Origin of the sequence: Brucella sp. NBRC 12950 (assembly GCF_030268145.1) — a bacterium.
Taxonomy (GTDB): Bacteria; Pseudomonadota; Alphaproteobacteria; order Rhizobiales; family Rhizobiaceae; genus Brucella.
This window is the reverse complement of record NZ_BSQC01000021.1, coordinates 1-57671: the sequence shown is the minus strand read 5'-3', so window position 1 is coordinate 57671 and position 57671 is coordinate 1. Positions and strand designations below refer to the sequence as shown.

Sequence of the window (57671 nt, the reverse complement as noted above, 5' to 3'; positions counted from 1 at the left end):
TGGGGGCCAGCGCTTTAATAATTAGAGGGATGACAATACGTGTTTTCAGCTCATCCAGCAGATCAGCCTGCACATCGAGCACATAGCCGCCACTCGGATTGGAGTAAACGTCATATCTCGCCATTAGAACTGACGATAACGTTCAAGAGGTAAGCCATTTGCTTCGACGTAAGCATTAGAACTTTGTATCGCTGGACGATTATCGTCTTTCCAGAGTGCTGACTTGGCAGCAGCTATCGCCTGCGCAATTCCACTCTCGGCTGCACGCGAAATATTTATTCTATGTTGGCGCGCTTCAGAAAGAAGCTCATTATCGATTGAAAGATTGGTCGCGCGCTTGAATGTCCGGGCAGACTCCAGTCGTGGCATAAGACAACTCCTTTGGTTGATTATTATATGCGCATATTTATGTGCATTCAACTGGAATCTGTATGTAACTCAGCGCTTCTTTATTGGAACGCGATCCGGTCGGGAGCGAGATACGCGAAACTCTGACTGGCAATCAGATGGTTTGTCTCACAGCCATTGAAGGCTGTTAAGCACGCGGTACCATTTGTCGGCGCTTACTCACGTTCCGTCAATGTCATGCGGCTCGATATAACGCCAAATACATTAACCTACGTTACTCAATCGAAGTTACGATACAGTTACGTGAAGAATCATGACTGATGCAGGAGGGTTATTTTGCCTGTCGCGGTGTGATCGAGATACCACCTGCTGTTCTTGCAAATAAGCTGTTACGGCGTGATAGGCCAGTCGCGCGGCGCAAGAAAATACCAGATTTTATTTGTGTCGAACATGACACGCCACATGCCGTGTCAAGGTTCGTGCCACCAAAGGTGGCCCTATTTGATGACATTCTGCGACAGCGAGAGGACATCTTGTCGAGAAGCCGCAACCCGTCGGAGGGTTGGCCGGGCTTGGCAGATCACCACGCAATACAATACGCTTACGTTGACGTTGCGCGATTGGGTCAGGTAGTGGAATGGCTGATATCAGAGCCTCCGTATAAGGATGCTCAGGACGGTTGAAGACTTCGGAGGTTTTGCCCGTTTCAACGATCCGCCCCAGATACATGACGGCTACGCGGTCAGCAAAATGCCTGACAACCGAGAGATCATGGCTGATGAATAGGTATGACAATCCGAACTCGCGTTGAAGGTCGAGAAGCAGGTTTAGTATCTGCGAGCGGATCGAAACATCGAGCGCTGAAACCGGCTCATCCAAAATCATCAGCTTGGGATTTAGTGCCATTGCTCTGGCAATCACGATGCGCTGCCTTTGTCCGCCTGAAAATGCACCTGGCTTTCTGCGCGCGTGTTCAGGATGCAAGCCTACGAGCCTGAGTAGTTCTTCAACGCGGGCAAGCCGTTCGGATGCTGTGCCTATATTGTGAATAGCCAGTGGCTCGGCAATGCTCTCGCCAATCGTCAGTTTCGGATTAAGTGCCGATGCTGGGTCCTGAAACACGATCTGAATATCACGCGAAAGCCCGCGTATTGTTTCAGACAAGCCATGCGTGACTGGTTTCCCATCAAAGTTGATATTGCCAGATGTCGCCCTGGTCATGCCAAGGATAGCTGTGCCGAGTGTGGATTTACCACAACCAGACTCACCGACCAGTGCTACGCTTTCTCCCCGGCCAATCTCAAGATCGACGCCATCAACGGCTTTCACGAAGTTAACGGCACGGCCCAGCAGACCGCCCCGAATGGGATAATGAACTTTAAGATTTTCAACAGACAACAACATGTCACTCATACCAGCGCCTCCACTCGTTGCGAGCGCCAGCAGGCCGCTGCTCCAACATCCATGCGCGCTGAAAGTGGTGGTACATTTGCTCGACATTGATCTTCCGAGATCGGGCAGCGTGGCGCGAAACGGCAACCGTCGGGCCATGAGCCGATATCAGGCACAATGCCTTCAATCGTCGGAAGTCGGGTTTTCGGTTCGCCTTCGAGACGTGGAATGGTTGAGAGCAGCAGCTTTGTGTAAGGGTGCTCCTGCCGTGAGAAAATCGCATCGACGGGCGCCTGTTCGATGACGCGGCCTGCATACATCACGGCCACACGATCGGCCATATCGGCGACAACTCCCATGTCGTGCGTGATGAGCAGGATTGCTGTTCCCGTCTCGTCGCGAAGCTTTTTCATGAGGTCAAGTATCTGCGCCTGAATGGTCACGTCGAGAGCTGTCGTGGGCTCATCCGCGATCAGAAGGCGAGGACGGCAGATCAGGGCCATGGCAATCATAGCGCGCTGGCACATGCCGCCTGACAGTTCGAAAGGATATTGTCCGAAGCGAATTTCAGGTTCTGGAATACCCACTTCTTCGAGCATAGCGATGGCCGCCTGGCGCGCTTTCTTGCCACTCAGATCGCGGTGTACGACAAGGCTTTCTTCGATCTGCCGGCCAATTTTCATCAGTGGATTGAGCGATGCGACCGGCTCCTGAAAGATCATTGCGAGGTCGTTGCCGCGCAAGTCACGTTTGGTCTTTTCAGGCGTACTGACAAGATCTTGCCCGCCGAATAGAATGCGTCCGGATGCTATGTTTGCTACCTTGGGCAATAGTCCCATGACGGAGAAGGCCGTCAGCGATTTTCCGCAACCCGACTCGCCCACAACAGACAGGATTTCGCTTTCATTGACTTGAAAGCTCACCCCATCCACCACCGGTTGTCCTGCAATATTAACGACAAGCTCATCGACTATAAGCACAGGTTTTGTCATTCTGCCTCCGTGCGTACCGCTGCCCATGGATGATAGGGATGAGCCATACCGATATTCTGGCCGTCTTCGCGCATCACGATGGAAGGAATGGAGAAGTTCACCGGATAGAGCGTGTCGGCGATTATTTCGACCGGAAATTCTTCACTTAAACGCGCTGCCACATCGGGTTGCGCGCGTTCACTAACGCGAAGCTTTACGCCGCTTGCATCGATACGCGGTACATGAAATGCCTCTTCTGGTGAAAGGCCGAACACCTCTATATAAGACAGTGTCTGTGCAACGGCTGGAACGATCTGACGCCCACCTGCAGCTCCCAGGGCGATATGGGGCTGACCATTTTTGCTTGCAATGATCGGGCACATGTTTGCAAGCGGCTTTACACCAGCCGCTATGGAGTTTGGTTGCCCGGGGCGCGGGTCGAACCACATCATGCCATTGTTCATGAGAAGATCGAGCGAGGGCGCAACAACTTTCGAACCGAAGCGCGACAACAGCGTGTTGGTGAGCGAGACCATGGTTCCATCACGATCAACAACGCTGATATGTGTTGTGCAGCTTTCGCCGCTGCTGCCATGTCCGAGTGTACGAAGCCGCTCTTCGGATGCCCGGCGAATGGCTCGCGCAAAGGCGAGCGCGGTTTTCCCCGAAAGGGCATCTTCCTGCGGCAATGTTCTGTCGAGTTCGTCAAGAACGCGTGCGAGTGTTGGACCACCGGAAAGCCCTGGCATAACGTGAATAGAGGTATCGCGATAATCAACAGTGAGCGGCTTTTTCCACTCTGGCTGGAAGTTGCGCAGGTCGTCCTTGTCGATGAGGCTGCCACCAGCGCGCAAATCGGCAATGAGCTCTTCGGCGATTTGCCCTTCGTAGAAGTCGCGCGCGCCTGCTTGTGCCAGCCGCTCCAGCATCGCGGCTTTTTTGGGCATTGGAATGCTACGCGGCGAACCGGTTTCAGGAACGCGCGGCGCACGGCCCTTGTCAAGAAACAGTGCGCTTGATGCGGGAAAGCGGTTCAGTCCTTCGGTGTCGATGGCAAGGCAAAGCGTGGTGAACCAGTCGATTTGCAATCCATGCCGGGCATGATCGATTGCAGGGCTTAGCGCATCGGCGAAGCTGATTGAGCCGAAGCGTTCCAGTGCAGATGACAACCCCGCAATTGCGCCCGGCACACATATGGAGCTGTAACCTATGAGATTTTTGTCATCGACAACTTTGGGCCAGTTGAACCAGTCACCATCGCTGCCCGGGGCAAGCGGATAGTCGTTTGGATCAATATTGCGTGGCGACGTGACGTTGAAATCAAGCGCATCGACGCTTCCACCTTTGCCATCAGCGTGCAAGAGAAAACCTCCACCGCCGATACCGGAAAGCCATGGCTCTACTACACTCAAGACAAGCGCGGTCGTGACCGCGGCATCCATGGCATTGCCACCCCGACGCAAGACCGCAGCTCCTGCCTCAGCTGCGAGCCAGTTCTGGCAGGCGATGATGCCGTGTTTGCTGAGGGTTTGCTTTTTCTGGATTGCCCAGCTCTCAGCCATTCGTGTGTCCAAATCTACGGTTTCCGATAGAGTCGGGTATTTTCGCTTCGACAGCAAAGCGCCCTACATTGGCGGATGATGCATGGTGGGCCGCAATTTCTGCCGCCGTTGTGACCCAGGCGTCTTTCTGGCTGGTGATGTTATCGAGCAGTTCCTCGAGAAGAGCGATGCGCTGTGCGCGACCTGAAATCCAGTCATGCACAGTCAGCGTAAACAACCCGCCAAAGCGATGAAGTGTGCGCCATTCAGAAATCCAGTCGCGCAATATTGCCTGCCCGGATTGAAACGGCCACTTGTCGCGTCCGCCACCTTCAAACTTGAAGAAAATGGCATCGTCGGTCGCCCACTGGACTGGAATTTCCGTGATGCCGTCGATCTCATAAGGGTGATCGAAGCCGGAGAGTGAGGAGTCATAATCCAATCCCACCCGCTTGATCTCGCGCAGCATATGCGGCGTGATTTCCCATGCAGGGGAACGAAAACCGACTGGTTTCTTGCCAGTCTGTTTGACGAACAATTCTATGCTTGCTTCCAGCGCGCCGGTGAATTCTGCATCCGTCACATCGGCGACAATCTCATGAAAATAGCCGTGAAGGCCAACTTCATGCCCCGCCTCGATGAGTGCGGGCAGGATTTCCGAATTGGTTTCTGCGGTTAATCCCGGGACATAAAAACTGGCTTTCACGTGGTAGCGTGCGAAAAGGTCAATCAGCCGATAAAGTCCGGTGCGCGGTCCAAAGTTGCGGATTTCGAGCGTAGCCAGTCGATCTGGAAGGCCATCGCGATGCGCCCACATGAACGGCACCTGCGCATCCACATCGACGGACAGGAGTGTCGCTGATTGCTTTCCAGACGGCCACTGATAGTTGGGCCAGGGCGATTTGACGTTTAGTCCTTCGGTCATAGCGCCTTCTTCTTCTGCTGAAATACAGCAAGCGAACCGATGGAGTTGCCGCCGTCCACAGTCAGGGTGGCGCCAGTGACATAAGCGGCGGCCGATGATGTCACATAGAGGACTGCAGATGCGACATCGGGTGCGGAAGAAGCACGCCCAAGCGGTATCGACGAAGTCACAGTCTTCACATGCTCATCGGACAAGGCGCTGACATCGCTTCCGGCGGCAAAACCCGGTTCGACCGCATTGACGCGAATGCCATATTCGGCAAGCTCAAGCGCAAAGCCTTTGGTCAGGCGATCAAGTGCTGTCTTGGAGGTGCAATAAGGGACGACCGTGGTACGCATCTTGCGTGCCGCACCTGACGATATATTGACGATGGAACCCGCAGTTTCGGTGTCGACCATCTGTTTTGCGAAAAGTTGAGACAGCAGGAATGGAGCGCGCAGGTTGACGCTCATGATGCGGTCCCAGTCTTCCAGCGAAATATCGAGCAGGAATCCTGAAGGATATATGCCCGCATTGTTGATGAGAATATCCGGCGCGCCCCAGCGTGTCGCAACCGCGTCCGCAAAGCTCGTGATAGAAGCTGCATCAGTAAGGTCTGAGACAATGCCGAAATGGCCCTCGCCGGGCAGTTCCACGATGCGGGCATCAAGCTTTGCCTGATCCTGATCGGTAAGGCAGAGGATTGCGCCTTCCTGCGCAAAAACCGCAGCGATCCATCCGCCAATAATGCCGCCAGCGCCTGTCACGATAACTTTTTTGCCTTTGAATTCATTCTCGAAATTCACGGATAAAACTCCTATCTGCCGCGCGGATCGAGCCGGTCGCGGATATGATCGCCGATAAGATTGATGGAGAGGACAAGCAGGAACAAAGCAAGGCCCGGAAAAGTCGCGATCCACCATGCTGAAGCGACGTAGTTGCGTCCGGTCGAAAGCATCGCTCCCCAGCTTGCGGTCGGCGGCTGCACGCCTAATCCAAGGAAAGACAATCCGGCCTCAAACAGGACCATCAACCCGAATTCAAGCGTGGCAACGACAACAAGCGCGCCAGCGATATTGGGCAGAATATGCCGCCGCAACAGGCGAAACCATCCAGCTCCCATGAAACGTGACAGGCGGACATAGGGCATATTGGCCACTGAAAGTGTCTGTCCATAGGCAACACGCGCATAGCGCGGCCAACGGGTGAGGGCGAGGACGATGACGACGTTGGCGAGACTTGGCCCGAGGATCGCAACCGTGATGATTGCCAGAAGAATGGCTGGGACCGACAAGACCATATCGACCAGCCGCATGATGATGGTTTCTGCCCAGCCGCGATAAAAGGCTGCAACCATACCAAGGATGCTTCCCAGGATTCCGGAAAGAACGACTGAGGAAATTGCCACCAGTAGCGAAATACGTGCACCGTAAATCATCCGGCTTAAAACATCGCGCCCCAGCTCATCGGAACCAAGATAATAGACGATGCCACGGCTCTCAAAGCCCGGCGCTTTGAGGCGCGCAAGCAGGTTCTGCTTGTTGGGGTCCATCGGTGCGAAGAAAGGTGCAAAAATCGCTATCAGGATCAGGAGGATCAATATCGCCAGAAAAGGTGAAACCGATAATGGCAGTTTCTTCGACCATTTGACGAATGTGCTGGTCGATGAAGTGAGGGACGTCATGAATGACCTCCCATGCGAATGCGTGGGTCGATAATACTATAGAGCACGTCGGCGATGAGATTGAGTGCAATTGCGGTGACCGCGCCGAGCAGAACAACCCCCTGCACCAGCATGAAATCGCGTGCAGCAATCGCCTGCACGGTCAACTGCCCCAGACCGGGCCATGCGAATACGGTTTCGACGATTACCGCACCTGCCAGAAGGTTGGCAATCTCAAGTGCTGCAACGGTTACAACCGGAATGGATGCGTTGCGCAGCAGATGGCGTATGACGATGCGCGTTATCGGTACGCCCTTGGCATGAGCGGTGCGCACATAATCTTTTTCAAGTTCATCGAGTACAGCTGTGCGTGCCACACGTGCAAATGTTGCCATGGAGAGAAGGCCGAGTGCCACGGACGGCATGATGAGGCTCGGCCAGTCACGCGCACCGGAAGGTGGCAGCCATCCGAGCCAGACCGCGAAGACCATGATCATCAGGATCGCGCTCCAGAATGTCGGCATGGATTGGCCCGCAAGTACAAAGCCCATAATGGCCTTTGATTCCGCTCTTCCACGCCGCACGGCCATGATGACACCAAGCGGAATGCCAAGCCCCACGGCAACCAGAAGCGCGCCTCCGGCGAGCATGAGCGTATAGGGCAGGCGGCTCGCAATGAGTGTCCAGACCGAAACATTCTGCACATAGGAACGACCGAGATCGAACGTCAGCAAGCCGCGCAGGTATTCGAGATACTGAACGGCAAGCGGCCGATCAAAGCCGAGCGCTGTGCGCATCGCTTCGATATCAGCCTGAGTTGCATTCTGCGGAACGAGCAACAGAACAGGGTCTCCCGCAAGACGTTGCAGAAAGAAAATAAGCGTCATGACGCCAAGAATGGCGATCAAAGCCTGCACAATGCGGGTCAGAAAAAAGGCTGGCACTGCGTGTATTGTTCCCTAGTTATTTTTATTGCAGGTCGGCGCAGTTATACGCTGACCTTTGGTGCTCTAGTCCTGCCAGCTCATCCGGTTCAGGAAGAGGCTTTCATTGGCGGTCGGTTTCCACTGAAGCTGTTTTGCTGCGCCATAGATGATCGCGGCCTGATAAAGCGGCACAAGCGGCACTTCCTGGGCAACGAAAGTGCTGACGGTCTTATAATTCTCAAGGCGGGTCTTTTCGTCCAGCGTGCCGCGTGCGGCTTCCAGTGCCTTGTTGATTTCTGGATTGTTCGTGGATGACCACGAGCTTGATGAATGAAGCAGCGGGAAGAGCACTCCGTCCGCATCCTGACAGGCGCAAGACCAGCGACCGAAAGCGATGGCAGGCTGGCTTTTCGGTTCACTCTGCGCGCTCTTCAGATAGGTCGCCATATCGGTCATCTCGATATTGACGGTAAGCCCCGTTTCGCCGACCATCTGCGCCACGGCCTGCACGATGCGCTGGTCGAATGTAGGGGCGGTAGCAAAATTCACTGCCTTACCGGTTGCGCCTGCATCCTTGATAAGCTGCTTGGCCTTTTCCAGATCGTAAGCATAGCCCTCAATGCCTTCGACATAGCCAAAATGTGCGGGCGTCGCCATTTGTGCGACTGGTTTATCAACGCCTCCAAGCAGCCCTTCGGTAATCGCTTCCTTATCGATTGCACGAGCAACGGCTTCGCGGACCCGCTTATCATCGAATGGAGGAAGGTTCGGGTTAAGCTTTACGTAGCCCACACGCTCTGTAAGCACTGCCAATGGCTTAGCATTGGCAGAACCTTCGATCTGGGCTGCGAGATCTGCATCAAGTCCAACCGCAAGATCGGTTGTGCCCGATTGCAGATTGGCGATGCGGGTGGCCGCATCGGGAACAGCACGGAATTCGGCAGTTTTGAACGCGCCCTTTTCGCCCCAATAGTCGTCATTGCGTTCCAGCGTAACCGCAACGCCGCGCTGCCAGTTCACGAACTTATAAGGGCCGGAGCCGACAGGAGCCGCATTGAAGGCGTCGTCGCCTTTTGCTTCAACAACCTTTTCCGGAACGATGGAGAGTTTGACGAGTTGTGCCAGAAGCGCTGGATAAGCACCGTCGGTCTTCACAGTGACTTCGTTATCGCCGGTGGCTTCTGCCGATACGATCTTATTAAACTGGCCAAGCTGTGGACTTGCGAAGGCCGGGTTGATGATGCGGTTGATGCTGAACGCAACATCCTTCGCCGTCAGTGGCGAGCCATCATGAAATTTCACATCATCGCGCAGCTTGAAGACGATTTCCGTGTCAGAATTATATTTCCATTCAGTGGCAATCTGCGGCGCGATTTCGCCGACATCGGTGCGCGTGACCAGATTGTCGAAAACATTGCGATAGACGTAGTAGCTGTCCGGGTTCCATTGCTTGTGCGGATCGAGCGATGACGGCTCGTTCACAAGATCAATGACGAGCTGATCCTTGGCAAAGGCTGCGGTCATTGTAAGCGGTGAGCAGGCCAGAACGAGGCCTGCAATGACGGAACGGATCGAACGGCTCACTACTTCCATATTTATAATGCCCCTGGTTTATCCAAATGTGATTCTGGACGAGGTTGTTTCCCGGTTTCGCTTTTGCCCGCGTTGCGGCGGGCGGGTTTTGCGCTGACCATTGCTTCCGATTCAAGGAAGCGGTCGAGCAGATAGGTTTCGAGCGCGGTGTTGGCCGCGCCAAACAGTTCCAGCGCTTCGCTCTTTCGCCCCTCGATAATCGCACGGATCAACAGCGAACGGTTGGCGGGGATCAGTCTGACGCGCCCGGTCCTCTCGAAGAAGTTAACCAAACGTACGGCGCGATCCCAAAGGTCGGTCAGCCAGCCTGCAACAATCGGCATATTGAGCCGGTTGGCGAGCAACTCCAAAATTTCGCGCTCATAGCGGCGAATGGTCGGAAGGATGTCGCCGCCAAGTTCATTGCGTTGTGTGAGTGCAAGATGCATTTCACCCAGCGCATTCAGCCGTTGAATAGACGCCTCATCCAGTACCGCTGCGAAAAGCAATGGCTCCAGATGTCGCCGCGCCGCACTCAATTCGCGGATTTCGCCCGCAGAAATTGGAGTGACAACCCAGCCGCTTCGCGCTGATGACGATACCAGCCCGCTCGCTTTAAGGCGCGCGAGTGCCGAACGCAGTGCACCGCGTCCCAGTGCAAATTCGGTCGCAAGTGCGGATTCCGACAGCCGTTCACCCGGCGCGAGTACGCAGTTTACAATCGCATTTCGCAGTGCCTTTTCCGCCAGATCTCCCTTGCCCTCGAGCGATACAGGCGACGTATAGGCATCGTTATCCAACATTTATAACTGACCTCTCAGTTTCATATTTTGAAATTTCTATATACTAAAGAAAAGAACAGATTTTCTTTTCCGGATCACCGGAGTGAAGAATTTATCTCCGTATCGCTCTCCAGAGGAAACAGGAGCATGTTGCCTCTACAATTCCCATAAATCAACTGTTTCTCCTCGATGCACAAAATTGAAATGACATTTTTCAATCGTATGCAGATTTAGAAAATGCGCTGGTTGCACGATTTCCCGTAAAGTGACAGTATTTGATATTAATATTGCAAAACAAAAAACTGAGATGTCAAATAGTATTTTTGAGTTGCAACCTGCTTATCGTTCAATCGGAAAAACCGGGGAACCCTACGGGAGAAAATTCGATGCGCTTTAAAAACGCACTCTTCGCCGCGCTGCTTGCCGCGACAGCACTCGCTGTTCAGCCACATAGTGCCAGCGCGAAGGACCTGCTGGCGGTGGATTTCATTGCTGAGCCGAGCTCTCTTGATCCGCATGTGCAGTGGAATACCGACAGCTTCAATGTCTATCGCAATATTTTCGACAATCTGCTGACGCGTGACGACAAAGGCGAGATCGCTCCGCAAATCGCCACTGAGTGGAAATATAATTCTGACACGGAAGTCGAATTCAAAATCCGCAACGATGTGAAGTTCCACGATGGCACACCACTGACCGCTGCGGACGTTGCCTTCAGCATCAAACGTATTATTGACCCGGCATTCGCCAGCCCACAGATTGGCCAGTTCAATCAAATCAGTGATGCGGTTGCCAAGGATGATACGACTGTCGTTGTTACCACCAAGGGCCCTTATCCTGTTCTGCTTGCACAATTGACGAAGCTTTCCATCGTACCAAAGCATGTGGTGGAGAAGGTCAGCAAGGATGAGTTCAACCTCAAGCCTGTGGGCTCTGGTCCTTACAAGCTTGAGAACTGGAACCGTGGCGTTGAAGTTCTGCTCGCGCGCAATGACGAGTATTGGGGCACGAAGGGTGAATTCCCGAAAGTGGCCTTCCGAGCCGTTCCAGATGGTTCAACCCGCATTGCTAACTTACAGGCCGGAACGGCTGATCTCGCAAGCAATCTCGATAATGATCTTGCCGCTCAACTGGAAGCATCGGGGCAGGGCAAGGTATTGCCGGTTCGCGGCGAACGCATTGCTTTCTTCTCGCTCAACATCAACAAAGCGCCGCTTGATGATCCTCGCATTCGTCTGGCAATTGCCCATGCCATTGATAAACAGGGCATCGTCGAGGGCATTCTGGGTGGTTATGATGCTCCGATTGACGAGCTCACGTCTCCGGTTTCCTTTGGGTTTGTTGAGGGTATAAAGGCTCCAGAATATAACCCTGATAAAGCCAGAGAACTGGTGGCGGAAGTCGGTGATACGGCAAAGACCGAAATCACTCTGCTCACCACGCCGACCTATGATCAGCGTGTCGTGCAGGCCATCCAACAGATGCTGAATGATGTCGGCCTCAACGTCAAAATTGCCACCACTGATATGGGCAACTGGATGCAGCAGATGCAATCTGGTGCCGATACGATCCCTTCGGCAGCCTTTGGCCGCTGGAGCTGTGGCTGTCAGGACGCCGATGGCACGCTCTATCCGCTTCTGCATTCTTCGAGCAGCTGGTCGACGATCAAGGATGAGCGTCTCGACAAAGCACTGGATGAGGCGCGAACAGTCATCAACCCGGAACGTCGTCTCGAACTCTACAAGTCCGTCCACGAGATCGTAGCCGCAGAGAACTATATCATTCCGCTTTATCAGGCATCAGTGCTTTACGGTGCGGCAAAGAATGTGGAATTCGCGCCCCTGCCAAATGAGAACCTTTTTCTTAACCGCGTCGGCTGGTCGGAAAAGTAAACGGATCGAAGAAGCCCTGAAGCCGGACTGTAGTGCAGTCCGGCTTTTGCAGTTTCCAGCTCTCATCACAGGAACAGATTGCAGTGATTACGATTATCGAAAATGCCAATGTCGTCGACGTTGAAAATGGCAACGTGCTCCCCGATCAGCGCCTTGTTCTGGAGAATGGTTTCATTCGCGAGGTGAGCGAAGAAAAATCGCCACACTCCGAGGCAAACCGGGTTAATCTTAAAGGTGCATTCGTTATTCCGGGGCTGATTGATGCCCATGTCCATGCAACAGCCTACACTGCGAATCTGGGCGAGCTGCCGCGTCAATCGCCGATGTATGTAGCAGCACGTGCGGCAAAGGTGCTGGACGGAATGCTCTCTCGTGGCTTCACGACTGTGCGTGATGTCGGTGGTGCTGATTTTGGTCTCGCACAATCGGTCGAGGAAGGGCTGATTTCGGGACCGCGACTTCTTTACGGGGGCAAGGCGCTCTCAGCCAGTGGTGGTCATGGCGATCATCGCGCCATGGGTGTGGATCGGACTGACGAAACCTATGCGCAGGTCAGCCTTGGTCGGCGCTGCGATGGTATTGATGAGGTTCGCCGAGCAGCGCGTGATGAGATTAGGCGCGGCGCACACCACATCAAGATTATGGCTAATGGTGGTATTTCTTCCCCAACCGACCGCATCACTTCGGATCAGTTTTCGGAAGAGGAAATTGCGGCAATCGTCGACGAAGCCAATATGGCTGATCTTTATGTCGTGTCACATACCTATACCGCCCGTTCGGTTGCACGCGCTGTGCGTAACGGTGTGCGCTCAATCGAACATGGTAATCTGCTTGATGAAGAGACTGTCGCGCTGATGAAGCAGGCTGGAAGTTTCCTGACGCCGACGCTCTCTTGCTTCCGGGCGCTGGCGGAAGTCGGCGCGGAAAGCGGTTTCCCAAAAGACCGAATGGACAAGATCAGGCTGGTGCTCGATTCTGGCCTTTATGCTGTCGAACTTGCCTATCGCGCGGGGGTGCCGATGGCATATGGCACCGATCTGATCGGCCCAATGCATTCGCGCCAGCTACATGAGTTTGCCTTGCGCGCCGACGTTGTACCACCGCTTGACCTGCTTCGTGCGGCAACGAGTACGGCGGCGGAATTGGTGCGGCTTGAGAATGAAATCGGCCACGTTAAGGAAAATTACCGCGCCGATCTCAATGTTCTCTCAGCCAATCCGCTGGATAAGGGTGTTCTGGAAAGCTTTGCCAAGCATCTCCAGTTCGTCATTAAAGGTGGTGAAATCGTTAAAAGCTATTCTTCATAAGATCTCGAATGCAATCTCGCATTCTTCCGCGACCTGACGGTCCCATTCGCTCTTGTCGAATGACGCAAGCGGAAGAATGCGGGTAGCACGTTTTGTGAAAGGGAACTTGGTCGCATCCGTCGAAGCATAACCGCCGCTGTCGACGACAAAAACACCTTGTTGTGCAAGCGGCGTAAATGACGTGCGGAAATGGTTGCTCGATTTGACGTGAATGATAGCCTTGCTTTCGAGATTGATACCCAGACTACGGAAAGCCTGCGTGTCATAGGCCTGAATGCGCTCGGTGACGAGAACGATATGACCGTGATCGCGGACACGAAGAACAGCGCCCAGACCGCCCTCCAGCAGTTCGCCATGCAGATTGGCGCCTTCATTGCGATAACGAACATCCGCGATGCGTTCCACGAGCGCATCGACAACGAACGGCTCCCCACTTTGCAAGCGCCCCATGGCGATTTTGCCGCGATTGCCCTCACCAATCGCCTGCGCGGCCATGGCCGCTTCGCCATCAACCATGAAACCAGCTGCGAATGGCAGGTCCTGCGCAGAAAGACTTGCAAAAATATCGGCGACGTTGGCAACTCCGCCTGAACCAGGATTGTCGCCGGCGTCACCAATGACCACACGCCCTTTGGTGGCACGCTCATAGATTTCCGGTGCAATGGCATTGAATGCGGGCGCTGGTCGGGTGATGGCCTCGCGCTTTTGCCAGATGACCTCTGCCATGTTGCGATAGGCCTGCTTCATGGCTTCTTCGTCGGTGCCTGTTACAAGAACAGAGCTTCCAACATCATCGGAATCCACATAGGGAAAGCCGCCCATTACAACGACATCGGCAAGCCCTTCGCCGTGCTCGACTTCGTTGGAAAGCGCGACCAGGCTTTTGAATGGCTCTGCATCGCTGGTCTGCGCGCTCATGGGCGCTGCTACTGGCAAGCGGAAACGTCGTGTTCGCCAGCTCACAGGATCGAGCGCCAGCTGCATCAATTTTTTGCCGCGCGCATGAGTGTCAGAATGTGGGTATAGTTTGCCACCTATCACCACATCGACAACATGCGGCAGCGTCGGTTCGACATTGGCATGAAAATCGAGCGGTACGGCTATGCGGACATTAGGGCCAACAATTGCACGTACCTTTTGGGCAAGATCTGTCTCAGGCGTGGAGACGCCCTCAACCACCAGAGCGCCGTGCAACAGAAGCGCTACGACGTCTACAGGGCCCGTTGCTGCAATTTCTTCTAGCGACTGAATTATTTCTGCCACGAGACGGTGATAACCTTCTGCCTCGAGCGTTCCACCCGGAAGGCATCCGGTACAGACGCCGTAAGCAATGTCATAGCCGGCTTCATCAAGCGCTTCCGTTACACCGCCCAGCCAGTTGCTGGTTGAGCCGAATTCTCGCCGCACATCTTCGCCACGAAAATGCTGTGCTGAGAGAAATCCATCGTAATTCGCCTTGACCGGCGTAAATGCGTTGGCTTCGTGAAAGAGCTGAATAACGGCGGCGCGGGGCATGGGGCTTCCTTGGAATTTTGGTCAGACTTCGCGGCCATCCTGCCATCGCATATAAGGCAGAATGAGGCGCGCCGTTCGGCTAACAATGGGGTGAAAAGCGACCTGTGGCACAGGTGTTGGACGCAATGCGAGTTGGTCATCCGCTACGCCGCAAACGGCATGGGCAACGACATCCGCCATAGCACATGAGAGAGCGAGGCCACGTCCATTGCAGCCAATCCAGCTGTAAATTCCGTCGTCGCGTTTATGCAGATGCGGCAGGCGATCCACTGTCATAGCGATGCGCCCGCCCCAGAACGTTTTCACTGTTCCGTTTGGCAGGTGAGGGAAGAGCTCGCGCAATCGACCCTCAACCATTGCAGGCAAACGATACGCCGCACCGGCCTGAATGGCGAGAGCGCCGCCAGAAACCAGTCGCCCCTCACGATCCTTGCGGAAATAACGAAGGTCAAATCGGGTGTCTGACAATGCTTCATTGCCGGGCAGGATTGTATCCGCCAAATCCCCCAGCGGCTCGGTTGCCGCTTGATAGGATGTCACCGGCACAATGGAGCGGCGAAGCTCCGGCCAGATATTGCCGGTGTGTGCGGCAGTTGCGAATACGACTTTTTCAGCGTGAAGTTTGCCGGATGGTGTCGCGATCAGCCAGCCTGTTGACGTTCGCGTGAGATTAATCGCGGGGCTTTGCTCAAAGATTGTGACGCCTTCTGATGCGGCACCACGTGCAAGACCAACTGTAAAAGCATAAGGGTTTATGTGCCCGCCGCCACGATGCTCCCATCCACCATGATAAACATTTGTACCTAGCCGGGTTGCCAGATCATCAGAAGAAACAACGGCAGTTGGCGCACCAGCCTCAGCCCATTGTGTAGCAAGAGCGGAAACGCGCTTGAAACGGCCGGGACTGTGTGCGGGTTGCAGCCATCCAGCACGGCTCAAATCGCAATCGATCCTGTAACTGTTGGCGAGTTCATAAAGCTTGTCGGCAGCGCCCCTCACAAGCTCGATAAAACGTTCCGCCTGTTCTCCCGGCCAAACATTCCTTAAAGCATTAGGCCCATGGCGTGTCAGCGCCGAAATGACTTGCCCATTGGCGCGCCCGGAAGCGCCATAGCCGACCTTGGTTGCTTCAAGTACGGTGACTTTGCGACCACGCCTCGCGAGCTCGATGGCTGCAGCAAGACCAGCAATGCCGCCGCCAATGATCGCGATCTCGGTTTTTACAATACCTTCAAGAGCATTACCTTCAAACTGTTCGCGTGAGAGCGACATCCACAAGGATGAAGGTTTATTCGATGGCCAGGATTTCATGCGCGAACCATCGCGATTTCCAATCCGCAACTTTCCCGTAAATCGAAAACAACATCACTGTTTCCGATGATCGTCAGGCGATCCCTTCCAGCCGATATCGGTATATCTGCGAAGCTGTCGCTGGATAGCACCTCAAGTTCCGAGACGTTCGTTGTGGCAACAGATATCAGACGCTGCGCGCCGTTGGGGTGTTCTATTACGCCAGGTGTCCAGAGAAGTTCCGGTGTGTGGTGCTGGCAGAGTAAACATTGATAGGCTGGGGTAACGCTATCTTCGAAACGGCTTATCGAAAACCGTAACTCGCCAGCGTCGGTTTGTCGTGAAAAGTGCCTTACCGCTTCAGTTTCGATGTTCTTATCTTTGAAGGCTTGAGCGTCCGCCTCTACATCTTTGCTGCGCAGCGCAATCCCATGCAATCCAGAACCATTTTCGAGAAGTTTGCGCCATTTGGCATTGGCTTCTGTGTTCTCAACGATTGCAAGGATTTCGATATAGGTGTCATTGAGCATGACACAGCGATTGGCCGTACCCATGGCAGCGCTGTGTTTTGCGATTGGTGTGACATGGAATCCGGCGTTTTCGAAGGCGGTTGCGGCCACATCCAGGTCGCCTGTGAGAACTACAACATGGTCGATGGGTAAGTGAAAAGTCATGCGGCCACCGTCATTTTTCTGATGCCATAGATGCGGTCGACAATGATGAGTGTCGCAACTGCCATGAGCAGTTGCAGCGTACTGAGAGCGGCGATTGTCGGGTCGAACTGATGTTCGAGATAGCTGAGCATCACAACTGGCAAGGTGTTTGTGCTTGCGCTGGCAAAGAAATAACTCACAGGCAAGTTGTCGAACGAGGTGAGAAATGAAAACAGCGATCCAGCCATGATGCCGGGGCGTATGAGCGGCAATGTTACATGCCAGAAGACCTGCAAGGGATTAGCACCCAGAATGGCGGCCGCTTCTTCATAGCTTTTGGGCAGACTGCCATAAACGCCTGCAACCGTGCGGACGACATAAGGAAGGCAGACGATAGTATGGGTAATCAGCAGTGCGCTGAATGAAATGCCCAACCCAAGCCTGCTCATGAAGAACAGCGATGCGAAGCCAATCACAATCATCGGCATCGACAAAGGGGACAGCAGAAATGCCATGACGGCGCTTGCCCAGCCTGTTCGTGAACGCGCCAGATAAAGGCACGCGGGGATGCCGATCAGACAGGAAAGAATGGTCGCACCGATTCCAATCTTAAAACTGACGGTAAGGGCATCCACGAAGGGCTGATAAGCGAAAATATTCGCAAACCATTTGAGCGACCATCCGGGAATTGGAAAGGCCACATAGCCCGCAGACGTGAAGGACACGAGTACCACAACAAGAATGGGTGCCAGCATGAAAATGAAGTACACGACCACGAAGGTGGTCAATGCAATGTCTGTCCAGTCTTTGCCAAAGAGTTTCATCGTTTAAGCTCCCCGACGGCGCACGAGACGCAATTGCAGGAAGAGACAGGCAACTGCGATCACCAGAAGGATCGAACTCATGGCACTCGCCATGCCAAAATCACGTGTGGTGTTGAATTGCTGGTAAATGAGCAATGGCAATGTCTGAAGACCGCCGCCGAGCATTACCAGCGTTACGAAGCTTCCATTGGCAATCATGAAGACAAGTATCGCGCCGGTTCCGATGCCGTCGAGTGAGAGGGGCAAAGTCACCTCCCAGAAGGTGCGCAGACGTCCGGCACCGAGAATTTTTGCAGATTCTTCCAATCTGCGATCGATACCTTGTAAAACCGTACTGATCGAAAGAACCATGAAAGGAACGAGCACATGCACGAGAGCGGCTATGGTGATTTCCGGCGAGTTGGTAAACCGTAAGGGCGCTGAGATGAGACCGAGCTGATCGACAAGCAGATTGTTGATGAGGCCACGGCGGGCAAACAGAACCTGCCAGCCGAAGGTGCGCATGATGATTGAAGTCAGGAGTGGAGCGATAAGCAGAAAGATAATCAAGCCAGCCCATCGGCCTGCTTTGCGCACCAGAAAATAGGCAACCGGATATCCGATGATTACGCAAATCAGTGTCACGCCACCTGAAAGCAATATCGTTTCGCCGATGACGCGCAGATAGAAGGGATCGGTCAGCAGCGTGGCGTAACGTACGAAAGTCAAACCGCCTTCAGTATCGACAAAGCTGCGGGCGCTGTTGTCAAACAGTGGCAGGACGAAAAAAGCCAGCAGGAACGCCAGAGCAGGCAAGACAAGTAGCCAGCCTGGTAAAGCCAGCCCCTTTCTTGCCGTAACCTTTGATGTTTCTGTCTGGCTCATATTCTTGCTCCGCGACCTTACTGACCGATTTCCCGGTTCCAGCGATCCACCCATTCATTGCGAACCCGAGCAATTTGCTCATATGGCGGGAAGGCGGTTTTCTGCCATGGCGTGATACGGGGCTTGAGCTTTTCGCTGTACACCACATCCACATTGGTGACGCCGTAATTCATGATGTCGGCAAATTGCGTCTGGTTGGCTGCGTCGAGAACTTCATTGATATAGTCCCAGGCGAGTGGGTTGGCGTTTTTCGCCTTCTGGACTGCCAGACCGTTGAGTGAACCGCCTTCTTCCGGATTGATGAAGTCGATCCAGGTTGCGCCTGCATCGTAATGGTTCCAGGTGCGGCCATCGAAATAAATGCCGATATCCGCTTCGCCGGAAGAAAGGTGATTGAAGAAATCGTTCGGTCCTGCCCAATAGACGAGGTTGTCCTTCATCCGCTCAACGGCCTTGAAGAACGGATCGACGTTGTCAGCTCCGCCACCAAATGCCTTGGCCATGGCCCAGATCAGCATGATCGGTGTGACGGCATAGCTGATGGACGGGATAGAGGCCACGAATTCACCAGCGGCAACCCTGTCGACAAATTCGGCAAAAGACTTTGGCGGATTTTTTACGCGGTCTTTATTGTAAGTGATGCCAGCTACACCATAGTCGAACAGTGTCCCTTTTCCCTCGACTGAGTCCGTCAGCTGCTGTGGAATTTTTGCAAGGTTCGGCAGCTTTTCGACCGTAAAGTCGTCAACAAGGCCTGATCTTGCTGCAGTCAACGCAAGGTCCGGCGTCATGATGAGCACATCGACCGGCGGTTTCGCTGGCGACGCTTCGACCTGAGCCAGCCATTGCGGTGGGCCACCGAGAGAGACATTGGCTTTTGCGCCGGTTTTGGCTTCAAATGGTGCAACAAAGCACTTTCGAACAGCTTCTTCCCATATGCCGCCAAAGGCAGTCACGGTGATTTCATTTGCGGCCTGCGCATTGGCGATGCGCGGGAATCCGCCTGCGGCAAGACCCAGACCAAGCATGGCGCCTGAGCCGAGGAAGTTTCGTCTGGTAATCAGTGTCATTGCGATACTCCTTAACTGGAACAATCAGGCGTTTGCGGAACTGGAAATTGCGATGAGCTTCTCAACTGCCGCCCGGAATGCGATAGCCGCTGTATGTGCGTTCGTGGCTTCTGCCTTTGTTCGTGGAAAGCCTTTGGGTAGAGCAGGCAAAACGGCGTCGAATGCAGCTTTACGCTGGCGCTGCCGCACGGATCCGGGAAGCTGCACAAGCGCTCGGTTCAGACTGTCCATCAAGGCGGGTTCGAATACTTCATCCCAGTGCTTTCGCTCAGGGCCAAAACCGTCGGTGGCGCCGTTGTCTGTCAGTGATTGACGTTTGGCCTCGGTGGCATCCTTATCGATCGCGCCATTGTGTATCACCACGCCATAATCGGTATGAGCGGCGTCGCGCGTGACAAAACCATCCAGAACGTCGCGCAAAACGGCGTTTGGATCTCGTTTATGCGGATTACCCCAACCACCCGCGCCGGGGGTCAGAAACGTTACCGTATCGCCTGCATTGACGTTGAGCACATCGATTTTACCAAGCCTGCGTTCATCAGGACGTCCGCGATTAACGATCAAGGCACCGGGCAGACCTGCCTGGCCACCATAGGAACCCCATGGACGGAACAGCAGGCGCTCCATGCCTCGACCGAGTACATTGGTATCATCGGTCAATGCGCGAAAGGTGAGTTCCATGCCGCATCCGCCGCGCCATTGGCCGGGGCCACCGGAATCCGGACGCAGACTGTAGTGCAGGATTTCGACGCCGAGCTCGGCTTCGACCGTTTCAACGGGATTGTTGGCGAGATTGGAGATGCCGCTGTCTCGACCGTCAACGCCATCGCGACCAAAACGTGCGCCGGTGCCGCCGATCATCGGTTCGATGACCTGTACGCGACGCCCGCCTTTGCCATCTGGTTCCGCCATTACAACGGGAATGACTGTGCCGGATGATGCGGCAGGCATGACATCAGGCAATGCTTTTCCGAAGGCACCGTTCAAAACGTCATTGACGCGAATGGCGGCGGCATGACGGACACCTGTTGCGGCGGGTTCCTGCGGGTTGACCAGACTTCCCTCAGGTGCAGTTATCCGAACCGTATCAAGCAGGCCGACATTTAACGGTGCTGTTGGATCAAGCGTGTTGACCAATGCGAGTACCCTGAGTGTCAGCCATGCATGGGGGCGTCCGCGCGAAGGAATGTTCATGGCGGTGGCCACTTGCGGATCAGTTCCTGTGAAATCCAGATGCACTTCTCCGTCTTCGAATGTTACGGTCAGTGCGATACGGACAGGCAAGTTACCGGCTGCGTCATCATCAAGATAATCCGAAAACGCATAGGAGCCAGCGGGAACCTTGCGCAGAACCGAACGTGCCTTTTCAGCTGCGTAGGTAACAAGATCGGTGCTGGCTGCCGAAACCTCATCTGCTCCGTGCTGGGCAATCGCCTGTTCGAAGCGACGACGACCGGCAGCAAGAGCTGCCAGCATGGCACGGATATCACCCATATTGGCTTCAGGCGTGCGGCTGTTTGCTTCCAGAAACAGGCGCACTTCAGGTGACATCTCTCCGCGCTTCAACAGCTTGACGGGCGGGATGCGCAAGCCTTCCTGAAAGATTTCAGTATTCATTGGGGAGATGCTAGATGGCACCCGTCCGCCGACATCCGAGCAGTGTACGAAACACCAGCCATAAGCAATCACGCGGCCCTCATGGAAGTAGGGCTCAATCATATGAAGGTCGGGCAGATGTGTGGCGAGACCTTCTGAACGATAGGGATCGTTGGTCAGGATGACGTCGCCGGGTTCGAGTGGTCCCACGGCTTCAATCGTCGGTCCGCATTCAAGGCCCACAAATCCTGAAACACCGATAGAACGCGGATAGGCGAAAAAGCGTCCGTCCAGCCCGGCAAGCGCACAGGCAAAATCCGCAGTTTCCTTGACATAAAGCGTGCGACCGGTGCGCTGAAGTGTCAGGCACATTTCTTCGCTGATAGCTGCAAGCTTGTTACCGAGAATGGCAAGCGTGACTGGGTTGAGTTTCATTGAGTCAGCCTTTCAAGGTGCAGATTTCCGGCTTTGTCGCAGTTGGCTATCCAGCCGGGAAGCAGAATAGTGGTGGTGTCATCCTGCTCGATAATTGCTGGGCCGCAGACCCGATCGTCGGCCCGGAAACTGTGACGATCGTAGATATCTGCATCAAGCCATGCACCCTTATGAAACAAGCGGCGCTTGCCTTTGATGCCCGGTTTGCGGTCACCTGTTGGAAACTCTTGCGCGGCAAGGTCCGGCGTGACGCCAATCACCGCGAGACGGGCCGTCCCCAACTCGACTTCGGCTGCGCTGTCGCGGAAACCATAGATGCGCTCATGTTCGCGGTGAAAAGCTTCGGAAATGGCATGAACGTCGGCATCGACATCATTTAGTGCAACGCGCAGTTCATAAGCCTGTCCGACATAACGCATGTCGGCAGCCTTTTCGAAAAGGCGTCCGGTACTTTGCTCGCCTTCCTGATCCAGCCAGTCATTTCCTTCGGCTGCAAGAGCTTCGAATGTCTCGGCAAGGGTCGCTGCGGTTGCTTCATCAAGCTCTCTGCGCAAACTGCGAACGAAATCACGCCGTAAGTCTGCTGCCGCCGCACCCAATGCGCAGAATGTTCCCGCTGCCGGGGGGACAACAATTCGGGCGATGCCCACTTCTTCTGCAAGAAGGTTGGCGTGTGTTGGGCCTGCGCCACCAAATGGAACGAGCGCAAAGGATGCCGGATCAAGACCGCGTGCTGCGAGTGTTTTATAGAGTTCGGTTGCCATGCCCGCTGTGGTGACCGCAAGCGAACCCTGAGCGGCTTCCGCCGCAGCATTTTCATCCTGAAATCCGATGCGATTGCCAATCTGTGCAAGCGCAGCAGCAGCAGGCGCGCTCTCAAGCTGCAGACGTCCGCCAAGGAAACCGCCTGGGTCGATATAGCCAAGCGTCAGATAACAATCGGTGACGGTTGGCTCCGTGCCGCCGCGACCATATGAGATGGGGCCAGGCATTGCGCCAGCACTGCGAGGGCCGACTTTCAGCACGCCATGGTCATCAACCCATACGATTGAGCCGCCGCCTGCACCGATGGCTGAGACATCGACCACAGGCAACACCAGAGGCAGACCGCCAATATCGGTTTTGGTGGCGAGCGCAGCAGAACCATCCTGTGCAACGGCGATGTCTGACGACGTGCCTCCCATGTCAAATGTGATGATTGCGCGCACGCCCGATGTGGCGGCCAAACGTGCGGCTGCCATCACACCGGAGGCCGGTCCGGAGAGGATCGTTTCAACCGGGCGTTCCTGTGCAGAGCCGATGCTTAGCGAACCGCCGTTAGAGGCTGTGACGAGGATCGGCGCATGAACACCCTCGCGAGCAAGGCCCGTTTTCAACCCCTCAAAATAGCGCTGCATCAATGGCTGGATATAGGCGTTAAGACAGGCAATCAGTGTGCGTTCATATTCGCGGATTTCTGGCCAGATCGCTGCGGCAGATGTGATGGAAAGCCCATGCGTCTTTTCGGATATTTTCTGCGCCAGCTCTTTTTCAACCGAAGGATTGGTATAGCCATTGATCAAGACAAGTGCTGCCGCATCGACATCCAGCGTATTTAATTGTGCTGCAACTGCTTCAAGAGCTGTATCGTCGGGGAGTTGGGTTGTTGTGCCGTTCGCCAAAAGTCTCGCACCGATTTCGATGATGCGATGGCGCGGCACCAGAGGCTCTTCCTTGCTTGCATGAAAATCAAAGGAAGAAGGCATGCGACTGCGCGCGATTTCCAGAATGTCGCGATAGCCTTCGCTGACAATGAGTGCAATTTTTGCACCGCGCCGCTGGATTATGGCATTGAGACCGATTGTCGTGCCATGCATAAGCGTGTCGATCTGGTCGGCTCCGAGATCAGCTTTCTTGAGCAATGACTGCAGGCCCACGATCAGCGCCTGAGACGGATCTTCAGGCGTCGATGGTTCCTTGTAATGGATCAGGCTTTTGCGGTCGGGATCGAACAAAACAAAATCGGTAAATGTTCCGCCCACGTCGATGCCGATACGTGCGCCATTCTTCTGCATATTCGGAGCTTTCAGTTCATTCTGGGGTTACGACGACGGCATCCTGCGGGTTCCAGCCGAGTGTGATTTCTTGATTGAGATGATAAGCGAGCTCGCCAAGGCGGCTTTCAGCTTGCCGGTAGATGAATAGTTCCCGGCCGAGCGCCGGAACATCGATCTGATAGGCAGCATAATTTCCGCGGAACACCGCGCCCACTACCCGGCCATTCAACAGGCCATTGCCATTTGCAACCGGCACGATCCGCTCTGGCCTTATAGAAAGTGTTAGCGGCTGTGATGAGGGATGCCGGGTGGCGAGGGGAATAGTTACACTGTCCTTGCGTCCGCCGATCAAGAGTGATGAGCCGTCAGGGGCTGTCTCCCCCTCGAAAATGTTGGAGGCTCCAAGAAATTCGGCAACGAAACGGCTCTGCGGTTTGTCGTAAATTTCCCCGGGCGTTCCAAGCTGAAGGATGCGCCCCTTGTTCATGACTGCGACTTGGTCGGCCATGGAAAGCGCTTCTTCCTGATCGTGCGTGACGAGAAGAGTGGTAATGCCAAGTCGCGCCTGCATGGCGCGGATTTCAAACTGCATGCTTTCGCGCAAAGATTTATCGAGTGCGCTCAAAGGCTCATCGAGAAGCAGAACTTTTGGATCGACCACCAATGAACGTGCAAGCGCCACGCGCTGCTGTTGACCACCCGAAAGCTGCGAGGGAAAAGCGTCGCCACGACCAGGCAACTGGATGAGATCGAGCATCGATTTAATGCGTTCATCGCGTTCCGCTTTTGCGGCACCCTGCATCTTTAGGCCGAAGCCGATATTTTCTGCGACTGTCCTGTGTGGAAACAGGCTGTAATTCTGAAAAACCATGCCGAGACGGCGCCGGTGAGGCGGAAGATTGGTTACATTGGTTCCGCCAATTTGGATCGTGCCGGAATCCGTGCTTTCAAATCCTGCAACCATGCGTAGCGTGGTTGTCTTGCCGCATCCAGACGGACCGAGTAATGAAACGAGTTTTCCAGCATCGATTGTCAGATCGAGACTTTCGACAGCAATGTTCGAGCCAAAACGCTTCGTAACGGCCTTAAGCACGAGCGCGCTTGCTCCGTCTTGCGAATGCAAACTCATGAGGGATTCTCGCTATTTGCCCTGCTGCCCGTCAGAAAGATCATGTGCATTTCCAGAATAACAATATATTGTAGCGCTACAATCCGCCGTAAGGCTAATTTCGTCAAGGATTAGTTTTCTACAAATACTCTGTCTGAAGGTAGAAAAAACCTTAACAAGTCGCATTGATGAGAATAATTTGTGTGCAAATCCATGAATAACCTTGTTCGCAGCAAAAGTATTATAACGATGCAGTCGGTCGCGCAGGCCGCTGGTGTGTCTCCTATGACCGTATCCAATGCGTTCCGTTACCCTGAACGGGTACTGGAGGAAACTCGGTTGCGCGTGTTTCAGGTCGCGGCGGAACTTGGCTATGTTCCGAATCATTCTGCAGGCATTCTTTCATCCGGGCAAAGTCGGGTCATTGGCGCAGTCATTCCGTCGATGAAGAACTCAAGCTTTTATAAATATGTGCGCGGAATGCAGGATCGCGCCAGCGAAAGCGGCTATGAGTTGGTACTCAAACTTGCGGAAACCAGGCAGGATGAAACAGCTGCGATTCAGACATTCATCGGTCTGCGCGTCGCGGGTATTTCGCTGGTCGGAAATCAGCATTCCGAGGAAGCCATTGATCTTATCAGGAAGACCGAGACACCTGTCGTAGAAGGCTGGGTCACTGACAATGTCCTCGATATGGCGGTTGGTTATTCCATGACAGATGCAACGCGGACAATGGCTTGTCTTCTCATTGAAAGAGGCTGCCATCGTATTGGGTTTGTCGGATATGGTGGCGCATCCGCACGTCGATATAGCGACCGTCTGCCAGCTTTCGAGGAGACTATGGCAGCAGCAGGTCTGGAACATCACCGGGTCTGCATTGTGGATGAGGCAGATGGTTTTGGTGCTGGCCCCAAGGCACTTGAAGTCCTGCGCCGTATCGATCCAGAGATCGATGGTGTGATTTGTCCTACGGATATCGTGGCAGCGGGTGTGATATTCGAATGCACGCGTCTAGGATGGAAAGTACCGGAGCGTCTTGCCGTCACCGGATGGGGTGACTACGAAATCGCATCGGAAATAACGCCAGGCTTATCGACGATCCAACCGAACGCCTACGAAATGGGTGTGAAGAGCATGGCAATGATCGTTGATCGTGTCTCTGGAGTGAGCGCGGCTGAAGCAATCGTTGATATCGGATATGATATCGTGAAGCGCGAGAGTGCATAAAGCATTTGGCCCCAATGCACGATTATGTGTATCTTTGTTCCGGGTGAAGAAGCATCATGCCGTGCCATTCTCTTCTGTGTGTCCGGAGCATTGCCGACAGTCTGATTCTGCGCAACCTGAAGAAAATGTGGACCGAACGCTATATCATCCAGGATTACTCAACAGTGCATAGTTGGTGTTTGTATTTAAGGCCCAACCTGCACAGGGGCTTCATCGCTGAAGAGAGCGCGAAGAATCATTGATTGGTAATCTAAGCGGTGTATGACTGATTGCCGCAGATTGTTCCTATCGACGTGTAATTGTATGCGCAATTCGATACGGATGTGAGAGATCGCAACCAGGCTTTCAAAAGGCTATGCACCTTCTGGTGCGTTGCCACACAACATAAATAACCCCAAACGGTCCAGGTTTCTTGGCTATCGCCGCCGCAAAAAACACCGCTGCTGCACTTCGTTATTTCCGTTTAACGTCTTACCTGCGTTATAAGAGTGATGGATCGAGCTGCAGCTGTCACGAGGGGGGCGTATTTTTCTTCCGCTTCCTCCGGCGTATAGCGACTGCGGGAAACAGCAATATTGATTGCACCATAGGGATGGCCGCGAGCGTCTAGAATGGGTGAGGCGAAGGACAGATCGCCGTGGAAATACTCCTCAAACGCTGTTGCATAGCCTTGAGTTGCGGCTTGTTTGAGCTTTGCGTTCAATTCCTCTCGGTTCCAGGTGGTGTGTGGTGTGTAGGGATGTAAATGCGAACGATCTAACACATCCTTCGCTTCCGTCTCTGATAGTGCTGAGAGAATGGCAATACCGGGTGCCGTACAATAAGCGGGCAGGCGCATGCCGGTGACGACATCATTATTCAAGACGTGACGGCTCATAAAACGTTGCACGAACACGATGTCTGTCCCGTCGAGAACAGTCAAATTAACAGTCTCTTCTGTAGTTTTACTCAAATGTAGTAGGTAGGGCGTGCCGCGCTCCACCAACACGCTGGCGCGGCTGTAGTGGTAGCCGAAGTCCAGTGTCTTTACGCCCAGTTCGAAACGCTTTGTTTCGCTACTTTTCGTCAAGTAGCCAAGTTTGGTCAGCGTATAGGTAAAACGTTGTGCCGCGGAAATGTCTAGCCCCGTCTCTTCCGCGATCTGTGACAGACTGAGTGTCGGCCTGCTGCCATCAAAGGCGCGCATGACACGGAATGCTTTTTCCACTGACTGCACAAGCAATGGATCGCGATCGCCATTTTCGCTTTCATCGATTGATTTTGCTGACTTTTTCGCTTTCCGTACCATCCAAAACCCGCCTGAGATCATCTTGCATCAATAGCAGAATTATCAAGGCATCTGAAAAGATGCTTGACATTGTGATATAACAAAATCACGATAACATAATAGTTATCGCTATGCAATAAAAATATATCGATAAATGCGTAACCCAAGGGAGAACATAATGGATCGCTTTATTCTGACTGAGCGCCGCGGCGAAGTTGGCATCATCACCCTTAATCGTCCGCATATTCTCAACGCCTGGCACAGCGCCATGCGTCGTCAGCTCATCGATGCCTTCGATGCGTTTGAAAGCGATGCCGATATCCGCGCAATCATCCTGACGGGTGCCGGCGATCGCGCGTTCAGTGCCGGTCAGGATCTCAACGAAACCCGCACTTTTGACGCCGAACGCGGCAAAGAGTGGGTTGGCGAATGGGAACGTCTCTATGATCGCATGCGTTCGCTTTCGAAGCCGCTGATTGCTGCGCTCAACGGTGTTGCTGCCGGTTCGGCCTTTCAGGTCGCACTTCTTTGTGACTTCCGCATCGGCCATCCGGCTGTTCGCATGGGACAGCCGGAAATCAATTCCGGTATCGCCAGCACGACGGGCCCCTGGATCATGCGCGAGATTATCGGTCTGGCCCGCACCATAGATCTGACGCTGAGTGGTCGCCTGATGGATTCCGACGAATGCCGTGCCATCGGCATCATCAACCGCATTGTGGACCAGTCGAAGGTTCTGGATGAAGCAATTGCACTCGGACGTGAGCTTGGCGCCAAGCCGCCGGTTGCCATGCGCCTCAACAAGCAGCGTTTCCGCGAAATGACGGAAGCTGGTTTCCGCGATTGTCTGGACGCCGGCTCGCGCATTCAGAAGGAAGCATATGCCTCAGGTGAACCGGCTCGCATGATGGAGCAGTTTCTCGCCGCTCGCGCTGCCCGAAAGGCATCCTGATGCAGCACTGCCCGCCACGCAAATGGTGGCGGGCAGTCGCATGTCCTAATGCATAACTGAATGACCTGCCGGAGGGAAATAATGAAAAACGGGAAGACGATTACACTTCATCGCCGCAATCTGTTGAAGCTCGGAGGCGGGCTCGGGATTGCTCTGGCTGCTCCAGCTATTCTGACGCGTCGTGCATTCGCGGCCGAACCTCTGACCGTCGCTGATCCGGGCGGCCCTTACAGCCCTGGTTATCGCAAAGCCTTTTATGATCCTTTTGAAAAGGCGACCGGCATCAAGGTCATCAACGTAGCGCGCGATGCCGAACCGACAGCGCAGTTTCGCGCTATGGTCGAGACGGGTTCCTATAGTTGGGATATTTGCACGCTGACGCTGTCGGCTCGCGATATTCTTCAGAAGCGCGATTTGCTTGAGCCGATCAATATTGCTGCCGGGGATGTTCCCGGCCTGATGCCGGATTCGCTGACTGATGTCTGGCTTGGTGTCGACGTTTATTCGACGATCATGGCCTATCGCACCGACAAATTTGACGATGCGTCCGCGCCGAAATCCTGGGCGGATTTTTGGAGCGTCGAGAAATTCCCCGGCCGCCGTTCATTGCGCAAAAACCCGATCGATACGCTGGAGCAGGCATTGCTCGCTGACGGTGTTCCGCTCGACAAGCTTTACCCGCTCGATATCGAGCGCGCTTATGCCAGCCTTGAAAAGATCAAGCCGCATGTGGATGTGTGGTGGACGGGCGGTGCACAGTCGAGCCAGCTCATCCAGAGCGGCGAAGTGGACATGATCGCTTTGTGGAACGCACGCGCGCAGGCCGTCATCGACGGTGGCGCTCCCGTGAGAATCGGCTGGAACCAGGGCCTCTATTCCATTGAAGGCTGGGGTATCCCGAAAGGCTCGCCGCGTGCCGACATTGCGCGTCAGTTTGTCAAGTTCTGCACCGATCCGAAGCAACAGGCGCTGTTCACGGATTTCCTCGCTTACGGCCCGACCAACCTGAAGGCCTATGAGCATATTCCGGCAGAACGGGCATCGTCACTGCCGACCTTCGAAGCCAATCTGAAACAGATGAGCATTGCCAGGGAAGACTGGTGGAGCGCCAATCGTTCGGAAATGACTGAGCGCTTCAATGCCTGGATACTGGGCTAAGCTGAACTGAAGGTGACCGACGCGGTCTCCCAGAAGACACAATACGCAAAAACAAAAGGTGGAGCAGCGACCATAATGGCCGCTGGCTCCGGGTTAAAAGGGAACGACATGCTTGCCAAACCCGAACGGGCTCTTCAGCCCAAACTTCTCGTTGACGGACTCTCCAAGCACTACGGTGAAACTACCGCGCTTAAGCCGACGAATATTGCGGTGCAGCAGGGCGAGTTTCTTACACTTCTTGGACCTTCGGGATCAGGCAAGACGACGCTGCTTCAGATGATCAGCGGCCTTGTTCTGCCCACGGAAGGCCGCCTCTTCATCGATGGCAAGGACGAGACCGATACGCCGGTGCATAAGCGCGACATCGGCCTCGTTTTCCAGCATTATGCGTTGTTTCCGCATCTCACTGTCGAAGAAAATATCGCGTTTCCGCTGAAGATGCGCGGCCAGAAATCTGCCGATGTAAAGGCGCAGGTACAGCGCACGCTGGAAATGGTGCAGCTCGGCCATCTGGCTTCGCGGTTTCCACGTGAGCTTTCGGGCGGCCAGCAACAGCGTGTGGCGCTGGCGCGCTGCTTTGTCTACCAGCCCTCCATCATTCTCATGGACGAACCGCTCGGCGCGCTCGACAAGAAGCTGCGCGAACATATGCAGTTTGAAATCAAGCGGCTGCATCGTCAGACCGGCGCGACCGTTGTTTATGTGACGCACGATCAGGAAGAGGCGCTGGCGCTTTCGGACCGGATTTGTCTGATGAACCATGCCATGGTCGAGCAGATCGCGCCGCCGCAGGAAATCTACTCTCGCCCGACAACCGCTTTCGCAGCAGACTTTATCGGCATCTCCAATATTTTCCGTGGCAATATCGAAGCGGGCACCGATGGTTGCAAGCATCTTGTAACCAAGAATGCGAAGCTTCTTCTCGACAAGACATGCACGGTCGATGGCGGCGAAATGGCTCTCGTCGTGCGGCCGGAACATCTGGCGCTCGGAGATACCGGGGTGAACCGTATCAGCGGCCAGGTTGCGGAAGTGGTCTATGCCGGGTCCGAAACGCGTGTGTTGGTTGACGCCGCCGAAGCACGTCTTCTGACGGTGCGTGTGTTGCCGGGACAGCCTATCCCTGCGCTGGGCGAAAACGTTACATTGAGCTGGCAGCCTGAAGCCGCCGTTCTGGTGACGCCATGAGTGTAGCTGCAGTTTCCCCAGCGGGCGCGATGACGCGTTCCCGTTTCCGGTTCGGTCCGCTCTGGCTTGCTCTGCCGGGGCTCGCCTTCCTGATCATCTTCTTCCTTGTGCCCGTTGCGCGCCTGATGGGGCTGAGCTTCGAAAATGCCGATACGGGTGCGATGACGGCGGCGCATTACACGCGAATCTTCGACACGGATGTCTATTTTCGCGTTTTGCTGATTACGTTTCGCATCGCTGCTCTGACCACGCTGTTTTCGCTTCTGTTCGGCTATCCAATCGCCTACTGGCTGTCGCGTCTGCCGGAACGCAAACGCGGTCTCATGATCCTGCTGGTCATGGTGCCGTTCTGGACGAGCTATCTCGTCAAGAGCTTTGCCTGGGTTATTCTGCTCGGTCGCACCGGCGTGATCAATCAGCTCGGCCTCGGCTCCGGCGTCATCGGCTCACCGCTCGAAATGCTGCATAACGAGTTCGGTGTCATGATCGGCATGGTTCATGCCATGATGCCACTGGCTGTATTGACCATGCTGCCGGTTATGAGCGGGATCGATCGCAGGCTGACACAGGCTTCGGGCACGTTGGGTGCGGATTCGGCCAAGAGTTTCTGGCTGATTTATTTCCCATTGTCCTTGCCGGGTGCCGCTGCGGCTGGACTTCTCACCTTCATTTCTTCCCTTGGCTTTTTCATCGTTCCGGCCCTTTTAGGTGGACGCCACCAAACGATGCTTGCGCAGCTAATCATCGTGCAGGTGCAGGAAATTCTGAATTGGGCTTTCGCGGGTGCACTGGCGGCCATGATGCTGGTCGCTGCCCTCGTTACATGCTGGGTCTATGATCGCGTTTTGGGTCTCTCAAGTCTTTCAGGTGATACAGGGGCCGGTCGTAAGGGAAAGTACGGTATTCTGCGAAATATCGGTTTGCGTATTCTGGAAGTCTGTGCGCTTGCGTCAAGCAGTGTTGCAGCCGCTATCCGTACGTTGCTCGGACAAGCCGTCACAAAGCGTCTGCTGGGACTGTATTGCTTTTTGTCCTGCGCATTTCTGATGCTGCCGACGCTGATCGTGATCCCGATTGCGTTCACCAGCTCGCAGTTCCTGGAGTTCCCGCCTCCCGGCTTCAGTCTCGACTGGTTCCGCGCCTATTTCACCTCCGATCTCTGGTTGTCTGCGACCTTGCGCTCTTTCGGTGTGGCCTTTGCAACGGCCATCTTCGCGACGGTCATTGGTGGCTTTGCAGCGCTGGCATTGGCGCGGTCGCGGTCACGCTGGGCCGGGCTGATCTTTGCCTTCTTTCTCGCTCCCATGATCGTTCCCCGCATAGTTATTGCGGTCGGCCTGTTTTATCTGTTCGCCCAGATCGGACTTGTGGCCACCAATACAGGTCTTGTGATCGGCCATACGGTGCTGGCTTTGCCCTTTGCCTTCGTTGCGATTGCGGCAGTCTTGAAAAGCTATGACTGGCGTCTCGATCAGGCCGCAGCAACGCTCGGTGCGAACAAGCTACAAGCGCTGCGTTTCGTGACCGTTCCGCTCATCCGCAGCGGTCTGACGGCGGCGTTTCTCTTCGCCTTTATTACCTCCTTCGACGAACTCACGGTTGCGATCTTTGTCAGTGGCGGCATCAAGACCACTTTGCCCAAACAGATGTGGGACGACATGATCCTCCAGCTCAATCCGACGCTTGCCGCTGTATCGGTCGTCGTTTTCCTCATCGTCACAACGCTTCTTCTGGCGGCGGAAAAACTCCGCCGCTCCTCCTGATCAAAAAGAGTGTGCCTCCCATGACTGTGAAATTTGAAGGCTTCCTCGGAAGCTTCCTGACCAAGGCTGCGCAAAAGCCAGACCAGAACTTTGCCCTATTCAATGGCGAACCGATCAGCTTCGCTGCCATCGTGCGGAAATCGGCAGCCCTTGCCGCGCATCTGCGGACTCTTGGACTGAAGCGCGGCGACCGTGCAGCGGTCATGATGCGTAACTCTGAACTTTCGTTGCCGGTCTTGTTCGGTCTTGCCCGCGCAGGCATAGTTTGGGTGCCGGTCAATGCGCAGCAACGGGGCGAGGGTTTGCGATATATTCTTGAGCATTGCGAACCTGGCGTGGTCATTTGTGATCCTGATGCACATGAAACCATCCGCGAGAGTGGTGCCGAGATACCGGCAGACGCTTTCATTCGGACATCGGGTGAAGGATCGCTACAAGATATCGTTGCCCTGGAAAGTGCAAGCTTTACCGATGATCTGCCCACAGCGAACGATCTTTTCGCCATCATGTACACATCCGGCACAACCGGACGACCAAAGGGCGTGCTTGTTACCCACGGCATGATGCGACTTGCAGGAGAAGCCGTACGGCAACTGACCATGGTGCGGCCGGGCGACGTATTCTTTGTCTGGGAGCCGCTTTATCATATCGGCGGCGCACAGCTCATTGTCCTTCCCGCGCTGGAGGACGTCACACTGGCGATGGTCGACCGTTTCAGCGCCAGCCGTTTCTGGGCTCAGGTTCGCGAATATGGCGCAACGCATATCCATTATCTGGGCGGTATCCTGCAAATATTGCTGAAGCAACCGGAAAGCGCTTCCGATCGGGATCATCCGGTACGGATCGCTTGGGGCGGCGGCTGTCCGAAAGAAGTCTGGCCGCTTTTCCGCGACCGCTTCGGTGTCGATATGCGCGAATGCTACGGCATGACCGAGGCTTCCAGCATCACCACCTGTAATGATAACGGAACCGTAGGTGCAGTTGGCAAGCCAATGCCATGGTTCACGATTGAGCTTCTTGATGAAACCGGCCAGCCGGTGGCTGACGGCGAGAAGGGCGAGATCGTCGTGCGTTCTTCTATCGAAGGCGCCTTGTTTCAGGGTTATTTGCACAATCCCGAAGCGACGGAAAAAACCCTGCGCAAGGGAGCGCTTCATACCGGCGATTCCGGTTCGTTCGATTCGGAGGGTAATCTCTGGTTCCACGGCCGCCTGACGGACAGTGTACGTTGTAAGGGTGAGAATGTTTCCGCATGGGAAGTAGAACATATCGCGGGTGCATATCCATCAGTAGAAGATTGCGCGATTGTCGGCGTTGCTGCCGAATTTGGCGAGCAGGACATAAAGCTGTTCGTCAAGCCGAAATATGGTTGCGAAGTCGACCCGGCTGCGCTTTCGGCGTGGCTGTCGAGCCGTCTAGCACCCTATCAGAATCCACGTTACATTGCCGTGATTGATGAGTTCGAGCGTACGCCGAGCCAGCGCATTATGAAGCATAAACTGTCAAAGGAACTCGGCGATTGTTGGGACCGACATGAGGTAGCACTCGCTCCGAGCGAGTAGCCAAAGGGTAATCGCCTCTCGAATGAGTTGGTAGCATTTCCAGTGCCTTCAAGATGCGATCCGTTTTATCCGGTGAAACCCTCCGGCTAAATCAAACCGCCGGGAATTCCAATCGACTTCAAGCGCTAAATTGCTGGCCTTCGCGAATTTCGCGAAGGCCTGGTAGCGCAAAGATCCTGATATTCTATCAATGTCAGCCCGGTGAAATCCCAGGGGATAATGGTGGAGCGCACTCTCTGCGTCGTGGGCAGCTCGATTTATTAGCCGATGTTTGCGGCCTTAGGCACTTGTTGCCACTGCGTCTGAATGATGCGGCAGTAACAAGCTGGTTGGTTGTGCATCCGGCTCGTCCTGTTGGAGAGGAGTGCTATTCTCGTCAGCCGTCACTTTTTTTGAACAGACAAGCCGCGAGGTGGGCTATGTCTCGATCGTGTGGAATCTTGACTGGCGATCTGCAATCTCGGCCCGGTATAACTGCTGGAAACAAGACACGCATGTTCTTGACTTTGAATCCAAAGCAAAAGCACCTCCTACAAATTTGCCGCGTTAACTCGAGGTTTGGAATTCGCGCGCTCCCAGCCGTCTGATCAGATTTTGCGTCCCGGGCAGGCTGTCTGCCATGGGGTGGGTTGCGGAATGGCGGCTTATGACTAAAATCTCTTCATGATCAGAACTTAGTCCCTCTTTACGTTGGGCAAGCCGCTGCTGATCAGTCGCATTAATTTCGGAGTTCTAGATTGATAGAGATACGCCCCCCGCAACTGGGTGATGATCCGGCAATACAAATCTTGCTTTTGCAGCTTGGGTACGAGGTCGAGCCGAAGCAGTTGCGCGACCGGATGTTTTTGCTCGCGAAAAGTTCGCGTGATCCGATTTTATTGGCGTTAGATGAGACAGGCGTTCTTGGCCTCATCGCCCTCCATGTGACGCCTATGCTATTTTCTCCAGCGCCGGTCGCTAGAGTCACGACGCTTGTCGTCAACGAGCAAGCTCGAGGAAAAGGTATTGGCCGGAAACTTGTAGAAGCAGGCGCTACGCTGGCAAAGAACGCTGGATGTGAGGTCCTGGAATTGACGACGGCACTCCACCGGACTGACGCCCAGGCCTTCTACAAAACAATCGGCTTCACTGCCTCGTCGTTGAGACTGCACTGCGATCTGACCTAAAAGTTGCGGGTCAGGGCACAGGTTTGCCGATGGGAAACTCGATGAGAATTAGGGCGGCTTTCGGCCTATATTTATGTGACCACAGACGACCGAAGTGGGGTCGCAAGTGGTCGTCAAAGTCGCCTAGGATTTACGATTGCCCTCGCTCATCAGCCGTTCAAACTATACTGATCGGAGATTAGTCCCGCGGTTGCTGCACACTATGTCACGCATTCCTGACTCAAAATCTAAATCGGAAGTAAGCCACCGATGTTGAACTCATAGCGAGTTGATGAAGCACATATGACGTTGCCAGCTTTCTAAATCCGGTTTGTGATCTGATGATCGCTGCGCGACGGTTGAATCTTACCGATCGGTATGATTAGCCTTGATGTGGCCTGAATATTCCCGCACAAAAATATGCAAAGGAGAATGCGATTGATTAAATCAGCTGCAGACTTAGGAGCATTGGTTCGCGAAAAGCGAAAGGCTCTCGGATGGACGCAAACAGACCTGGCGGGGAGATCCGGCACGGGAGATCGCTTTATTATCGACCTGGAAAGCGGGAAGTCGACATGCCAACTGGGGAAGGCTCTATTGGTTGCGCGCGAAGTCGGAATTCATCTCGCCGATGCCAATTCGTTTACAGAAAATCGACAAGCGGAAACGGAAGCAGACGACGAGTTGTCATACTTGCCAAAATACTAAACGCCGAGGCCATTTGAAATGACGACATTGTTTTATGAAGATTTTGTGGAGACGCTATCCCAACTTCATCATGGCATTGGTGACGGTATCTGATTACGCTGCTTCCTGTTTCTACAGATTTGCACGAGAGTCAGCGTTCTCGACGGGTTATCAAAGCATATAGACTACGTCTTCTCTAATTAAGGTAGGTCATATGAGAACCTAGTGGCTGCTACTTCCCCAACGACTGAAAATTACACTGGCATTAACTCCACCAAAGCCGAAACCGTTGGATATCGCGTATTCAGCGGCTATCTGGCGTGATTGGTTTGCCACAAAATCTAAGCCACTGGCTTCTGGATCCGGGTTAACTAAGTTGAGGGTCGGTGGTGCGATTTGATCCTTAAGCGCCAGAATTGTAAAAATGGCCTCAAGCCCCCCGGCCGCGCCCAGGAGATGGCCTGTCGCCGATTTCGTCCCGCTGACAGCTATCGCATTGTTAGAGCCAAAAACGCTCTTGATGGCTCTCATTTCGCCCAAATCGCCAACTGATGTCGAGGTAGCATGCGCATTCAGATGGCCGATGTCGCCGGGCATTATTCCAGCCTGTGCAATGGCGATCTCCATGGCTCTGCGTGCACCATTGCCGTCCTCGGGGCCAGAGGTGATATGGTGTGCGTCGGCTGTTGTTCCGTACCCGATGAGTTCTGCAATTGGCGTCGCACCGCGAGCAAGTGCATGGCTGAGTGCTTCAATAACCAGCATGCCCGCTCCTTCGCCCATAACAAATCCGTCGCGAGAGGCATCAAAGGGCCGCGATGCCTTGCCCGGCGTGTCATTGAAGCTGGTCGAAAGAGATCGTGCCGCGGCAAAACCGCCGAGACTAACAGTGTTAATGCAGGCTTCAGTTCCGCCGCAGAGCGCAATGTCTGCTTCATTTGCCCTGATCATTCTGGCAGCATCGCCGATAGCCTGAACGCCTGCAGCGCACGCCGTCACAGGTGCCCCAATGGGGCCCTTAAAGCCAAAACGGATCGACGCTTGCCCAGCTGCGAGGTTGACGAGAAACGACGGAATAGTGAAAGGCGAAAGACGGCGGACACCGCGTTGATCGACGGTACGGACTGCCTCGCTTATCGCGGGAAATCCACCTATGCCGGACGCAATGATCGTCGCGGTCCGTAGTTTCTCGTTATTTGAGGTCGGCTTCCATCTCGCCTGGGCGAGCGCTTCTTCAGCTGCGGCGAGTGCGAAGATGATAAACCTGTCGACCTTGCGTTGGTCCTTGGTAGAGAGGACTGTATCCGGGTCAAAGCCTCCTTCAGTATCATCCGCGATTGAGGGGACTATCCCGCCGATCTTAGACGGAAGATCAGCGACGACATCATCTCCCAGTCGGCGGATTCCGCTCTGTCCTGCAAGTAGACGCGACCAGGAAATATCAGAAGTCGCTCCAAGGGGGCTGACAGCTCCCATTCCTGTTACAACGATCCTACGCATAGGTTTTCCGCCTTTGGTTTCTTTGATTTTCGCATTTTTTCTTACTGCCGGGGGAAGATCGGCCCGGGAGCATGTCATAGAACATGCAGCGTTAGTTCGGGCTGCAAGAGCGCTATTGGAGCGGTATCCGATCTGCAGAGCTACTGCGGCTCATGAGCTGGAAGGAATAATGGAGCCCTCTCTCATTTATGGGGGCAAGCTTCGTCATCCCCTTTGCCACCTGCAAGGCGCCTCACTTCGTTAGCGGCTGTATCGAGAACATTTTGCGACAAGTTCTCATCCTCAATGAGGCGGGACATCGTGACAGCACCGACCATAAGGGACAAAATAGCGATTGCCTTGCTGCTCGGATTTGACGTGTCGGTCTCGTGCATCAATTCGTCCAAAACCTCAAAATGAGCCCTGATTCCGTCCTCGAATGGTTGTCGAACATCTTTACTTTGACGCGCCGCGTCTGCTCCCAATGCAACCAAAGGACAACCGTCAGCCTTTTCGCCACGATGTCCGCGCGAAAGATAAAACTCAATAATAGCTTCCAGAGGGTCTGAATTTTCACCCGCAGCTGTAGACCACCTGCGGGTGGCGCTTTCCATAGCGCGTCGAGATGCCAGTGCAGCAAGGTGATCCTTGGATGTAAACTGCTTATAGAAGGCACCTTGCGTTAAGCCCGCACCTTTCATGAGGTCCTTCAGGCCGATCCCGTCAAAACCATGTTCTCGAAACAGTCGACTCGCCACGTTGATCACGGTTTCGCGATTCTCTTCGGCCTGTACGCGGCTCACTCTCATAACAGCCTCCTATTAGATTTCGTTTGACATCTATATCATAAATAGAGTTAGGTCGCAATCTAATTTGTCTGGATTGCTGGTTATGAAGAGAAGCCAAGAAATGAAACGCAAACAAGTCTGGGCCATTGCGGGTCTCACTGTGGCCGCAGCCACTGCCGCGGCTTTTTTTGTGGTTTTGGAAGTACCAAAGCGGGAAGCGGAGGCCGCTGATCCAAGGACGGCTTTCCCCTTGGTTCGGGTTGCTGAGGTAAAGGCCGCCGGAATGGCCGAGCGCTCCTTCACAGGCACTGTCGCTTCCCGTGTCCAGAGCAATCTTGGTTTCCGCGTTCCCGGCAAGATCGTTGAGCGGATGGTGGACGTGGGGCAGCAGGTCCGGCGGGGTCAGGCGCTGATGCGCATTGACGAAACTGACCTCCTGCTAGCGCTAACCGCCAAGCGAAACACGGTTTCTGCAGCGCGCGCTATTGTGATTCAGGCGCAGGCTGACGAAAAACGATACGCAGTGCTGGTAAAAAATGGTCTTGCGGCAACTCCGCAGCGTTATGAGCAGGCGAAGACGGCTCTGGATACGGCAACGGCGCAGCTCGCAGCTGCTGAAGCTGCCGCAAAGGTCGCGGAAAACGAAGTAGCTTACGCGGTCCTGTTCGCGGGTTCGGATGGAACCATCGTTCAGACATTAGGAGACCCGGGACAAGTCGTGGCAGCCGGACAGAGCGTGGTTCAACTGGCGCAGTCCGGGCCACGCGAGGCCGTCGTCTGGCTTCCTGAGACGCAGCGACCCGCTCCCGGCTCCCAAGCTCAAGCGAGAATCTATGGCAGCGGAAGTCTCAGTGGCAAGGCCACGCTGCGACAGATTTCCGATTCAGCCGATCCACAAACCCGGACTTACGAGGCGCGCTACATTCTTGAGGGCGATGCGGCGTCAGCCCCGCTTGGCTCGACCGTTACCATAAAAATCGTGGATACTGACCGCGAGCAGGAAGTCGCCGTACCAGTCGGAGCAATCCTCGACAACGGAAATCGCACAGGCGTGTGGGTAGTCAACGGCTCCACATCCACGGTGAAGTTCACACCGGTCAAGGTCCGCCAAATTGGTGAGGAGGCGGCATTTGTCACTGGTATTGGCATTGGAGAACAGATTGTCGCTCTAGGCGCGCATCTTCTGGATGATGGTGGGAGCGTTAGGATTGCCTCGCAGCCCGAGGTGAAAAAATAATGAGCTTTAATCTCTCCGCTATCGCAGTGCGTGAGCGCGCCATAACTCTTTTCTTTATCGTGCTGCTGGCAGTCGCTGGCGCCTACGCTTTTATCAAGCTGGGACGAGCCGAAGATCCGTCGTTCACTATCAAGACATTGACGGTCACGTCCGTTTGGCCAGGTGCCACTGCGCGTGAAATGCAGGACCTTGTCGCGGAGCCTCTCGAAAAGCGTATTCAGGAACTCACATGGTATGACCGCGTCGAAACGACGACCAGACCCGGCTACGCTTTTCTGACAGTCACGCTCAAGGATAATACGCCTGCAAGTGCCGTCGCAGAAGAGTTTTATCAGGCGCGCAAAAAGCTTGGCGACGAAGCGCGCAATCTGCCTCCAGGTGTCATGGGCCCGTTCGTCAACGACGAGTATTCAGACGTGAGTTTTGGCCTTTACGCCCTGAAGGCAAAGGGCATGCCGATGCGCGATCTTGTCCGACAAGCGGAGACCATTCGCCAGGATCTTCTGCACGTGCCAGGCGTGAAGAAAATCAACATCGTCGGCGAGCGCCCCGAGCAGATTTTTGTCGAGTTTTCCTATTCGAAACTCGCAACTCTCGGGATATCTGCGCAGGATATTGCTTCTGCGTTGCAGCGACAAAATACGGTCACGCCTGCGGGATCGATTGACACCAAAGGACCACAGGTCTTTATCCGTTTCGACGGAGCATATAACAGCGTTCAGGCGATTGCCGACACGCCGATTGTTGCTGCTGGACGAACATTGAAGATCTCCGACCTTGCCGAGGTTCGGCGCGGTTATCAGGACCCTGCCACTTACGTCATCCGCCACGAGGGCGAACCGACGATCATGCTAAGCGCGGTCATGCAGGCGGGATGGAATGGTCTTGATCTCGGCAAGGCACTGGAGGCTCGCTCTGCCGCCATTGCACAGACACTGCCACTGGGCATGACCCTCACCAAGGTAAGTGATCAGGCTGTCAATATTGACGAGGCCGTCGGCGAGTTCATGCTCAAGTTCGCCATGGCGCTCGGCGTTGTGCTGTTCGTCAGCTTGGTCGCCTTGGGCTGGCGTGTCGGCATCGTGGTGGCGCTTGCTGTGCCGTTAACCCTCGCGGTTGTTTTCCTGATCATGTTGGAAACCGGACGTTTCTTCGACCGCATCACGCTCGGCGCTTTGATCCTCGCCCTCGGCCTCCTTGTTGACGACGCCATTATCGCTATCGAAGTCATGGTGGTGAAGATGGAGGAGGGCATGGACCGCATCAAGGCGGCCGCTTATGCCTGGAGCCATACCGCAGCCCCTATGCTGTCCGGCACGCTGGTTACGATCATCGGACTGATGCCGGTGGGATTCGCAAAATCAACCGCCGGCGAATACGCTGGTAATATTTTCTGGGTCGTCGGTTTCGCCTTGATCGTATCCTGGATCGTCGCCGTCACATTTACACCCTATCTTGGCGTCAAGATGCTGCCAGATATCAAGCCCGTCGAGGGCGGTCATCATGCTATCTATGACACGCCCAATTACCGTCGTCTGCGTTCTATCATCGAGTTCGCAGTTCGCCACAAATTTGTGGTCTGTGCGGTGGTAGGCATTTGCATGGCCGTTTCGATCGTGGGAATGGGTGGTGTAAAGCAGCAGTTCTTCCCGACATCAGATCGCCCGGAGGTGCTGGTTGAAGTGCGCATGCCAGAGGGCACGAGCATCGAGGCGACAACATCCGCGGTGAAGAAGATTGAAAGCTGGTTACAGTCTCAGCCCGAGACAGATATTGTCACGAGTTATGTAGGGCAGGGAGCCCCGCGCTTTTTCTTCGCCATGGCCCCGGAATTGCCCGATCCAGCCTTCGCCAAGATAATTGTGCTCACGCCCGATGCCCACGCTAGGGAAGAACTTAAGCACCGCTTGAGGGGGGCCGTATCAGAGGGCCTCGTTCCCGAGGCATCCGTGCGTGTGACCCAGCTTGTATTCGGTCCCTACACGCCGTTCCCGGTCGAGTTCCGCATCATGGGCCCCGACCAAATTGAGCTCTACAAGATTTCCGAGCAGGCTCTGGCAATCATGAAGACTGTTCCAAATGTACGCCAAGCCAACAGGGATTGGGGCAACCGCACGCCTGTGCTGCGCTTTTTCCCCGACCAGGAAAGGCTCAATCTGATCGGTCTCTCACCATTGGAGGCGGCACAACAGATGCAGTTGCTTCTGAGCGGCATTCCTGTCACCCAGGTGCGCGACAACATCCGCAACGTGCCTGTCGTTGCACGCAGTGCTGGCGAGAACCGCCTTGATCCTTCACGACTTGCCGACTTCTCGTTGATGAGCAGAGATGGTCGACAAGTTCCGCTTGATCAGATCGGGCATCCCGAGATCCGCTTCGAGGAGCCGATCTTAAAGCGTCGTGACCGTACCCCGGTGATAACCATCAGGTCCGATATTAACGAGGCAACGCAGCCACCAGAAGTTTCGCAACAGGTGATGAAGGCACTGCAGCCATTAATAGCATCGCTTCCCATTGGATACCGTATCGAGATGGGTGGCAACATCGAGGAATCACTAAAAGCCAACGTCGCTCTCGCTCAGGTTTTCCCCCTGATGATCGCTGCAATGTTGATCGTCATCATCATGCAGGTTCGCAGTCTGTCGACTATGACAATGGTTATGCTGACGGCACCGCTTGGTCTTGCCGGGGTGGTTCCGACATTGATTCTGTTCAATCAACCCTTCGGGTTCAACGCCATTCTCGGGTTGATCGGGCTGGCTGGCATTCTGATGCGCAACACGTTGATCCTGACGGAGCAGATCAAGGAGAACCAAGCGGCTGGGCTCGATGACTACCACGCTGTCATTGAGGCGACAGTGCAACGGACACGACCAGTTATCCTGACTGCGCTAGCAGCGATCCTGGCGTTCATACCACTGACCCACTCAGTGTTCTGGGGGTCTATGGCATACACATTGATTGGGGGAACGGCAGCGGGAACGGTTATGATCCTACTCTTCCTGCCTGCGCTGTACGCCGTGTGGTTCCGAATAACAGCACCCCAGAAGGCCCATACTTCCCATTCATCAGGCGAGTATGCCGAGCTAAAACCGTACTAAGCGCTGGCTTTGGGACACACGAACGATAGTTAAAAAAACTTACAGAAAGTTTCGCGACGGGAAAATTAAGCGGGAGGAGCTCAAGAGCTCAAGGCAAAATATATGTAGCTCAATTTTAGGCGCGTTAAGATATGTATCGTGTGTGTTAGAGCCATGATTATTGACTGGCAATTAATCAACGGCAGAAACAAATTAGGACATGAATTCTTAAAACCCCATTGCTCATCCATCGGGTTTAATAGGCGTAAACATCGGTGTTGATTGGGCGTCCTGGCATTCGCACGAAGTCTGCCTTTAAGTTGATGGGGTCTCCTAATCCTCGTTATGTGCTACGAGTTTTGACGGAAAAATGAGTTCGTCGAAATATGCCCAAACTGTATGCAAGAGCTAATCAGCTGCGACATTCCGGTTGCGAGAATGGAACCCCTTTGGCATGACGTTAACAGTGAGGAGGGGTCATGATCCAGTTGATTTTGTATTTGTTGGTTCTGCCCGTATTGTGCATGTGTCCACTGGTAAAAAACGTTTGGGACGCATCTATCTAGAGCTCGCCATTAGCTGTCGGCTCGCGCCTGGCGGATGGCCGGTGATACGTTTAAATGCGCGGCTGAAAGCAGCTTGAGAATTATAACCAAGTTTGTGCGCCACAGTGTCGATCGACAACCTGTCGCGGTTCAGCCATTGGCTGGCAAGCCGCATCCGAAGTTCGGAAGCATAGCGAAGCGGCGGAATACCGATGGTAGATTGAAAGCGCCCAGCAAAAACAGATCGGGAAATGTTGCATTCAGCCGCCAGTTCTTCTACCGACCAGTCATGACCAGGGTTTCGGTGCAGTGCAAGAATAGCGCGCGCCAGACGCGGATCACGCAAGGCAGCCACGAGACCTGAGGCATTTTCACAGCCGCATTCCACCCAGCCTCGCACGATCATGGCGGCCATGACTTCGGCCAGTCGTGCGAGTACGCCCGCAAATCCGATCCGGCCTGAGCAGATTTCATTCTTCATACTGGTGAAAATGGGTTCCAGTCCGGGATAACGGCCATTATGAGCATCCGCCAGCATGAAGGGCGGCATCAGCGGACCAAGCCCCTGCATTCCGCCCAGATCGAACTCCATACAGCCATAAAATAGAATGGCGCTGGGTATCGTGCTGGTACTCGGGCAGGTGTCTACCCCACTAACCGCGTCGCCAAGAGGGGCTGTGGTAAAGCTGTCGATAGGTTGCACCGGGACACTATCATCGGACAGCAACGCGTGCTCTCCGCCATGAGGCATGAGAACGGCGTTACCTGCCGATAGCCTGTGAAGACTTCCATCTGCGCTTCTTAGCAGCGCTGTTCCTATGGCGAGATAGTGGAAATAGGCATAACCGGGTCTGGCATCAAAATTCATGCCGAACTCTGGCCCGGTCTGGATGCGGCGATATTGAACCCCGCGCAGTCGCATCCCGGACAGCAACTCGCTTACGAGGTCGGAGGATAACGCGAAGGAGTCTTGGAAAGTCATGTCAGGAGTTTCAATCAAATATTCAGGTATGTTAGACATAGATCGTCCGATGATTGATGTCTAGGTTCCGGTTCAAATTGATTGAAAACAGAAAGAACCTAGATGACTGATATCACTTGCTGCTCTGCATTAAGTACAGAGCCTGATGGCGTAATACATGACGAGCCCGTATCTGCTTCGTGGCTTGCAGTGTTTTCGCTGACAATGGGCGTATTCGGTCTGCTGACGGCAGAGTATTTGCCTGCGAGCCTGCTGACACCCATGGCTGCCGAGCTTGGTGTGTCTGAGGCTTTGGCAGGGCAAGCCGTTACGGTCACCGCAGTGGTGGCGCTATTTTCCGGTCTTTTTGTACCGGTTCTGACAAGAGGGTTCGACCGGCGCATAATTCTCCTGGCCTTTTCCACGTTGATGATCGCTTCCAACTTGCTGGTGGCTGTCTCCTCCAGCATAACAATTCTGTTGATTATGCGAGTTTTTCTGGGCATTGCTCTTGGTGGTTTCTGGGCAATGGCCGCGGCTGTCACAATGCGGCTTGTACCTCCTGTACTGCTTCCGCGCGCACTTTCTATCGTCTTTAGCGGCATTGCCGTGGGGACAGTCGTTTCAGTGCCGCTAGGCAGCTATCTGGGAGAGTTATTCGGGTGGCGTAGCGCCTTTTATGCAGCAGCGGCTATTGGGGTCGCAACATTGTTGTTTCAGCTTTTTACCTTACCGCGGCTTGCGCCTCGCAAAACCACTGCTCGTCTCAGAACGGTGGTCGACGTCGTGCTGCGTCCGGGCATTGCGATTGGCATGCTGGGCTGCATTCTCGCGCACACCGGGCATTACGCGCTGTTCACTTATATAAGGCCATTTCTTGAAAGCACCGCTGGCGTTGGTCCGGATGCGCTGGCGTTGATGCTGCTCGGCTTTGGAATAGCAAATTTTGCTGGTACTCTTCTAGGAGGCTGGTTGATGGAGCGTAGTTTGCACCTGACGCTTGTGCTCATGCCCATGCTTGTTGGCATCGCGGGCCTCGCTCTTGTCTTCCTGCCTGTCTCGGGTCTTGGGCTGGCCCTTCTGGTGGCTTTCTGGGGATTGACGTTCGGCGGTGTACCCGTCGCCTGGTCTACCTGGGTTGCTCGTTCGGTTCCAGATCAGGCGGAAAGCGCCGGTGGAATGGTGGTTGCCTCGGTGCAAGGGGCGATCGCTGCCGGGGCTGCAACCGGAGGCCTCATGTTCGGCTTGAGCGGCATTGTTGGTGTGTTCATAGGTGGCAGCCTGGTGATGCTGCTTGCCGCATTGCTCATAGCACTCCGTGTTAAGGTAAATGCTTCGGCAGGAGATGGAATAGGTGCGGCAAAGGTTCACCTCTGAATACCCGTCGGCTGTTCTCCGACTTGTCAGAACATTCAATCTGCTCGCAGTTCTAATATCTGCAGAGGGTTTTCTCGATGATTACACGGCATGTGCCGCGCATCCCGCTTCTCTTAATACTTTAGCAGCGAGATTCTGCGTGAGTACACGGTGCAGGGTACCCAATACTTGAAATTCAGGCTTCGTCGTTTGTGATATGTTCCCGCAGCGGCGGAGCTACGAAGTTTTGAGCGTGCGCGCTTTCTTGTCGATTATAAAATCCCATGAATCTGACCTTCTTTAAGCCATCAATATACTGTGGAGAACAGACTGTTGATTTTTGAGTTTCAGGGAACGCCTCAGACGTCCCGAGAAGGTTTACAGTATTCGGTCTTAACCGTTTCAGCTCCGTTACCATGCCCCCCGGTGGCAGCAGGCGCTTTTGATGCCTCTTTAGTCTATTGAGTTTCTGAGGGAGATGTCATGCAAAGACCGGAAGTATCGCTATCTAACGCAAGGACCCGATTCAACTGGACAAAATGACTTAGCGAAGGCGCTTTCATCACTCTCTCATCTCGAAAAGTGTAACCGATACGCTTCCGATAATTCGTAAACGGTTCGCTTCCTAATCTGGAACGCGAGACATCTATAAGTTGTTTTCGAGAACTATTGAGTGGATGTTTCAATCTAAGTTGAACATTTCAGCCGAGGTCACTTATTCTGTGTGGAGTTTCCGATCCGTCGCCGAGTTAGCATCCTGCATTCACAGAAGTCCAAGCGTTCAATTGCTTACTGAGAACAATGGACGGATCAAAGGGTTGATTCCGTTCACGGCATAGAAATCGGAGCTATGGGCGAGGTGCGAGTAAAAAACTTCAGCGGCGACTTATTATTGATCGTTGGATCAGATAAAGCGCTAGTCCGAGTACTACAATAAAAAGAATGCAGCTGATTTTGAAGGGTTGCAGCCGAGAGATGCCATACGTGTACGACGCTAGTATTGGACCAACCGTCTGTCCAATTCCCTGGGCGAGAATGTTAAGGCCGGCAGCTTTGCCTTGTGTGACGCTTGTATTGTCTAAGCTCAATCCCGCCATGTTTCCAGGTAAGATGAGACCCAATCCGATGCCCAACAGGAGCAGTGAGGAAAAAATTACAACGTAACTGGTGGCTACAGTATTCAAGTAGACTGATATTATAGAAATTATTGCGCCAGAAGCTAGTAGAGAGGATGGTTTTAAGGCCGGAAGGCGTAGCAAAAATACCTGCGTTAAGACCATTACTACGGCTGTACATAGGAATGCTGCGCCTGTTTTTGCTATTGAAAGATCAACAGTGACCCCCCAGGTGTCTTGCATTCTGATGGCTGTGACTTGCTGAAGGATGCTGTATCCTGCGAATGATACCATCGTAATGGCCATATAGGGCCAAGATAAATTGAATGCTTTGCTAAGATTTTCCGTGCTCTCGGGGCTTTCTATATGCTGAACTTTCGGAACTTCAATTCTATGGACTGCAAATAATGCACTTATCAAGACGAGGGCTACAATTCCAAACGCTGCTGCAGGATGCGCGGGAGCCACTCCAAAAGTCATAGCCGCACCAGCAACGCCACCTATTCCTGTAGCGGCGCCCAGAAGCCCCATTGCTCTAGTTCGCTCCGCGCGTGCAGTAGTATCAGCAATATAACCTTGCGCTGCGGGAAACATTCCGCCCGCCAGCAATACTTGTAAACCTCTAACCCCTGCAATTGATATCAACGCAATGCCGGCTGAAAACACGCCGCTCAAGCGTAAGTGAACGACACAGCCAATAGCAGCAAGCGAGCTTGCGCTTACTCCTATGGCGAGATAGAGAACAGGCCGTCGTCCCAGTCGGTCGCTTAAGTGCCCCCATAAGGGAGCTGATATCATCAATAGGAGAGCTGACAGACTTACGATCAAGCCAGCCTGGAGATCGGTAAAGCCCAAACTTCGCGCCAGTGGCGGCATTACAAGGAGGAACAGCGATTGTCCCGCCACGAAGGCGGCTACTGCGCTAAGTAACGGTAATCGCGGCATTATGTACATTCGGTGGACTTACCATTGAATAATTACCTACAGAGAAAAATATCTTAAATTTAATCCTCTAATTCAGCGTGGTTCGATATTTCTTTAGCATTCCTGATAATGATATTTCTGTAGTTATATTCGATCCAGCCGTTTTTGGAAAACTTGTTAAGCGTTGCGTTGACCTGTTGTCTTGATGCATTGGCCATGATGCCGAGATCATGCTGGGACAGCGGGATAGATTCATTTCCAAGCCATGCAGTTCGGTGAATGACGGAGGCGATGCGGCGTGATGCGTTTCGCTTTTGCAGGTCGTGTACAATGCGCACCAGAACGTCGACCGTCAAAACGGTATTCATGCACACAGCGCGAACAAAGGCTGGATCTTTCCTGGCCATTTGTTCCATTGCTTCCAAAGGGATATGCATCATCCATGCAGCACTCAACGCTCGCAGCTCTGCGCGTCTTGGCTGTCCCGTCAAAAAGGGGCCTTCACCGGTCCAAGCTCCTGCGACGCCAAGGTGAATAAGCCGGGGTGCCGCGCTGTCCGAGGCTGTATTGATCGAGACGCTGCCCGCTACAAGACCGTACATCCCACCAAGAGGGTCGCCGACCCTGTATATGGCCTGTCCAGGCTCATACTTATTCACCACAGCTTTCCCGAAAATCCCTTGTCTAAATGGTTCTGGCATATAAGAGAGCCAACCGTTCGCGCTGATTACTTGTTCGGCGTACTCACGTGTTATTTCTTGCATCTGGTTCTTCGGGCTCGGTGAATGGTGAATACTGGCTCTTCTCTAGTGCTTATTTATACCGGGTATTTATAACCAAGAAATAAATGCTGATTTGTTCCAACCTTCGATGAACTGTCAGGATTCGGACAGTCTCTCTTCTGAAAGCATGCATAATCGTCTTGCTGCCGCGGGACATGAGCAGCAAGAGAGCGTCCTTTTTGAAGGTTGGGGAATGGCGGATAAGATTGGGGGTGCAATGGCTAGAAAAGCACCGGTAATGAGTGCGACAATCTTGGCAGTTTTCGTGGCGAGCACAGCTACAAGTAAGGCGCAGTCTTCTGCTGATGATCTATCACAGAAACTGGCCAACCCTCTTGCCAATCTGATTAGCGTGCCATTTCAAGGCAACTACGATTTCAAGGCTGGAGCCAAGGGCGATGGTTTTGCATTCACACTGAACGTTCAACCGGTGATACCGTTTAGCGTAAACGAAGACTGGAATTTGATAACCCGGACGATTATCCCGATTTCTTATAGAGATTATATGCCGGGAGGTAGTGTAAGTGGGCTCGGCGATATCAATGCCAGTTTCTTCTTTTCGCCGAAAGAGCCCGCGAATGGTCTGATTTGGGGGGCTGGTCCTGTTTTCCTTCTGCCCACAGCGACAGACGACTATCTGGGTACCGGGAAATTCGGGCTGGGCCCAACAGCCGTTGCGCTCGTTCAGCAGGATAAATGGACTGTCGGTGGTCTTGCAAATCATATCTGGTCGGTTGCCGGTGATAGCGACAGGCAAGACGTCAGTGTGAGTCTGTTGCAGCCTTTCGTGTCATATAATTTTGGTCATGGTACGTCAGCATCTTTAAGCGTGGATTCAACTTATGATTGGGAAGCTTCCCAATGGACAGTGCCGGTCAATTTCGGGGTTACACAAGTATTCCAGGTGGGGACACAGGCGATGAGTTTCCAGGTAGGAGGTCGATACTACGCGGAGGCCCCAAGCGGCGGTCCGGACTGGGGTCTGCGAACAACCCTGACCTTCCTGTTTCCGAAATAGCTCTCAAAATGCGCTTATTGCGAGACATTTTGATGAGCTATCGGGTGCAACTCAAACCCTACTAAGGTCGAATGATGAATATGGTCGGAAAGTTTGCTTTACCTCTCCTTCTTCTGGGAGCGGGGCTATCTGTAGCAAATGCGGCAGATGCGGTGCTTCCAGGCATTGTCCCAGAAGCAAAACCGGTGGAAAATTCGGATTGGCGTTTTGCAGCGAGCCCTTATTTCTGGGCGGCTGGGATTTCAGGGGATGTTGGCCAGTTCGGATTGCCGGCAGTACATCTCAAGTCTGATTTCGGTGATATCCTCAGCGATCTCGATTTTTCCTTCATGGGTGTCGCCGAAGCCCGGAATGATCGTTACAGTTTCTTTGGCGACATTATCTATACGAAAACCACAACGGATTCCGGAACCCCACGGGGTTTCCTCGCGCGCGACGTCAGCCTGACATCTCAAACCTTTACGGGCCTTTTCGGCGCGGGATACTCTCTATTCACTGACGGAAAAAGCAATTTCGACGCTGTTGTCGGCGCCCGCATCTGGTACGCAAAAACTGAACTGAGCTTCTCGGGCGGTTTGCTCGATGGCGTCGAGCGCAGCGATAGCGCCACCTGGGTCGACGCTATTGCTGGATTTCGCAGCCGTTATTTCCTGTCGGATAATGTGTACGTAAATGGTTGGGGATTGATTGGAGCCGGTCAGGCGAAGCTCGATTGGGACGTGGCAGCCGGTATCGGCTATCAGTTTAACGATAATATCTCCGCTGTTGCTGGCTATCGTGCCCTTGGTGTCGATTATGACCACGACAATTTTGTGTTCGATGTTGTTCAGCAGGGGCCAATTCTTGGATTGGCATTTCGCTTTTAAGCTTTGCTGCTCAATCTGAGTTTCATCAATCTAGATCAAGATGAGGTTGAAAATGCGTTGCAGTAGCCGTAACTCATGGCAAAAAAGTTCCAAGGATAAAATTCTGGCATTTGGTATTGTTGCGCTGGCCGCGTCAATGTTGATGCCCTCCACGTCTGTCGCTGCTGAGCCGGTTCAAGTCAACAGTGACAATTTCGTCCAGGCCGAGAGCGATCTGTATTTTTCAGCAGTGGTAGCGGCTGGCCGTTTCGGCAAATTCGGCCACGATCGGGAGATGACACCGCTGGATAAGCAGGCAATAATCCGTATGAACCGCGACACGCTTTATTCATCAGCAGTGTTCGATCTTGACGCCGGGCCTGTGACAGTCACGCTGCCTGACACCGGTGGGCGTTTCATGTCGATGCAGGTCTTCGATCAAAACCATTATACGCACGGTGTTTACTACGAACCTGGGACTTATACGTTCACCCGAGAAGAGATTGGAACGCGCTACGTCTTCCCTGGTATTCGTATTCTTGCAAATCCGGAGGATCCCGAAGACCTGAAGGCCGTACATGAACTACAGGACAAAATCACCGCTGAGCAGCCGGGTGGTCCCGGAAGTTTTGAAATCCCTAATTGGGACAGCACCAGCCGTAACAACACCCGATCTGTCATTCTGCAATTAGCCGCAACTCTGCCGGATACGCGCGGCATGTTCGGAGCGAAGGACAAGGTTGATCCGGTTCGTCATTTCATCGGCTCGGCCATGGCTTGGGGTGGTAACCCGGAACAAGACGCGCTGTATCTGAACCGTACAGTGTCCGACAATGACGGCAACACGGTGTATAGTATCAAAGTCGCCGACGTACCTGTTAAAGGCTTTTGGTCAATAAGTATCTATGATGAAAAGGGATTTTTCAGGCAGAATAAGTCGAACGCTTACACAATCAACAATCTGACCGCTCATAAGGATACTGACGGTGGCGTGAGAGTTCAGTTCGGCGGTTGCGACGGCAAAATTGCCAACTGTTTGCCGACACCAGAGGGATGGAATTACATGGTTCGTCTATATCGCCCCGAGACGAGCATTCTGGATGGAAGCTGGAAATTTCCTGTTGCGGAGGAAGTGAAATGAAGCGAAGGACTTTTCTTGCCGGTACTGCTGCGCTGATGGCGCTGCCATCATTGCCATCCTTCGCACAGGAAGACATTAGGGCATCGGCCCGTGAGGCTTATATTTACACTTATCCGATGGTGAAGAACTATCTCACCATGTATCAGTATGCGCTTGAGCCAGACGGCGGACAATACAAGGGGCCTTTCAACAAAATGGTAAGTATTGCTCGGGTCTATACGCCTGAGGACACAGCCATTATTACGCCGAACTCGGACACACCTTATTCATTCATTGTTTTCGATTTGCGTGCAGAGCCTGTCGTGGTAACGCTGCCGGCAATCGAGAAGGATCGGTATTACTCACTCCAGCTGGTTGATCTATACACCAACAATGTCGACTATCCGGGCACGCGCGTCGATGGCAATGACGGTGGCGACTTTCTGATCACTGGCCCCGGTTGGAAGGGCGAGGTGCCCAAGGGTATCAAGCGCGTTATCGAAATGCCGACCACGCTCGCAATCGGTATCGTCAGGACACAGCTTTTCTCTTCGGCTGATCTCGACAAGGTGAAGGATGTTCAGGCGGGCTACAAGGCAGCACTTCTGTCGACCTATGCCGGTACCCCGGCACCTGAAGCTCCACCATCGGTCGCCTGGCTACCGATATCGGATGAAAAGATGGTCTCCGATTATTGGTCGCTTGCTGCCTTCCTGCTTCAGTTCGCCCCGCCGTATGCAGGAGATGAGGCGCAACGAGAAAACCTAGTCAGTCTTGGTATCCGTCAGGGAGAAACATGGCCGGGGGCAAGCACGCCAGCCGCTACGGTAGAACTGATGAATGAGTTGGTTGTGACGACGGAAAAGGAGCTTCGAGAAGAAGCCGGTCGAATGACCGATTCATCCAAATTATTCGGTACGCCTGAATTCATGAAGGGCAAGTACTTAGTCCGTGCCGCAGCCGCACAAGGCGGAATTTACGGTAATACAGTACAGGAAGCCCTTTATGTCATCTATGCGCTTGACGGGAAGATGGTGCCGCTAAACGGTCGGGATGGCGATTATACTTTGACGTTCTCGCAGGACACATTGCCGCCCGTCGATGCATTCTGGTCGATAACTATGTATGATCGAGCCAAGCAATTTCTCGTCAAAAACCCTATCGATCGCTATCTGATTAACTCGGCGATGCTTAGTGATCTCCAGAAAAACGACAATGGTGAAATAGTTCTGCATCTACAGCACGATAGTCCAGGATCGAAACTTGAATCGAATTGGCTCCCTGCTCCTAGCGAACCATTTTATGCTGTTATGCGACTCTACTTACCGAAAACAGAGGCAATAAATGGACGTTGGATACCTCCTGTAGTCAATAAAGTGTAGAATTTTATTATTGCAGCACCGGTGGTTTGAAACCGATGCTGCATTATTATTTATGTTTTTTGCATTTCATAATTGCAACCAAAGTCGAACCCGGCCCGTTAGTTCGCCAATAGTTTCAGAAATATCAAATCAATTCAGCGATAACCGTTTGCCCATCACAGCTGGCTTAATAACAGAGATCCGTTCTTGACCGGCAATCAGCGAAAATAGTGCTTCGATTAGCTGGATTGTCTACAGCGGAGCTTTTGCGTAGCCTTTTGAGAGAATTGGTCCCGTCGGACGTCCCGTTGGAGAGCCACCAGCAGGTTCTAATGTAAGTTCATAAAGCTGTTCACCACGGGGCAGAGGCAGGTCTGGTCCCTTCAACACTGCGGAATGCGCGCCTTCGAGCAATCCCATTGAGACAGGCCCGATTTCCTGTGAGGGTAGCGTCCATACCTGAATGGTTTTACCTGACGGAATTTCGACGTTGTTTAACAGGCGGACACGGGCATTTTCATTACCAAAATCTTCAACGATTGCCTGAACGCCTCCAGTATCATCCAGCAAAACCGCGATCACAACCGGCTCAATGGTTCTTGTAAGCGACCATCCGAGACCAATAGCAAGAAGGATTGATGCGGCCGATGCCGAAAGTGCAGCAAGTCGCCAGCGATTAACACCAAACTTGTTATCGTTAGCATTTCTGACGGGCGATACTGACGCGGCAGCGCTTTCCAAAAGCTGGTTTTGAATAGCTTCCCAGATGCGTTCATCGACGTGCATCGGATTAACCGACGTATCAAGCGCCAAAAAGCGCTCAAGACTGTTGGCAACGGCTTGCTTCAGCTCGTCATTGTGGCTGATTTCGGCTTCGATCTGAAGTTCTTCGTCTGGGTTAAGTAGGCCGAGCACATATTCGTCGGCAAGTTCTGGGATGTTATCGAATGACTTTATCATGACATGCACGCCCGTAATGCGCTCAAACCGCGACGTACCCACGATTTTGCAGTGCCCAGAGGTATCTGTAATCGACCTGCGATCTCACCGTGCGTATAACCTCCGACATAAGCCATAAGAATGCCATCCCGCTTGTTTTTATCGAGGGAACGAAGACAATCCCGCAACTGGCTTTTCTGATCAAGTTGATGCCAGGCATTCAGAATTTCATTTGAATGATCGGCCTCCTTTAATGTGTCGATATCATCGACAGCCTGTTCGCGTTTACCGTCACGTAAGGCATTCAAAGCTCGATTGCGGACAATCGCGTATATCCATCCTTTGGCAGAGCCTTGGTCAGGCGCATATTGATGGGCATGTGTCCAAATCCGAATGAGGGCTTCTTGTAAGACTTCCTCTGCAAGTTCGCGACGCCGAAGAATGCGGTGGGCTACTGCTAGCAATCGGCCTGCTTCCTGATCAAATATGGTGCGTAGCCCTGAACGGTCACGCCGCACGCAGGCAGCAATAGCCTTTGCCAGTTCATCCGACTGTCCGCCCATTCCATATGTCTCCTCATCCGAAACATAACCTAACCCTAATTCCTATACGCATGAAATAGGCAAACAGATGCATCGGAATTTTATTTTTCTTAGCTGCATCCACCGGCGGGTCTCGTGTGTCTAGACATTAGAGGCGCCGAAATCCACGACCCGAACGGCTGCTTCAAACCGCGAAACAAAGGAGAACAATGATGCGCACTATTCAGTTGGTACTGGCTACATCGACTATTCTTGGGGTTTCGATCATTCATGGCATGGCTGCACCAGCCATTGGCCTCGTTGGCGAAAAAACGCTGGTGATGTTTGATACAGATGACGGCAAGATCACAAAGACGATGGATGTAGACGGCGTTGAAAAGCTGCTTGGAATTGATGTTCGACCTGCCGATAAGACGGTTGTCGGCGTTACTGAGGATCATCGGATTGTAACAATCAATCTCGAAAGCGGAGCTGTAACGGATGTTTCCAAAATGAACGAGATGCTTCCAATTGCAGAAGGTCAGCCAATTATTGTCGATTTCAACCCTATGGCTGACCGACTTCGTTTCATGACGGGCACGACAAATCATCGTGTTCATCCTGATACAGGTGAAGTGACCGTTGATGGTAAGCTCGCTTTTGAAACGGGTGATGCCGGCGAAGGGTCTGAAGGCAAAATCGCCGCTGCCGCTTACACGAATTCAATCGGCAAGCCAGAAAAGACCGCCATGTTCAACATTGATGCTGGCAACAAGACACTGGTTCAGCAAACAAGGCCGAATGATGGAACGCTAAAGACGATCGGCAAGCTGGAAATCAGCGAAAATCCTGCGACTTATGCCTTTGACATTCATGGATTGGCGGAAGGCAAAAACACTGCCTATCTGGTTGGCGACAATACGATTTACACCGTAAACCTTGAAACTGGTGCCGCCACGAAGGTTGGCACTATCGAGAAGCTTGACAATAGTGTGCGAGATATAGCTGTTCTGCCCGCTTCTTAATTTTCTGAATTTGGCCGGTTCCAAGCCGGCCTTTTTTTAGATATTTCTGTCATCAGATATTCGCTGCTCGATGCGGCGTGCAATCACGGCTAAGTCCACATTACGCCCGGCGATTTTTTCAATCGCTGCTACCACAAGATCGCGCGCCACATAGTCGGACTTATGCCCCATTCCCTTTATTACAAAGAGTTCAGACTGATAAATATCCTTGGCCAACTGTTTTGCATGGATTGCTGGCGACACAATTTCATCGGTATCGCCTGTGACGATAATCGTCGGCACAACAATATTCTTATAGTTTTTATAAGCACTTTTAGTCCAGTCACAGAGTACACCGAGTTCGCGCGCATTGTGCCGGAATGTGCAGGGCCGCAATGCGTGCCATGCCTTTGTCCGCGATATGTAATCGATCGGGGATTTATTCGGTGTGAACACCGATCTTATCGCCTTTCTTAGGCTCAGTAATCCAAAGGTTGGTGCGACGAGCATACTGAACAATGCACCGATTACTGGCATTCGTGCAAAATCATTATACCACGCGATACCGCCGACCCATGGATAAACAGCAGGTGAGAGGAAAATTAGACCAGATACACTTTCAGGATGCCGCACCGCCAGAGCCGCAGCCACTGCACCGCCGTAAGAGTGACCGATAATTGTGGCACTTTCTATGCTGCGGATTTTCATAAGTTTGGCTATTGCGTCGGCCTGTGCATCGGGTCGAATGCTTTCGACTGGTCCAACTTCTGACTTTCCATGTCCCGGACGATCCACAAAAAGCATCTGGGCATTATTTAGACGCACGTCGCGAAATGTGTAAAGCGGGTCAAGAAGACTGGTACTCGCCCCATGAATGAATAAAACGGTATTGTTTGTCTCTAAGGTTTTGGAAGAGAGAAGAACACTGTTTAGGCGAAAACCTCCTACATCGGCTAATGTTGCGTCTTCTTGTATGTCCATCTAACCCCTCTCATAATTAAAAACGTTCTACGAAGTTATGCTCGCGATCAGTTAAAAGGCCAGACCGGCATTTTTAATACAGTCTGGGTCCGTTTTGTTTTAGGCAAAACCACTTTATCGATGACGTGAAGAGCATCGTTAGACTGCTTCACATCGGTGATTGTGATGTGGGCAACGGTTCCATTCTCGTCATTAATGATAAGCTTTCCCATCTTTTCCCGAGCTGTAAGAACAAAACAGCCTACGGTCTTGATGGCGTGTGAGTAATGCTTCTACCCGAATCTGGCTATTTATTGAATCACCGATATTTTTGAATGCACGTTAGTTAACGAAGTTGCTGGGTTGAGGGATCACTTCCAAAAGTAAAATTCTTTACGCGCGCTTTTTAGCTTTTCAAACATCAGACTGTTACGGTTTGGTAAAAGAGCTTGTTCAAATGTCCTAGTCGATTAAAATTTTGTTGCCCACTTCGGCAAGTACCTTAATCGAAAAATGTGTCGCATAGCTTTCACTATCGGCGAGAGTCTGCGGAACGCATGGAATAGGATGGGTGCCGCCTACGGCGTTGCACCGAAAAAAGAAGTTTTATATATGCGTCTGTTGATCAGGCCCAGTCGTTTCCAAGTCAATTGACACTCGTCGACCATAAGGCTTGTTGCTGACCCATACTCTAGAGCAGGAACCTGACATTAGATTTCCCTCGGATCCCTGGAGTATTTACGTCTTAGATAATGTCTGCCGTAAGCCGATGATGATCGTGTCTGGCGACGTATTTGTGTGGACGACCATTCCGTTGTGCAGTGCTCGGCGCCGTGCAGAACCCAACGATGACGTTTGTCTAAATCGCATTGCCTCCGGGATAGAGAAAACCTACTCAAGCCTCAGCCCAGAGACGCCTTTTTAACCGGCTTCATAGCACGTACTACGATATCGACGTCCTCATCTATTAAATAGACAGACCGCAGGCGGGAATAGAATTGACAAACTTTGCCAATTTGAGATTATAAGCTGAAGCGAAGGAGAGTTTGATGGTAACGATGAACGTATCGCTTCCTCATCCTATGAAAGAATGGGTTGAGGCTCAGGCCAAAACGGGACGCTACTCGAACGCGAGTGACTATGTGCGCGATTTGATCCGTAAAGATCAGATGCGTAACGACAAGATTGCAGCGATGCAGCGTTTTGTCGACGAGGGCTTGCAAAGTGGCCCAGGCAATCGTTCGCAGGATGAACTCTTCGCTATTGCAATAGCTAACGCTGAAAAATCTGTGAAACGCACCTGATGGAACTTAAGCTCTCTGTTCTTGCGGAGGACGATATTATTTCCATCGCCGAGCAAGGGATCGCGATGTTCGGGCCTGTACAGGCTAAACGCTATCACGAAGAAATATTTAATACACTGGATTTAATTGCCAGGAACCCAAAAATGGCACGTGCACGTGAAGAAATCTCTCCTCCTGTGCGGGTTCATCCATTTCAAGCTCATATTATTATTTATCAAATTGAAGAAGACGGAACCGTTTTCGTAATTCGGATACGTCATGCCTTTGAAGATTGGGTCAGCGACCCGCTGTAATCTTTGTTTTGGTCGATGCAGCACGGCGTGTATCGCATAGATGATGTAATGGTCCTGTTTAGAACTCTTGTCCAAAGACGACGCTAAGGTTGATTGCGTTGTTCTCGACTTTGAATCAAAAACAAAAGCACTCCCTAAAAATTTGCGCCGTTAACTGTTGAGGCTTAAAATTCGCGCGCACTCAACGGTTTGATCAGATTTTGCCTCCCTGGTAGGATGTCTGCCAGAGGGTGGATTGCAGACTGGCAGGTTGTAGACCTTTCGGTGCAAAGCCGCTGTTGTTACTGTATCCGAAACCAACCTAATTTGCGGAGAACAACGTGGCAAAGCAGGCATTCATTATAGGGGGAACCGGACAGATTGGCCGTGCGATTGGCCTGAAGCTCCTGGAGGAAGGCTGG

Annotated in this window: 49 protein-coding genes and 1 pseudogene (1 of these 50 running past the window's edge); 20 read left to right on the top strand and 30 right to left on the bottom strand. The window is 53.3% G+C overall.

Annotated features, from left to right (window positions below):
* From QSJ70_RS25310 to QSJ70_RS25260, 11 genes are all read right to left on the bottom strand, one after another.
* Positions 1 to 124, bottom strand: partial view of a CcdB family protein gene (locus QSJ70_RS25310; protein ID WP_285540724.1) — the 5' end (the start) only. 173 nt of this gene lie to the left of the window's left edge; only the first 124 of its 297 coding nucleotides appear in the window; the start codon lies at positions 122 to 124; its stop codon lies off the left edge, out of view.
* A complete protein-coding gene (locus QSJ70_RS25305) occupies positions 124 to 369 on the bottom strand; it encodes a type II toxin-antitoxin system CcdA family antitoxin (protein ID WP_285540722.1) in 246 nt (81 codons plus the stop codon). The genes QSJ70_RS25310 and QSJ70_RS25305 overlap by 1 nt, the downstream gene beginning before the upstream one ends.
* A gap of 414 nt (positions 370 to 783) precedes the next feature.
* Positions 784 to 1761, bottom strand: coding sequence for an ABC transporter ATP-binding protein (locus QSJ70_RS25300; protein WP_285540720.1), 978 nt, complete (start codon positions 1759 to 1761; stop codon positions 784 to 786).
* Positions 1758 to 2732, bottom strand: a complete 975-nt coding sequence (locus QSJ70_RS25295; RefSeq protein WP_285540718.1) for an ABC transporter ATP-binding protein — start codon at positions 2730 to 2732, stop codon at positions 1758 to 1760. The genes QSJ70_RS25300 and QSJ70_RS25295 overlap by 4 nt, the downstream gene beginning before the upstream one ends.
* On the bottom strand, positions 2729 to 4273 hold the full coding sequence (locus QSJ70_RS25290) for a gamma-glutamyltransferase family protein (RefSeq protein WP_285540716.1): 1545 nt from the start codon (positions 4271 to 4273) through the stop codon (positions 2729 to 2731). Before QSJ70_RS25290 ends, QSJ70_RS25295 begins: the two co-directional genes overlap by 4 nt.
* Positions 4266 to 5177: a polysaccharide deacetylase family protein gene (locus QSJ70_RS25285; RefSeq protein WP_285540714.1), complete on the bottom strand. Its 912-nt coding sequence runs from the start codon at positions 5175 to 5177 to the stop codon at positions 4266 to 4268. Before QSJ70_RS25285 ends, QSJ70_RS25290 begins: the two co-directional genes overlap by 8 nt.
* Positions 5174 to 5962 carry an SDR family NAD(P)-dependent oxidoreductase gene (locus QSJ70_RS25280; protein WP_285540712.1) on the bottom strand — a complete coding sequence of 263 codons (789 nt, stop codon included), beginning with the start codon at positions 5960 to 5962 and terminating at the stop codon, positions 5174 to 5176. Before QSJ70_RS25280 ends, QSJ70_RS25285 begins: the two co-directional genes overlap by 4 nt.
* A gap of 11 nt (positions 5963 to 5973) precedes the next feature.
* Positions 5974 to 6840, bottom strand: coding sequence for an ABC transporter permease (locus QSJ70_RS25275; protein ID WP_285540710.1), 867 nt, complete (start codon positions 6838 to 6840; stop codon positions 5974 to 5976).
* Positions 6837 to 7763, bottom strand: coding sequence for an ABC transporter permease (locus QSJ70_RS25270; RefSeq protein WP_132228120.1), 927 nt, complete (start codon positions 7761 to 7763; stop codon positions 6837 to 6839). The genes QSJ70_RS25275 and QSJ70_RS25270 overlap by 4 nt, the downstream gene beginning before the upstream one ends.
* Positions 7764 to 7829: 66 nt before the next feature.
* A complete protein-coding gene (locus QSJ70_RS25265; protein WP_285540705.1) occupies positions 7830 to 9338 on the bottom strand; it encodes an ABC transporter substrate-binding protein in 1509 nt (502 codons plus the stop codon).
* Between the two features lie 2 nt (positions 9339 to 9340).
* Entirely contained in the window at positions 9341 to 10120 is a 780-nt protein-coding gene (locus QSJ70_RS25260) for a GntR family transcriptional regulator (protein ID WP_285540703.1), read from the bottom strand.
* 365 nt (positions 10121 to 10485) lie between these two features.
* On the opposite strand from QSJ70_RS25260, the gene QSJ70_RS25255 reads away from it, so the two are divergent.
* Entirely contained in the window at positions 10486 to 11991 is a 1506-nt protein-coding gene (locus QSJ70_RS25255) for an ABC transporter substrate-binding protein (RefSeq protein ID WP_285540702.1), read from the top strand.
* An 83-nt stretch (positions 11992 to 12074) separates the two neighbouring features.
* On the top strand, positions 12075 to 13298 hold the full coding sequence (locus tag QSJ70_RS25250; protein WP_285540699.1) for a metal-dependent hydrolase family protein: 1224 nt from the start codon (positions 12075 to 12077) through the stop codon (positions 13296 to 13298).
* Here QSJ70_RS25250 and QSJ70_RS25245 read toward each other — a convergent pair.
* Genes QSJ70_RS25245 through QSJ70_RS25205 form a run of 9 tightly spaced genes read right to left on the bottom strand, consistent with a single transcriptional unit; the run spans position 13293 to position 24710 of the window.
* Positions 13293 to 14813, bottom strand: a complete 1521-nt coding sequence (locus QSJ70_RS25245; protein ID WP_285540697.1) for a M81 family metallopeptidase — start codon at positions 14811 to 14813, stop codon at positions 13293 to 13295. The genes QSJ70_RS25250 and QSJ70_RS25245 overlap by 6 nt on opposite strands.
* A 21-nt stretch (positions 14814 to 14834) precedes the next feature.
* Positions 14835 to 16124, bottom strand: coding sequence for an NAD(P)/FAD-dependent oxidoreductase (locus tag QSJ70_RS25240; RefSeq protein ID WP_285540695.1), 1290 nt, complete (start codon positions 16122 to 16124; stop codon positions 14835 to 14837).
* Positions 16121 to 16777, bottom strand: coding sequence for a VOC family protein (locus tag QSJ70_RS25235; protein ID WP_285540694.1), 657 nt, complete (start codon positions 16775 to 16777; stop codon positions 16121 to 16123). The genes QSJ70_RS25240 and QSJ70_RS25235 overlap by 4 nt, the downstream gene beginning before the upstream one ends.
* Complete coding sequence (locus QSJ70_RS25230) at positions 16774 to 17580, bottom strand: ABC transporter permease (RefSeq protein ID WP_285540693.1); 807 nt, start codon at positions 17578 to 17580, stop codon at positions 16774 to 16776. The genes QSJ70_RS25235 and QSJ70_RS25230 overlap by 4 nt, the downstream gene beginning before the upstream one ends.
* Before the next feature lie 3 nt (positions 17581 to 17583).
* Entirely contained in the window at positions 17584 to 18444 is an 861-nt protein-coding gene (locus QSJ70_RS25225; protein WP_285540692.1) for an ABC transporter permease, read from the bottom strand.
* A gap of 17 nt (positions 18445 to 18461) precedes the next feature.
* Complete coding sequence (locus QSJ70_RS25220) at positions 18462 to 19514, bottom strand: extracellular solute-binding protein (protein WP_285540690.1); 1053 nt, start codon at positions 19512 to 19514, stop codon at positions 18462 to 18464.
* Between the two features lie 24 nt (positions 19515 to 19538).
* Positions 19539 to 21545 (bottom strand): hydantoinase B/oxoprolinase family protein, encoded by a 2007-nt coding sequence (locus QSJ70_RS25215; RefSeq protein WP_285540688.1) that lies wholly within the window; start codon positions 21543 to 21545, stop codon positions 19539 to 19541.
* Positions 21542 to 23599, bottom strand: coding sequence for a hydantoinase/oxoprolinase family protein (locus tag QSJ70_RS25210; RefSeq protein ID WP_285540686.1), 2058 nt, complete (start codon positions 23597 to 23599; stop codon positions 21542 to 21544). The genes QSJ70_RS25215 and QSJ70_RS25210 overlap by 4 nt, the downstream gene beginning before the upstream one ends.
* A 16-nt stretch (positions 23600 to 23615) precedes the next feature.
* Entirely contained in the window at positions 23616 to 24710 is a 1095-nt protein-coding gene (locus QSJ70_RS25205; protein WP_285540683.1) for an ABC transporter ATP-binding protein, read from the bottom strand.
* Positions 24711 to 24902: 192 nt separating this feature from the next.
* On the opposite strand from QSJ70_RS25205, the gene QSJ70_RS25200 reads away from it, so the two are divergent.
* Positions 24903 to 25916 carry a LacI family DNA-binding transcriptional regulator gene (locus tag QSJ70_RS25200; protein ID WP_285540681.1) on the top strand — a complete coding sequence of 338 codons (1014 nt, stop codon included), beginning with the start codon at positions 24903 to 24905 and terminating at the stop codon, positions 25914 to 25916.
* Between the two features lie 463 nt (positions 25917 to 26379).
* Here QSJ70_RS25200 and QSJ70_RS25195 read toward each other — a convergent pair whose 3' ends face one another.
* Complete coding sequence (locus tag QSJ70_RS25195) at positions 26380 to 27204, bottom strand: IclR family transcriptional regulator (protein WP_285540679.1); 825 nt, start codon at positions 27202 to 27204, stop codon at positions 26380 to 26382.
* Positions 27205 to 27361: 157 nt separating this feature from the next.
* On the opposite strand from QSJ70_RS25195, the gene QSJ70_RS25190 reads away from it, so the two are divergent.
* From QSJ70_RS25190 to QSJ70_RS25160, 7 genes are all read left to right on the top strand, one after another.
* Positions 27362 to 28135 (top strand): enoyl-CoA hydratase/isomerase family protein, encoded by a 774-nt coding sequence (locus tag QSJ70_RS25190; protein WP_285540677.1) that lies wholly within the window; start codon positions 27362 to 27364, stop codon positions 28133 to 28135.
* 81 nt (positions 28136 to 28216) lie between these two features.
* Positions 28217 to 29293: a polyamine ABC transporter substrate-binding protein gene (locus QSJ70_RS25185; protein ID WP_285540676.1), complete on the top strand. Its 1077-nt coding sequence runs from the start codon at positions 28217 to 28219 to the stop codon at positions 29291 to 29293.
* Positions 29294 to 29401: 108 nt separating this feature from the next.
* Positions 29402 to 30481, top strand: a complete 1080-nt coding sequence (locus tag QSJ70_RS25180) for an ABC transporter ATP-binding protein (protein WP_285540674.1) — start codon at positions 29402 to 29404, stop codon at positions 30479 to 30481.
* Positions 30478 to 32244: an ABC transporter permease subunit gene (locus QSJ70_RS25175; protein WP_285540672.1), complete on the top strand. Its 1767-nt coding sequence runs from the start codon at positions 30478 to 30480 to the stop codon at positions 32242 to 32244. The genes QSJ70_RS25180 and QSJ70_RS25175 overlap by 4 nt, the downstream gene beginning before the upstream one ends.
* Before the next feature lie 20 nt (positions 32245 to 32264).
* Positions 32265 to 33806 carry an AMP-binding protein gene (locus tag QSJ70_RS25170; RefSeq protein ID WP_285540670.1) on the top strand — a complete coding sequence of 514 codons (1542 nt, stop codon included), beginning with the start codon at positions 32265 to 32267 and terminating at the stop codon, positions 33804 to 33806.
* 737 nt (positions 33807 to 34543) lie between these two features.
* Positions 34544 to 34972 (top strand): GNAT family N-acetyltransferase, encoded by a 429-nt coding sequence (locus tag QSJ70_RS25165; RefSeq protein WP_285540668.1) that lies wholly within the window; start codon positions 34544 to 34546, stop codon positions 34970 to 34972.
* A gap of 411 nt (positions 34973 to 35383) precedes the next feature.
* Positions 35384 to 35659, top strand: a complete 276-nt coding sequence (locus QSJ70_RS25160; RefSeq protein ID WP_352231026.1) for a helix-turn-helix domain-containing protein — start codon at positions 35384 to 35386, stop codon at positions 35657 to 35659.
* Positions 35660 to 35860: 201 nt separating this feature from the next.
* Here QSJ70_RS25160 and fabF read toward each other — a convergent pair whose 3' ends face one another.
* Together fabF and QSJ70_RS25150 are read right to left on the bottom strand one after the other, a co-directional pair.
* Positions 35861 to 37138 (bottom strand): beta-ketoacyl-ACP synthase II, encoded by a 1278-nt coding sequence (gene fabF / locus QSJ70_RS25155; protein ID WP_285540663.1) that lies wholly within the window; start codon positions 37136 to 37138, stop codon positions 35861 to 35863.
* Positions 37139 to 37320: 182 nt separating this feature from the next.
* On the bottom strand, positions 37321 to 37926 hold the full coding sequence (locus QSJ70_RS25150) for a TetR/AcrR family transcriptional regulator (protein WP_285540662.1): 606 nt from the start codon (positions 37924 to 37926) through the stop codon (positions 37321 to 37323).
* Positions 37927 to 38026: 100 nt separating this feature from the next.
* Here QSJ70_RS25150 and QSJ70_RS25145 point away from each other — a divergent pair, with 100 nt between their 5' ends.
* Both QSJ70_RS25145 and QSJ70_RS25140 read left to right on the top strand, forming a co-directional pair.
* On the top strand, positions 38027 to 39142 hold the full coding sequence (locus QSJ70_RS25145; RefSeq protein WP_285540660.1) for an efflux RND transporter periplasmic adaptor subunit: 1116 nt from the start codon (positions 38027 to 38029) through the stop codon (positions 39140 to 39142).
* Complete coding sequence (locus QSJ70_RS25140) at positions 39142 to 42243, top strand: efflux RND transporter permease subunit (RefSeq protein WP_285540657.1); 3102 nt, start codon at positions 39142 to 39144, stop codon at positions 42241 to 42243. The genes QSJ70_RS25145 and QSJ70_RS25140 overlap by 1 nt, the downstream gene beginning before the upstream one ends.
* A gap of 537 nt (positions 42244 to 42780) precedes the next feature.
* Here the strand turns inward: QSJ70_RS25140 and QSJ70_RS25135 are convergent.
* Positions 42781 to 43749, bottom strand: a complete 969-nt coding sequence (locus QSJ70_RS25135; RefSeq protein WP_285540655.1) for an AraC family transcriptional regulator — start codon at positions 43747 to 43749, stop codon at positions 42781 to 42783.
* 102 nt (positions 43750 to 43851) lie between these two features.
* On the opposite strand from QSJ70_RS25135, the gene QSJ70_RS25130 reads away from it, so the two are divergent.
* Entirely contained in the window at positions 43852 to 45105 is a 1254-nt protein-coding gene (locus QSJ70_RS25130; protein ID WP_285540653.1) for an MFS transporter, read from the top strand.
* An 854-nt stretch (positions 45106 to 45959) separates the two neighbouring features.
* Here QSJ70_RS25130 and QSJ70_RS25125 read toward each other — a convergent pair.
* Positions 45960 to 47153 (bottom strand): MFS transporter, encoded by a 1194-nt coding sequence (locus QSJ70_RS25125; RefSeq protein WP_285540650.1) that lies wholly within the window; start codon positions 47151 to 47153, stop codon positions 45960 to 45962.
* A 50-nt stretch (positions 47154 to 47203) separates the two neighbouring features.
* Complete coding sequence (locus tag QSJ70_RS25120; RefSeq protein WP_285540648.1) at positions 47204 to 47887, bottom strand: Crp/Fnr family transcriptional regulator; 684 nt, start codon at positions 47885 to 47887, stop codon at positions 47204 to 47206.
* Positions 47888 to 48122: 235 nt separating this feature from the next.
* On the opposite strand from QSJ70_RS25120, the gene QSJ70_RS25115 reads away from it, so the two are divergent.
* From QSJ70_RS25115 to QSJ70_RS25100, 4 genes are all read left to right on the top strand, one after another.
* Positions 48123 to 48923, top strand: a complete 801-nt coding sequence (locus tag QSJ70_RS25115) for a transporter (protein WP_285540646.1) — start codon at positions 48123 to 48125, stop codon at positions 48921 to 48923.
* A gap of 74 nt (positions 48924 to 48997) precedes the next feature.
* Positions 48998 to 49789 (top strand): hypothetical protein, encoded by a 792-nt coding sequence (locus QSJ70_RS25110; protein WP_502871723.1) that lies wholly within the window; start codon positions 48998 to 49000, stop codon positions 49787 to 49789.
* Positions 49790 to 49841: 52 nt separating this feature from the next.
* Positions 49842 to 50909 carry a DUF1254 domain-containing protein gene (locus tag QSJ70_RS25105; protein WP_352231025.1) on the top strand — a complete coding sequence of 356 codons (1068 nt, stop codon included), beginning with the start codon at positions 49842 to 49844 and terminating at the stop codon, positions 50907 to 50909.
* A complete protein-coding gene (locus QSJ70_RS25100; protein ID WP_285540641.1) occupies positions 50906 to 52270 on the top strand; it encodes a DUF1254 domain-containing protein in 1365 nt (454 codons plus the stop codon). Before QSJ70_RS25105 ends, QSJ70_RS25100 begins: the two co-directional genes overlap by 4 nt.
* A 231-nt stretch (positions 52271 to 52501) precedes the next feature.
* Here the strand turns inward: QSJ70_RS25100 and QSJ70_RS25095 are convergent, their stop codons facing one another.
* Together QSJ70_RS25095 and QSJ70_RS25090 are read right to left on the bottom strand one after the other, a co-directional pair.
* On the bottom strand, positions 52502 to 53209 hold the full coding sequence (locus tag QSJ70_RS25095; RefSeq protein ID WP_285540639.1) for an anti-sigma factor: 708 nt from the start codon (positions 53207 to 53209) through the stop codon (positions 52502 to 52504).
* Entirely contained in the window at positions 53206 to 53751 is a 546-nt protein-coding gene (locus tag QSJ70_RS25090) for a sigma-70 family RNA polymerase sigma factor (protein ID WP_285540637.1), read from the bottom strand. Before QSJ70_RS25090 ends, QSJ70_RS25095 begins: the two co-directional genes overlap by 4 nt.
* A gap of 191 nt (positions 53752 to 53942) precedes the next feature.
* Here QSJ70_RS25090 and QSJ70_RS25085 point away from each other — a divergent pair, with 191 nt between their 5' ends.
* Positions 53943 to 54734, top strand: coding sequence for a DUF4394 domain-containing protein (locus QSJ70_RS25085; protein WP_285540776.1), 792 nt, complete (start codon positions 53943 to 53945; stop codon positions 54732 to 54734).
* A gap of 36 nt (positions 54735 to 54770) precedes the next feature.
* Here QSJ70_RS25085 and QSJ70_RS25080 read toward each other — a convergent pair whose 3' ends face one another.
* The gene (locus QSJ70_RS25080) at positions 54771 to 55694 is read right to left on the bottom strand and encodes an alpha/beta fold hydrolase (RefSeq protein WP_285540635.1); all 924 of its coding nucleotides are present in this window, start codon (positions 55692 to 55694) and stop codon (positions 54771 to 54773) included.
* A 47-nt stretch (positions 55695 to 55741) separates the two neighbouring features.
* Positions 55742 to 55954, bottom strand: a pseudogene (locus tag QSJ70_RS25075) (hypothetical protein); the annotation flags it as partial.
* 768 nt (positions 55955 to 56722) lie between these two features.
* On the opposite strand from QSJ70_RS25075, the gene QSJ70_RS25070 reads away from it, so the two are divergent.
* A complete protein-coding gene (locus QSJ70_RS25070) occupies positions 56723 to 56977 on the top strand; it encodes a type II toxin-antitoxin system ParD family antitoxin (protein WP_285540633.1) in 255 nt (84 codons plus the stop codon).
* A complete protein-coding gene (locus QSJ70_RS25065) occupies positions 56977 to 57270 on the top strand; it encodes a type II toxin-antitoxin system RelE/ParE family toxin (RefSeq protein WP_285540631.1) in 294 nt (97 codons plus the stop codon). The genes QSJ70_RS25070 and QSJ70_RS25065 overlap by 1 nt, the downstream gene beginning before the upstream one ends.
* Positions 57271 to 57671: the final 401 nt, after the last annotated feature.

Excerpts from the sequence above, each read along its gene's own strand:
- QSJ70_RS25305 (WP_285540722.1), bottom strand. The coding sequence starts at position 369 with ATGCCACGACTGGAGTCTGCCCGGACATTCAAGCGCGCGACCAATCTT.
- QSJ70_RS25300 (WP_285540720.1), bottom strand. The coding sequence starts at position 1,761 with ATGAGTGACATGTTGTTGTCTGTTGAAAATCTTAAAGTTCATTATCCC.
- QSJ70_RS25295 (WP_285540718.1), bottom strand. The coding sequence starts at position 2,732 with ATGACAAAACCTGTGCTTATAGTCGATGAGCTTGTCGTTAATATTGCA.
- QSJ70_RS25290 (WP_285540716.1), bottom strand. The coding sequence starts at position 4,273 with ATGGCTGAGAGCTGGGCAATCCAGAAAAAGCAAACCCTCAGCAAACAC.
- QSJ70_RS25285 (WP_285540714.1), bottom strand. The coding sequence starts at position 5,177 with ATGACCGAAGGACTAAACGTCAAATCGCCCTGGCCCAACTATCAGTGG.
- QSJ70_RS25275 (WP_285540710.1), bottom strand. The coding sequence starts at position 6,840 with ATGACGTCCCTCACTTCATCGACCAGCACATTCGTCAAATGGTCGAAG.
- QSJ70_RS25265 (WP_285540705.1), bottom strand. The coding sequence starts at position 9,338 with ATGGAAGTAGTGAGCCGTTCGATCCGTTCCGTCATTGCAGGCCTCGTT.
- QSJ70_RS25260 (WP_285540703.1), bottom strand. The coding sequence starts at position 10,120 with ATGTTGGATAACGATGCCTATACGTCGCCTGTATCGCTCGAGGGCAAG.
- QSJ70_RS25255 (WP_285540702.1), top strand. The coding sequence starts at position 10,486 with ATGCGCTTTAAAAACGCACTCTTCGCCGCGCTGCTTGCCGCGACAGCA.
- QSJ70_RS25245 (WP_285540697.1), bottom strand. The coding sequence starts at position 14,813 with ATGCCCCGCGCCGCCGTTATTCAGCTCTTTCACGAAGCCAACGCATTT.
- QSJ70_RS25240 (WP_285540695.1), bottom strand. The coding sequence starts at position 16,124 with ATGAAATCCTGGCCATCGAATAAACCTTCATCCTTGTGGATGTCGCTC.
- QSJ70_RS25235 (WP_285540694.1), bottom strand. The coding sequence starts at position 16,777 with ATGACTTTTCACTTACCCATCGACCATGTTGTAGTTCTCACAGGCGAC.
- QSJ70_RS25230 (WP_285540693.1), bottom strand. The coding sequence starts at position 17,580 with ATGAAACTCTTTGGCAAAGACTGGACAGACATTGCATTGACCACCTTC.
- QSJ70_RS25225 (WP_285540692.1), bottom strand. The coding sequence starts at position 18,444 with ATGAGCCAGACAGAAACATCAAAGGTTACGGCAAGAAAGGGGCTGGCT.
- QSJ70_RS25220 (WP_285540690.1), bottom strand. The coding sequence starts at position 19,514 with ATGACACTGATTACCAGACGAAACTTCCTCGGCTCAGGCGCCATGCTT.
- QSJ70_RS25215 (WP_285540688.1), bottom strand. The coding sequence starts at position 21,545 with ATGAAACTCAACCCAGTCACGCTTGCCATTCTCGGTAACAAGCTTGCA.
- QSJ70_RS25210 (WP_285540686.1), bottom strand. The coding sequence starts at position 23,599 with ATGCAGAAGAATGGCGCACGTATCGGCATCGACGTGGGCGGAACATTT.
- QSJ70_RS25205 (WP_285540683.1), bottom strand. The coding sequence starts at position 24,710 with ATGAGTTTGCATTCGCAAGACGGAGCAAGCGCGCTCGTGCTTAAGGCC.
- QSJ70_RS25200 (WP_285540681.1), top strand. The coding sequence starts at position 24,903 with ATGAATAACCTTGTTCGCAGCAAAAGTATTATAACGATGCAGTCGGTC.
- QSJ70_RS25195 (WP_285540679.1), bottom strand. The coding sequence starts at position 27,204 with ATGGTACGGAAAGCGAAAAAGTCAGCAAAATCAATCGATGAAAGCGAA.
- QSJ70_RS25190 (WP_285540677.1), top strand. The coding sequence starts at position 27,362 with ATGGATCGCTTTATTCTGACTGAGCGCCGCGGCGAAGTTGGCATCATC.
- QSJ70_RS25185 (WP_285540676.1), top strand. The coding sequence starts at position 28,217 with ATGAAAAACGGGAAGACGATTACACTTCATCGCCGCAATCTGTTGAAG.
- QSJ70_RS25180 (WP_285540674.1), top strand. The coding sequence starts at position 29,402 with ATGCTTGCCAAACCCGAACGGGCTCTTCAGCCCAAACTTCTCGTTGAC.
- QSJ70_RS25175 (WP_285540672.1), top strand. The coding sequence starts at position 30,478 with ATGAGTGTAGCTGCAGTTTCCCCAGCGGGCGCGATGACGCGTTCCCGT.
- QSJ70_RS25170 (WP_285540670.1), top strand. The coding sequence starts at position 32,265 with ATGACTGTGAAATTTGAAGGCTTCCTCGGAAGCTTCCTGACCAAGGCT.
- QSJ70_RS25160 (WP_352231026.1), top strand. The coding sequence starts at position 35,384 with ATGCGATTGATTAAATCAGCTGCAGACTTAGGAGCATTGGTTCGCGAA.
- fabF (WP_285540663.1), bottom strand. The coding sequence starts at position 37,138 with ATGCGTAGGATCGTTGTAACAGGAATGGGAGCTGTCAGCCCCCTTGGA.
- QSJ70_RS25150 (WP_285540662.1), bottom strand. The coding sequence starts at position 37,926 with ATGAGAGTGAGCCGCGTACAGGCCGAAGAGAATCGCGAAACCGTGATC.
- QSJ70_RS25145 (WP_285540660.1), top strand. The coding sequence starts at position 38,027 with ATGAAACGCAAACAAGTCTGGGCCATTGCGGGTCTCACTGTGGCCGCA.
- QSJ70_RS25140 (WP_285540657.1), top strand. The coding sequence starts at position 39,142 with ATGAGCTTTAATCTCTCCGCTATCGCAGTGCGTGAGCGCGCCATAACT.
- QSJ70_RS25135 (WP_285540655.1), bottom strand. The coding sequence starts at position 43,749 with ATGACTTTCCAAGACTCCTTCGCGTTATCCTCCGACCTCGTAAGCGAG.
- QSJ70_RS25130 (WP_285540653.1), top strand. The coding sequence starts at position 43,852 with ATGACTGATATCACTTGCTGCTCTGCATTAAGTACAGAGCCTGATGGC.
- QSJ70_RS25125 (WP_285540650.1), bottom strand. The coding sequence starts at position 47,153 with ATGTACATAATGCCGCGATTACCGTTACTTAGCGCAGTAGCCGCCTTC.
- QSJ70_RS25120 (WP_285540648.1), bottom strand. The coding sequence starts at position 47,887 with ATGCAAGAAATAACACGTGAGTACGCCGAACAAGTAATCAGCGCGAAC.
- QSJ70_RS25115 (WP_285540646.1), top strand. The coding sequence starts at position 48,123 with ATGGCTAGAAAAGCACCGGTAATGAGTGCGACAATCTTGGCAGTTTTC.
- QSJ70_RS25110 (WP_502871723.1), top strand. The coding sequence starts at position 48,998 with ATGAATATGGTCGGAAAGTTTGCTTTACCTCTCCTTCTTCTGGGAGCG.
- QSJ70_RS25105 (WP_352231025.1), top strand. The coding sequence starts at position 49,842 with ATGCGTTGCAGTAGCCGTAACTCATGGCAAAAAAGTTCCAAGGATAAA.
- QSJ70_RS25100 (WP_285540641.1), top strand. The coding sequence starts at position 50,906 with ATGAAGCGAAGGACTTTTCTTGCCGGTACTGCTGCGCTGATGGCGCTG.
- QSJ70_RS25095 (WP_285540639.1), bottom strand. The coding sequence starts at position 53,209 with ATGATAAAGTCATTCGATAACATCCCAGAACTTGCCGACGAATATGTG.
- QSJ70_RS25090 (WP_285540637.1), bottom strand. The coding sequence starts at position 53,751 with ATGGGCGGACAGTCGGATGAACTGGCAAAGGCTATTGCTGCCTGCGTG.
- QSJ70_RS25085 (WP_285540776.1), top strand. The coding sequence starts at position 53,943 with ATGCGCACTATTCAGTTGGTACTGGCTACATCGACTATTCTTGGGGTT.
- QSJ70_RS25080 (WP_285540635.1), bottom strand. The coding sequence starts at position 55,694 with ATGGACATACAAGAAGACGCAACATTAGCCGATGTAGGAGGTTTTCGC.
- QSJ70_RS25070 (WP_285540633.1), top strand. The coding sequence starts at position 56,723 with ATGGTAACGATGAACGTATCGCTTCCTCATCCTATGAAAGAATGGGTT.
- QSJ70_RS25065 (WP_285540631.1), top strand. The coding sequence starts at position 56,977 with ATGGAACTTAAGCTCTCTGTTCTTGCGGAGGACGATATTATTTCCATC.